This is a genomic window from Pseudoalteromonas sp. PA2MD11 (assembly GCF_017808125.1).
GTDB lineage: Bacteria > Pseudomonadota > Gammaproteobacteria > Enterobacterales > Alteromonadaceae > Pseudoalteromonas > Pseudoalteromonas simplex.
This window is the reverse complement of sequence record NZ_JADKNF010000005.1, coordinates 1-57,671: the sequence shown is the minus strand read 5'-3', so window position 1 is coordinate 57,671 and position 57,671 is coordinate 1. Positions and strand designations below refer to the sequence as shown.

The window sequence follows — 57,671 nt, the reverse complement described above, 5'->3', positions numbered from 1 at the left end:
AAGTGCTGAAATGCTAAAAACAGGCAAGGTTAAATTCACTTGTGAAGAAAAAATCCAACCAGGTAAATACACTTTAAAAGTTGATTTTACCGCCCCTTATAACCGCCAAAGTGTTGGTTTATATAAAACTTTAGATCAAGGCACACCTTATCTTTTCACGCAATTTGAAATGAGCGATGCGCGTCGTGCATTCCCGGTTTTTGACGAGCCAAGTTATAAAATTCCATTTCAGCTAACTATCACAGCGCCAACATCACAAAAAGTGTATGCCAATACACCGGTTTTAAAAACCAAAGTTGATGGCGATATGACAACGCACTTTTTTGACAAAACGCCTCCTATTCCTTCTTACTTAGTCGCCATGGCTGTGGGCCCGTTTGAAGAGCTTGAAATTAAAGGCATGCCAATTCCTGGCCGTGTACTGACTCCACAAGGCAAAATTCACCTTGCTGATTACGCAAAAGAAAATATGCCGCGTGTGTTAAAAGCCCTAGAAGATTATTTTGGCATTCCTTACGTATACAAAAAGCTAGACTCAGTGGCAGTCCCAGAGTTTCCATTTGGCGCAATGGAAAACGCAGGCCTAGTGACTTATCGTGAAGATATTTTGCTGGTAGATCTTGCAACAGCAACGCGCAGCAAAAAAGAGCGTAATGTATCAATCATTGCCCATGAGTTAGCGCACCAGTGGTACGGTAACCTAGTGACTATGAAATGGTGGAATGATTTATGGTTAAACGAAGCATTCGCAAGCTGGATGGCAGCGAAAATCACTGCACAAATCAACCCAGAATTTGAGTCTCACTTAGACTTACCACAAAACTATGTGATGGCACTGGATGCGCGTTTAAGTACTAAACCTATTCGTAAGCCAATCAAAACTGAAGCTGATATCATGGATGGCCTTGGCCTTGCCTACAGTAAAGGTAGCGCGGTTTTATCTATGGTTGAAAACTGGATTGGCGAAGAGGCATTCCAGCAAGGTATTCGTGCTTACTTGAAGAAGTTCTCGTATAAAAATGCAGAAGCTGCTGATCTATGGCAAGCACTAGGCGAAGCGTCTAATAATGATGTGGCAAGTGTTCTTAAATCGTTTATCGAACAGTCATCTTTCCCGCTTATTAAGGTAACGCAAGATGGTAAGAAAATTAATATCAGCCAAAGCCGCTTTGTAAATGCTGGCGTTGATGCACCAGCACAACTGTGGAATGTTCCGGTTGCAATTAAGTATGGTGCAGGCGACAAAGTTAAAACCGCAAGTGTGCTGCTGAATAAAGAAACACAGCAACTAACTCTCGACTTTGAACCTGAGTGGATCTACCCAGATCAAGGTGCCATGGGTTATTACCGCTGGGTATTAAATGATGCTCAGTTTAATGCTCTGCTAGAGAACGCTGCTGACAAGCTAACGGTTCGTGAGCGCTTAGCGCTACTTTCTGCGGTTGATTCATTACTTGATGCAGGTGTTATCTCTGCGGCTCACTTAATGCAAACGTTAGAAGCTTTTGTGAGTGATGCACACCCATTAGTAGCAAACACAGCGTTAGGTTACCTTGCTGCTCAAAAACGCGTATTCGAAGACGACAGTAACCGTGACCTATGGCCTAAGTTTATTCGAAACAGCATTGCACCTGCTGCTAAGCAATATGGATTAACGGCAAAAACAGGTGAAGACGCGGCAGTATCGCAATTACGTGCGCAAGTTATTGCCCGTTTAGGTTTTGATGGTCAAGATCAAAAAGTCATTGATACCGCAAAAGCACAAGCGGCACTGTACTTAAACAACCCTGAAAATGTTGACCCATATTTAGCCTCAACTTACTTAAACCTTGCGGCTTACCATGGCGATGCAAAGCTACTTGAAAAGTACAAACAAACTTTTAAAACCACCAAAGATCCACAAGTGCGTACTAAGATGCTGGCAGCAATGGGTTACTTTGGTAAACCTGAGTTACAAAAAGCGGTTCTAGAATACAGCTTAACCGATAACGTAACAGCCTCTGATATGCGTACCTTACTAGGTGGGTTAGGCTATGGTAAAGAGCGTGAAGCACTGTTTATTGAGTGGATTTACAACAATTACGATGCCATCATTAAGAACTTACCGCCGTTCTTTGTACCAAACTTACCGCTCTTCACAACGGCAAGCTGTGACGCGAAAAGCCTAGAGAAAACCAAAACCTTCTTCAACGATAAAATCACTGAAGTACCAGGTTATGCACGCTCTCTTAGTAAGCTTGAAGAAAGCATCAATGATTGTATTGCACTGAAAAACCGTGAATTAAACTCAGTGAATAGCTTCCTTAAACGCTAATTAAAGCAAATACGAAAAGGGCCACAATGTGGCCCTTTTTTATTGCGCTAAAATAGCGGTTAATTTAGATATAAATTGTTCAGCAGCGTCAGATGACATGACTTTAAATGCGATACCATAATGAATGGGCTGTGCACTTTTATAAATGCGAGTTGGAAAACGGGTCATTTCACTACTGTGAAAGTAGTCTTTGATACGCGTAATGCCCTCAATTGACTCGAAATCAGCACTGAATACTTCAAATATAGGTCTAATAACAATTTTAGCTTGGCCACTTTGCTCATGAACATAAAATGCTTCTTTTGAGCTAACTGGCATAAATTCGTTAATATTCTTAATCTTAAAGGTACTGCGGCAGCCCGCTTTTACCAGCTGTACACTCAGTTGTTCGGCAGAAAAAGACAAAGGCGTTCCTTACAAATAGCATGGATAGTTTAACCACAGTACAGCAATCAGGTTGAAACCGTTACTCATTTATTTATTACATACAAATGCCAGTTTGCTCTGTTTGTAATTTAACCGTGAGATTGAACCATCACAAAAGCGTCTCAAATCAAGCCACTGTGACACCACTTCTGGCTCTGACAAACTGCGCTTATGAACTCGGTTATTAACCGCATAGGCCACAGTATCTTTATCAATTAAAGCAAAGTCTTGTACCGAGTCAGGTAATCTAAATAAATCACTAACGTCCTCTGTTTGCGGCATAAAGCGCGCAACCCAGTGTTGGTTATCTTTGTTATAACTAAATAAATAACTGTTTGTGTGCTTATCAAAAATTAAAGTACGGCCAATATCCCCAGCAATAATACGCGGTTTAGCAGCTGCAACACGAGTGTATTGCAATGTATGCGGCTCACCTAAGATAAACATGATGAGATCTTCATCAGCGCCCCAAGCATGGTAGCCAACCGGCTCAATCCATTCAAAAATTCGGCTCGCAGCTGGCTCTTCTGCTAATGGATACTGCCATAACTTTTGCTTGCCATCTGCTTCAACCACGATTGCAGACAAGGCTTGCTGATTTGGCATAAGCGTTGGCGAGTATTCACTGACGGGCGTGTTGGTGATATTCACGCTGCTCTTAGATGCAAAGTCATAAAACGCAATATCGGTTTGTGACTGGCCATTTTCGTCAACAACCTCATGGCTATAGTAAAGCCCTGTATCAACTAAAAATGGTTGATTATTATACGTTTTATCATCGGTTACTCGCGACACCTGCATACCATAAGGGGTATCTAAGTCGGCAAGTAATATTTCGCTTTTAGGCATCGCTGCATGTGCGTGACTGGTAAACAATGTCCCTGCTGCGACGAAAAGTAAAGACGAAATCAATTTCATGTTGCTCTCTCGTTTTAATTTTTATCAGCCCATGATAGCGTTAATTAATCCGCCAGTCACTTGACCTTACCATGCTCGACCTTTATAACTAGGACGTGTTCGTTTTTTATCGGTTTCTACTGATTGATTTTATGCACGATAATACCAATCGAGTTATGCCACTGACCATTTAACACACTAGAATGGTTAAATTTTTAAGCCGACTGGTATCAACAATAACGAGAATAATTATGTCAGCTAAACACCCTATCATCGCTATTACCGGTTCATCTGGGGCGGGAACTACCACAACCACCAATGCAATTAAGCACATTTTTAGAAGTTTAAGCATTGATGCAGCCTTCATCGAAGGCGATAGCTTTCATCGTTATACTCGCCCTGAAATGGATAAAAAAATCCGTGAAGCACAACAAGAAGGTAAGCACATTAGCTACTTTGGCCGAGAAGCTAATGATTTTGGTGCCCTTGAAGAGCTTTTTTACCAATATGGCGAAACCGGCCAAGGTAAAATCAGACGTTACTTACATACTTTCGACGAAGCGGTGCCTTATAACCAACTTCCAGGAACTTTTACCCCTTGGCAAGATTTAGAATCAAATACAGATATCTTATTCTATGAAGGTCTACATGGTGGTGCTGTCGATGAAAATCATGATGTTGCTAAGCATGTCGATTTATTGATTGGCATGGTGCCAATTATCAACCTTGAGTGGATCCAAAAGCTCATTCGCGACACCTCTGAACGAGGCCACTCTCGTGAGGCAGTAATGGGTTCTATTGTGCGTTCGATGGACGACTACATAAATCATATTACCCCGCAGTTTTCACGTACTCATATCAACTTCCAGCGAGTGCCGACGGTTGATACCTCAAACCCATTCAGCGCAAAAGATATTCCTTCTTTAGACGAAAGCTTTGTTGTGATTCGTTTTCGTGGCATAGATGACGTCGATTTTCCGTACTATTTGAGCATGATTGAAGGCAGCTTTATGTCTCGTATCAATACGCTTGTGGTACCTGGAGGCAAAATGGGCTTAGCAATGGAGCTTGTGCTAACCCCGTTGATCAAAGATATTATTTTGAAAAAGCGCGCCCTTGAAAATTTAGCCCCGGTTGACTTGCCGATTTAACTCACTCGGGTACACTGCTGACTCTGGTGAAAACAATGGAGTCGTCGGCTTGAAACAAACATTACGTGTTATTGTTGGTTCAAAGAACCCCGTTAAAATTAACGCGGCTAAACATGTCTTTAGTCTTTATTTCCCACATCATACCATTGAGTGCAAAGGTGAAGATGCACCTTCTGGCGTACCTGATCAGCCACTAGGTGAAGATGAAACCCGTATCGGCGCTGAAAATCGTGTTAAGTATTGCCAAGATCACTTTGATGCCGACTTTTATGCAGCAATGGAAGGTGGCGCAGAACAATTTAGTTATGGCGCAGCAACCTTTGCCTTTGTAGTGATTGCAAACAAGCAGCAATTTAGCGTTGGTCGCAGTAGCAACCTGCCATTACCGCAACCATTTTACGATGCCTTGCTAGCTGGTAAAGAACTAGGTGATGTCATGGATGAGGCATTCAATACCGTTAATATCAAACAACAAGGTGGTGCTATTGGCTTATTAACCAATCATCTTGCCACGCGCGAAAGTACTTATGTACAAGCGCTGACATTGGCCATGGCGCCATTTTCACACCCTACCCTATTCAACCAGTAATTAGGATAACCATGAAGTATAGCCACGTATTATTCGATGCAGATGAAACGCTATTTAGTTTTAATGCATTCGAAGGTTTAAAAGTGATGTTTGCATATTACGGCGTAGAATTTACTGAGTCAGATTATCATCATTACCAAGCCACTAATAAGCCGCTGTGGGTTGCTTATCAAAAGCATGAAATTACTGCCAGTGAGCTACAGGTAACTCGCTTTACAGAGTGGGCTAATAAACTCGATGTGCCAGCAAAAGCACTTAACGATGGCTTCTTAGACGCTATGGCCTCTATTTGTATGCCACTTCCTGGTGCGGTTGAATTACTCACAAAACTAAAACCACACGCCAAGCTAGGCATTATTACCAATGGGTTTGCTAAGTTACAACAAAAACGCCTTGAACATACAGGTTTACAAGATATGTTCGATTGGCTCGTTATTTCAGAGTTAGTCGGTAAAGCAAAGCCTGCCCCAGAGATTTTTCAGCACACATTTCAATTAATGGGCAATCCACCAAAAGAGCAGATTTTAATGGTGGGTGATACCGCTGCTAGTGATATTTTAGGTGGTCACAATGTGGGTATCGACACGTGTTGGTTACAACACCCAGGAGTTGAGCTACCTGAAGATATTAAACCAACTTATCAAATCAATCAGTTGGTCGAGCTTGAGGCTATTCTAGGCTTGTAATTCTTGATAATAATTTGGCAAAAAAAATGACGCTTAAAGCGTCATTTTTTATAACTGTAATATGCTTGCGATTAAGCTGTCGCTACTTCTAAGCCTGGTGCTGGCATAGTCACTGGGGTATCGAAAGTTGCCCATTCCCATGCTGACTCAGTCGCCATAATTTTACGAAGTAGTTTATTGTTTAAATCATGGCCTGATTTATAAGCCGTGATTTTACCTAGAATGTTGTGCCCAGTCATAAACATATCGCCCACACAGTCTAAGATCTTGTGTTTAACAAACTCATCGCTATAACGTAAGCCGTTTGGATTTAGTACTTTAAACTCATCCAATACAACTGCGTTATCCATGCTACCACCTAATGCTAGGTTGTTAGCGTGCATATACTCGATATCTTTCATAAAGCCGAAAGTACGTGCGCGGCTGATTTCTTCAGTGAAGCTTTGTGCCGTGATATCTAAACCGATACGTTGGCGGCTTTCATTGATTGCTGGGTGATCAAACGCAATTTCAAAATCGATGTGGAAACCATCGTATGGTTCGATCTCAGCCCATTTATCGCCTTCTTCAATACGTACTTTTTCTTTAATACGAATAAAGCGCTTAGGTGCATTTACTTCTTTAATGCCGCCTTTTTGTAACAAATAGATGAATGGTAATGCACTACCATCCATGATTGGTACTTCTGAGCTGTCTAATTCAACAATTAGATTATCAATACCCATTGCCGCTACCGCCGCAATAAGGTGCTCAGTCGTTGATAAACGAACACCATCTTTGTTTGTCAAACAGGTACATAGTTGCGTATCACCAACGGCTTCTGGTGTTGTTTCAAAATCAACAACCGGATCAAGGTCTACGCGACGAAATACTATCCCAGTATTTGCGCTCGCAGGTCGGAGAGTAATAGTGACCTTCTCACCTTTATGAAGTCCAATTCCTATGGCTTTGACTACTTCTGCAATCGTACGCTGTTTAATCATAGGTTCGCTCACTTATAGTTACAGTTAGACGGCGAATTGTATCATAAATACATTCAACTGCCAATTTGTTTATTTATCGAACAAAATTACCAACAAAAACTGTCTTAGTCAGCTTGCTTTCTTAGGAAAGCTGGAATGTCGAAGTAATCGCCACCCTCTGATTTATCAGACTTTTTGCTGCTCTCAGTGCTGCTAGAGACTGAGCTGCTCGTTGTACTTTGTTGTACTGGCTCTTGCTTTTCAGACGCAGATGACATGCTTACATCATCACCGCTGCCTTGACTTGCAAAGCTTGGTACATACATGCTGCTAGTTGTTTGGTTCATTGAGCTTTGTACATCAGAACCTGATGCTTTCTTAAAGCCATTATCAACAATACCAAACTGTGGACGACGATCGCCGCCTAAACCTGTTGCAACAACCGTTACACGTAACTCGTCGCTCATTTCAGGGTCAATTACCGCACCCACAACCACTGTTGCGTTTTCTGACGCAAGTGCTTTAACGTGGTTACCAACAATTTCAAATTCTTCAATCGCGATATCCATACCTGCCGTGATATTAACTAGGATACCTTTAGCACCTGTTAAATCGACATCTTCAAGTAGCGGGCTTGAGATAGCCGCTTCTGCAGCTTCTTGCGCACGGTCAGGGCCAGACGCAGATGCTGTGCCCATCATCGCAGTACCCATCGCTGACATAACTGTACGTACGTCGGCGAAATCCACGTTGATTAGACCAGAACGTGTGATTAGTTCTGCAATACCTTGTACCGCACCAAATAATACGTCATTCGCTTTTGCGAAGGCATCTAATAGTGTAGTGCCTTTGCCTAAAACTTTAAGCAATTTATTGTTCGGAATTGTAATAAGTGAGTCTACAGTTTCTGACAATTCATTAATGCCTTGTTCAGCAGCTGCAGCACGCTTTTTACCTTCAAAGTCAAACGGGCGCGTTACAACAGCAACCGTTAAAATGCCTAACTCTTTAGCAATTTTAGCAACCACTGGCGCAGCACCTGTACCCGTACCACCGCCCATACCAGCTGCGATAAATACCATGTCAGCACCTTCAAGGCTGGCACGGATAGTCTCAGCGTCTTCTTCAGCAGAGTTACGACCCACTTCAGGGTTAGCACCTGCACCTAAACCAGAGGTGATTTGTGTACCTAGCTGCACTGTTACATCAGCAGATGAATTACGTAATGCTTGTGCATCCGTATTCGCGGCAATGAAACGTACACCTTCAATTTGTTGTTTTACCATGTGCTCAACAGCGTTACCGCCGCCACCGCCCACGCCAATTACTTTAATGACAGCTTCTTCGCTGTGCTGTTCCATCATATCAAACATGTTTACTCTCCGACTTGAGTCTTAAAACTCACCTTGGAACCATTTAGTAATACGGTTCCACCAATTATTATCACCTTCTGCTTTCGACTTTTGTGCATTCATCGATTGCATTGTACGGCCGTATTGTAACAAACCAACCGCGGTTGCGTACGAAGGATCATCTACATAATCTGTCAAACCAACAATCCCGATTGGTTTGCCAATTCTGACCGGCATTTGGAAAATGTCTTCTGCCACTTCCATTGCACCCGTCATTTTTGCTGTTCCGCCAGTAATGACGAGACCTGCAGCAATTTGGTCTTCAAAACCTGAGCGGCGGATTTCTTCCATCGCCAACTCGAATAATTCTCTAAAACGTGGCTCAACAACCTCAGCTAAGGTATGGCGCGACATAATACGCGCTGGTCGGCCACCCACACTCGGTACTTCAATAGTGTCTTCGTTGCTTGCCATTTGGCTACTCGCACACGCATATTGTACTTTGAGTGACTCGGCATGTGATATAGGCGTTCTAAATATTTTTGCAATATCACCAGTCACTTGGTTACCGGCTACAGGAATAACGGCTGAGTGGCGAAGCGCACCATTAATATAAATGGTGATATCCATGGTACCGCCACCAATATCTAACACGGCTACACCCAGTTCTTTTTCGTCATCTGTAAGTACTGAGTAACATGATGCCAATGCCGTGAAGATCAACTGATCGACTTCAAGGCCACAACGCTCAACACATTTCTCGATATTCTTTGCCATATCGTTTGAGCAAGTAATGATGTGCGCGCGAGCTTCCATACGTACACCGCTCATGCCAAGTGGGTTTTTAATCCCTTCTTGCATATCGATGCTGTACTCTTGTGGCAATGCATGTAGCATTTTTCGTTCTGCCGAAATAGGCACTGAACGCGCAATGTGGATGACATTTTCAATATCTTCGTCTGTCACTTCCGTGTTGTTAATTGCCACTACACCGCTTTCATTTTGGCACTGGATATGTTTTCCAGAAATCCCTAAATAAACAGAGCTAATACGGCAATCAGCCATTAGCTCTGCTTCATCTATAGCTCGACGAATCGATTCAGAAACAAGGTTAAGGTCGTTAACGCCGCCTTTATCCATACCATGCGATACTTGGCTGCCAACACCCACAATGCTTAGTTTGTTATCTGCGGTGATTTCACCAACGGTGGCCACAACTTTCGATGTGCCAACGTCTAATCCAATCACTAGGTTTCTTTCTGCTGACTTGGTCATGCCTTACTCTTATTTTCTAATTGCTCTTCTTGCACTGGCTTCCAGCTCACTGCAAGACCGGTATCATACCGTAAATCAACAACATCGATTTGTGCATCTGCACGTTGTTCCATGCGCGGATACACGTCAATAAAACGCTGTACACGCTTTGCTTTTTCTTTGCGGCCTAAGTTCAGGCGAATGCCGTTATCAAGCCATAACTGCCACGAAAAGCGCTCAGAAAGCGCTAAACTAGTCAGCTCTAAGTTATTCACTTTGAGCATTTCTTGAAATTGACTAAATGCTGTCCACGCCTCAATCTCACTGCCTTCAGGGCCGTATAATTGTGGCAAGCTTGTGGGTAATTTATCACTACTTGCTTGGAACACTTCGCCTGCTTGGTTTAACAGCATATCACTGTTCCAATGAGCTACAGCTTGATGTTCAACAACATATACTTGCAGGGTATCTGGCCATTGCTTTCTGACCGATGCCGTTGCCACCCACGGCAAGCTTTGTACTAAGCGTTGCACATGTTTTACGTCTAATTCAAAAAAACTCGATAAGTCGGCTTTTTTTATTGCACCAATAATTGCTTTTTCATCAGTATATTGGGGCTGTCCAAGTACTGATAAATGCTTTATTTGTGCGTCTTTGTTTTCTACCAACCAATCTGAGACGCCTGTCGTGATTTTTACTAATGCAAAAATCACGACTAGAAAAAAGCTCACACCAAAAATCAACGACCAATTTAGTTGTTGTTTTAATTGTTGCGCTTTTTCTAAAAAAGGATGCATATTAAAGGGTTTGCTCCAAAATGCGAACAACTAATTGCTCAAAGCTTGCACCATTCGCTTTCGCTGCCATGGGCACTAAAGACTTTTCTGTCATGCCTGGTACCGTATTTACTTCTAATAAGTAAAAGTTACCTTGCTGATCACGCATCGCATCAACACGCCCCCAACCACTTGCACCCACTAAATCAAATGCTTTTAATGCCATATCTTGCAACAATTCAGTTTCTTGCGCAGATATATCTGCAGGGCAATGATACTGAGTTGTATTCGATTGATACTTAGCTTGATAGTCATAAAAGCCATTTGGCGTCGTCATCTCAATGACAGGCTGAACATCTTGCCCAAGTACAGCAACAGTAAATTCACGGCCAGTGATCCATTGCTCAACAAGCACTTGGCTATCAAACTTAAATGCAGCGTTAAGCGCCGCATCGAGTTGCTCTGCGCTGTTTGCTTCTGCCATACCAATGCTTGAACCTTCATGTGAGGGTTTTACCATCACTTTACCAAATTCATTAATAATCGCTTGGCTATCAAACTCATGGCGACTATCAACAACAGTGTAAGGCGCTGTGCTTAGCCCCATTGCTTTAAATAAGTGCTTACAACGCACTTTATCCATCGCAAGCGCAGAACCTAAAACGTCACTGCCAGTATATGGGATACCCATAAATTCAAGTGCACCTTGAATAGTGCCATCTTCGCCACCACGACCATGCAGAGCAATAAACACACGTTCAATGTTTAGCTCTTTTAATTGCCATAGCGGCTGATCTTTCGGATCAAAAGCAATGGCATCAACGCCAGCACTTTGCAAAGCATTCAATACAGCTTGGCCTGATTTAAGAGAGACTTCTCGTTCGGCAGATGTGCCACCAAAAAGTACCGCTACTTTGCCAAATTTGTCACTTAACTGGCTCATACGTTTACCTGCTTTAGTTGTTCAATAGACAACTCGGTTGCTGCTAACTTTTTCACTAACTGGCCAATGTTACCAGCGCCTTGTGTTAAAACTAAATCATTATCTTGCAGTGTGCTGGCAAGAACACCAGCAAGCTCGGAGCTGTTGGCAATATGTAATGGTTCTTTACCACGCTGGCGTAAACTACGACATAAACTCTTGCTATCGGCCCCCACAATTGGCTCTTCGCCCGCTGAATACACATCTAGCAGTAATAACTGATCAACATCTGCCAGTACTTTGACAAAATCTTCGTATAGATCACGGGTTCGACTATAACGGTGCGGCTGGTACACCATCACTAAACGTTTATCTGGCCACCCTTCACGAACCGCCGCAATTGTTGCTGCAACTTCTGATGGGTGATGACCATAATCATCAACTAACATCACATTACCGCGTTCATTCTCAAAGCTTCCATAATGCTGAAAACGACGGCCTACGCCTTCAAATTTTGTCAGCGCTTCTAAAATTGCATGGTTAGCGATGTTTTGATCTTTAGCCACCGCAATCGCAGCTGTCGCGTTAAGCGCATTGTGCTTACCCGGCATATTAAGCGTAACGGCTAGGCTTTCACCTTGCTTATTCACAACATTAAATGAACAAGTATTCGCTGCTTGGCTAAAATCAACCATGCGGTAATCAGCTTCTGCCGACTCACCATAGGTAATCACAGGGCGTCCAAAGCGAGGGATCAACTCCGCTGCAACCTCAGAATCAATACACACGACAGCTAAACCATAAAACGGTAAGTTATGAATGAAATCAACATACGTGTCTTTCATTTTTTCTAAGCTACCGCCGTATGTATCCATGTGATCTTCTTCAATATTCGTGATCACCGACACCATAGGCTGTAAGTGTAAGAATGACGCATCACTCTCATCAGCTTCTGCAATTAAAAAGTCGCTTTTACCGACCTTGGCATTACTTCCAGCGCTGTTTAACAAGCCACCAATAATAAAGGTTGGATCAAGGCCCGCTTGTGCATAAATACTTGCTATTAAACTGGTTGTTGTTGTTTTACCATGAGTGCCCGCTACAGCAATACCGTGGCGAAAGCGCATTAATTCTGCCAACATTTCGGCGCGGCGAACAATTGGAATACGTGCCGCTTTTGCTGCTTTAATCTCAGGATTTTGCTCGTTAATCGCACTTGATACCACGACAACGCTGGCATCTTTTACATTGTTCTCATCATGACCAATAAATACTTCTGCACCCACTTGTATTAAGCGCTCAGTCATCGCACTGTGCGCAATGTCTGAACCTGTGATGCGGTAGCCTTCAAAAGCAAGTACTTCGGCAATACCACCCATGCCTGCGCCACCAATACCCACAAAGTGGATGGTGTCTATACGACGCATCGCAGGACGAGTGTTGTTTTCTTTCATCGTGCTTTCTTTCACTACTAATCTCTTCTATCTGCTAGTTGCTCACAGCGTTTTGCAACATTGGCTGTGGCATCTAAAATAGCAAGCTGTTTTGCTTTACTTGCCATTGTTGAAATTTTTTCTGGTGCATTTACGTAAGGCGTTAATAACTCAACAACCGCCGCTTGGTTAAACTCACTTTGCTGCATAATTAACGCAGCTTGCTCAGTCACTAAATACTTTGCATTGGCAGTTTGATGGTCATCGACAGCATGCGGAAAAGGCACAAATAAGGCCATTCTTCCGGCTGCCGCAATCTCACTCACCGTTAATGCACCAGCTCGGCAAATTACCAAATCAGCCCATTGATATGCGCTATCCATATCATCAATGAATTCAGCGACTTTACTATTTTCAGTTAACCCTAACCGTTGATAGCTGGCAGTCACATTCGGTTCATTATTTTTACCTGTTTGGTGCCATATATTAAGCGTTGTTAGCGCTGAAAGTTCACTGAATACAGCTGGTAAAGTCTCATTAAGAACTTGCGCACCGAGTGAACCGCCAACTACTAGCACATTAATCGGTGTCGCTGTTTGCTTTACAGTAACATTAGCGACACTTGCTCGCACTGGGTTACCCACCACTTCGCATTGTTCTTTTGCAAAAGCCGATGGAAAAGCAGCTAAAACTTTATTGGCAAACTTTGCTAGCCAACGATTACTCATGCCTGCAACGGCATTTTGCTCATGAATAACCAAAGGAATACCTAAGCTCTTTGCTGCAATGCCCGTAGGTCCAGTCACATAACCACCCATAGCTAAAACAACATCGGGCTTTTGTGCTTTTAAAATTTTGCGTGCTTGAAAAATGGCATTCATCACCATAAATGGTGCCTTGACCAAACGTTTAATACCATTGCCACGCACACCTTTCACATTGATAAAATCAATCTCAATGTTGTGCTTAGGTACTACCGTTGCTTCCATTCTGTCAGGCGTGCCAATCCAGCTAACCTGCCAGCCTTGCTGCTTTAAAAAATCAGCAACTGCAATACCCGGGAAAATATGACCACCAGTACCGCCTGCAACAACAAGTAATTTTTTACTCATCGCTTACCTCCTCGAGAGGTTGCCTGCTTAGTTGCCATTTTTGTCTCAAAATCTATTCGCAAAAGTACACCTGTTGCTATGGTCATAATTAATAAACTAGAGCCACCGTAAGAAACAAACGGCAGTGTTAAACCTTTGGTTGGCAAAATACCCGCACTTGCGCCAACATTTACCATGGTTTGAAACGCAAACCAGATACCAATAGCAAAAGCAAAATAGCCTTCGTACTCTTTGCCGCATTTCAATGCTTTTTGACCAATTAACAGGGCTCTGAATACAAACACAGCAAGCACAATCAAAATACTTAATACGCCAAAAAAGCCAAGCTCTTCACCAATCACTGCAAAGATAAAGTCATTATGTGCTTCAGGAAGATATTGCAGTTTTTGCACGCTATTTCCTAAGCCTTGACCAAACCAACCACCTTGACTGTATGCCATTAGCGATTGCACTAACTGATAACCTTTACCGAATGGATCTTCCCACGGCTCTAAAAAGCCAGTGACACGGGCCATACGGTATGGTTCAGCGATAATTAGCACTACCACGGCAGCAATACCCGTTAAAATAAGGCCAAAAAACTGCCATAACTTAGCCCCCGCTAAAAACAACAAACCAACTGTCGTCACAAACAGTACAACGACGGTCCCTAAGTCTGGTTGCATCAATATCAAAAATGCATACACACCAAATACAGCTAATGGCTTGAAAAAACCTTTTAAGTTCTCTTGTACTTCTTCACGTTTACGTACCAAGTAACCGGCAATATAGCTAAAGAAATACAACTTGGCGGCTTCAGCAACCTGAAAGCCCACAGGGCCAATGGGTATCCATCGCTTTGCACCGTTCACTTCACGGCCAACAATCAGCACTAAAACCAGCAAACCTAAACCCAGCAACAATAAATAGGCGTTACTGCGCTTCCACCAATCCATAGGCACATTTGTGGCAATCCAAAATAAGAAAAAGCCCATAATTAAGAACATGCCGTGGCGAATAATAATGTGATACGGATTATCAAATAATCGCTCTGCTGTTGGCATAGAGGCACTGGTTACCATCACAAAGCCAACGCCAATCAACATCAACATGCAATACAATAACGGCACATCATAAAGCTGTGGCGATTGCTTTGGTGTTAATGCGTCACGGATGTCAGCAAATGCAATCATACTGCCTCCGCCAATACGCACTGCGCAAAATCATCACCACGTTGCATGTAATTGTTGTACATATCAATGCTGGCACATGCAGGTGCTAATAAAACGATATCGCCACTGCTGCTTAACTGTTTCGCTAGTTGCACAGCTTCATGCATGTTGGTGGTTAGGTGGCCTTTTTCGGTTAATGCTACGAGAGCTTTAGCATCCTTACCAAAACAAATAAGCGCTTTCACTTTGTTGTTTAAGTATGGCTTTAAGGCATCTAAATCAGCCCCCTTTGCATCACCACCGGCAATCACAACTAATTGCTTCCCTTGATCAGCTAAGCTTTCAATCGCTGCGATAGTTGCACCTACATTGGTCGCTTTTGAATCATTAAAGTATTTTACTTCATTAATTTCAGCGACAAACTGGCAACGGTGTGCAAGCCCAGTAAAAGCACTAAACGCTTGCTGGTAATGCCCTTTAGCAATATCAAACGGGCTCAGTAATGCCATCACCGCTAAAGCGTTTTGTTGATTGTGTGAACCAACAACATTTAAGCAGCTTGCTGGTAATACTGGTTTACCATGTGCTGCAAAGTATTGTTCGCCTTGATGTTCAACCAAGGCAAAATCTGCATTGGCGAGCGCAAAGCTTACTTGGGGCTGCTTTGCAGTGTGTGTTGCCACATCAATGGCATTAACTACAGCAAGCTCTGAGCCATTATAAATACTTTGTTTAGAGTCTATGTATGCTTGATAACTTGAATAACGATCGAGGTGGTCTTCACTCACATTCAACACACAGGCACTTTTCGCTTTTAAGCTATGCGTGGTATCAAGTTGAAAACTCGACAGCTCAAGTACATACACATCATAGTCTTGCGATAGTAAATCAAGTACCGCAGTACCAATGTTGCCACCGAGGCCAACTTTATAACCGGCCGCTTTCAGTACTTCAAACGCCAATGTGACCACTGTCGACTTACCATTTGAACCTGTCACCGCAACAATTGGTTTATCGGTTAAACGGGCAAAAAGCTCCACGTCACCAATCACTTCAACACCAGCATCAATTGCTTTTGCTACAGCGGGTGTCGCGAGGCTTAGCCCTGGGCTGATAATAATAATGTCATTGCTGGCTAAGTCTGCCTGTTCTAAATCACCAAAGTGAGTCGTTAACTCACTGGCATGCTCATTTAGCCAATCAGCACCCGGCGGCGCTGTGCGGCTATCAACAACAATTGGCTTAATATTCTGAGATAATAAAAAACGCACAATGCCCAGACCGGTTACACCGAGTCCGAGCACTGAAATTTGTTTATTTTTAATCTCGTTAATAACTGTCATTTACCTGATCTTTAATGTCGCAAGGCCAGCAAGTACTAGCACGATTGAAATAATCCAAAAGCGCACAATTACGCGCGGCTCAGGCCAACCTTTTAATTCATAATGGTGGTGAATAGGCGCCATTCTAAAAATACGTTGACCACGTAATTTGTAAGAGCCCACTTGTAAAATCACCGACAATGCTTCCATTACGAACACACCACCCATGATGATAAGTACCAGTTCTTGACGAACCAGCACCGCAATAATACCCAGTGCACCACCGAGGGCTAATGAGCCTACATCACCCATAAAAACCTGTGCTGGGTAGGTGTTAAACCATAAGAAACCAAGTCCAGCTCCCACAATTGCTGTGCACACAACCACAAGCTCACTGGCGAGTGGCAAATGCGGAATATGTAGGTAGCTTGAGAAATTAACGTTACCTGTTAAATAAGCAATAATAGCAAGTGCTGCCGCCACTAAAATGGTTGGTACAATCGCTAAACCATCAAGGCCATCTGTTAGGTTTACCGCGTTCGACGTACCTACAATTACAAAGTAAGTCATCACGATATAAAACAACCCTAGCTGTGGTAGCACGTCTTTAAAAAACGGCACAACTAACGAGGTTTCGCTGCCTTGCTGCGAGGTAAAATAAAGTGCACTGGCAACCACTAACGCAATCACTGATTGCCAAAAGTATTTCCATTTAGCAATTAAGCCTTTAGGGTCTTTGCGGATCACTTTACGGTAGTCATCAATAAAACCAACCACACCTAACGAGCCCACGACAAATAAGGTTGCCCAAACATATTTATTTGAAAGGTCTGCCCACAGTAATGTGCTGGTAAAAATCGCCCCTAAAATCAAAATGCCGCCCATAGTTGGCGTACCTTTTTTAGATAGGTGAGATTCTGGACCATCGTGACGAACCACCTGACCAATCTGCATTTTTTGCAATGCACGAATTAGCTTAGGACCAAAATAAAGTGAGATAAGTAGCGCTGTTAAAATACCTAAAATTGCGCGCAGCGTTAGGTAAGAAAAAACATTAAAGCCACTGTAATATTGTGTTAAATACTCTGCCAGCCAAACTAACATGACGATACTCCATTATTGCCATTTTGCTGGCTATTTACTAAATCTGTGACCACAAGCTCCATACGAGAACTGCGCGAACCTTTTACAACAACTGTGGTTTTTTGCGTCGATTGAGCAAGTTCACTTTGTAATTGTTGTAATAATTGTTCACGGCTTGAGAAGTGGCGGTTTGGCTTTTCAAATACATCACTGGCTGATTTACTTAATACACCTAGGCTATAAAGTTCATCAATGCCTTTTTGCTGTGCGTACTCACCAACTTGTTGATGATAAAAACGCGCTTCTTCACCCAGCTCACCCATATCACCTAACGCAAAAATACGACGACCCGGCATATCACTTAATAAATCAATTGCTGCTTTAACCGATTGCACATTCGCGTTGTAGGTATCATCAATCACCGTCAATGTGTCTGACACTTTAAGAACGTTTACACGACCTTTAACTTCACCCATGGTTGCCAGCGCCGATGCGACACTTTCGAGACTTACACCGAGCTCAGTGGTTAAGGCGGTGGCTATTAACGCATTAGCAATATTATGCTTGCCCGGTAATGCCAGAGTGACAGGTACTTTTTTATCTTTATTGCAAAGCACAAAAGAAGCGCGCGCTTGTTCATCAAGCACCACATCTTCTGCCCAATAATCTAATTGTTGGCTAGTAGAAAAACGTTTTACGTTGCGATTAGTTAATTTATCAAGCCAAAAATCGGCATAATCGCTGTCGCAATTAACTACGGCAACACCATCAGGCTTTAAGCCATCATAGATTTCGCCTTTGGCCGTTGCTACACCTTGTAATGAGCCAAAGCCTTCTAAGTGAGAAGCTGCAACATTACATACCACAGCAACATCAGGTTTCGTCATTGCAACGGTGTAAGCAATTTCACCAATGTGGTTTGCACCTAACTCAATCACCGCATATTGGTGTTGTGGTTCAAGGCGTAATAACGTGAGTGGTACGCCAATGTCATTATTAAAGTTGCCTTTTGTTGCTAGTACTTCACCATGACCAGATAAAATCGCCGCACACATTTCTTTTACGGTCGTTTTACCCACGCTCCCAGTAATAGCAATTGTTTTCGGTGCAACCTGTGCCATCACAGCTGCGCCGATGTGACCTAGCGCAATACGTGTGTCACTAACCACAAACTGCACAATATCGACATTAACAGGGCGCGCTACAATAGCAGCTATCGCGCCTTTTTCTTTTGCTTGCGCAACAAATTTATGGCCATCAAAATTAGGCCCTTGTAGCGCTAAAAACACTTCACCGTCACACAAAGTACGGGTGTCAGTGTTAATATTTTTTACCGTGTGATTACCACCTTGGTAATCGGTTGCTAGAACTTTAGCTAGCCAATCAAAATCCATAGGGATCATAACTGCGCCCCTTGCGATTTTTCTTTTAATTGTTGTTGTACATATTGACGATCGCAGAAGTCGATTCGTTGGTCGCCAATAATTTGATAATCTTCGTGACCTTTGCCCGCAATAAGGATGACATCATCAGCACTCGCTTGCGAAATGGCATAACTAATAGCCTGCGCGCGGTCTGCTTCACAATGTGCGCGTTCAGGCTGCTTAAGCCCCGCAACCACATCAGCGATAATAGCGTCAGGGTCTTCACTTCTTGGGTTATCGCTGGTGACAATAATACGGTCTGCATTGCCTTCAGCTGCTTTTGCCATCATCGGGCGCTTGCCTTTGTCTCTGTCACCACCACAGCCAAACACACAGCTAACACCACCTGGAACGTGCTTTTGCAATGCTTGTAATGCCAGTGCTAATGCATCAGGAGTGTGGGCATAATCAACAATACAAGTCGGTTGACCTGGCGCACTAAATGCCTGCATGCGCCCAGCAACAGGCTGCAATGATTTACACCCTTCAACGAGTAAATCAAGTGGGTAACCCATACCTAATAAAGTAGCCATTGCAGCGGCTAAATTATATAAGTTGAACTCGCCAAACAGTGTGCAATTAACTTTAGCCTGTCCCCAACTGGTATCGAACTTCGCCGAAATACCGGCATTATCATATGTTACATCGCTAAAATAAACAAAACGCGCATTTTCAGGCGTGAGGTTTTTATGGCCGTAGCAAATTAGATTATTGAAGTCGTATTTTTCTAACCATGCTTCAACTTGCGCATCATCTTGATTAAGCACCACAAGCTTTGGCATATGGTCACGCATTAACATTAACTTGGCATCAGCGTAAGCATCCATGGTGCCGTGATAATCTAAGTGATCGCGTGTAAGATTAGTAAACACTGCTGCTTTAAACTGACAATTCTCAACGCGATGCTGCACTAAACCATGAGATGAGACTTCCATGGCCACAACATCATTCTGCTCTGCGACAAGCTCAGATAAAATACGCTGTAAATCAACGCTCGATGGCGTGGTGTTTGCAAGCTCAGTCAGGTTATCAGGGTGCCCATAACCGAGCGTACCTATCACTGCTGCGCGTTTATGACAGTGCTGTGCTAAGTGCGCAATCATTGCTGTGGTTGTTGACTTGCCATTGGTGCCTGTCACACCCACTAAATCAAGCTGCTTTGATGGTTGCTGGTAAAAAGCTGCTGCAAGTGCTGGCAGCTTTTTCGCTAAATCGGTAACTAAGTAAAGTGGTTCAAACTCACTTTCGAACTCACATAAACGGTCAGCAATAACTGCCACCGCACCATTTTCAATGGCTTTGTCAATAAACTGTCCGCCATCAAGCTGATGGCCTTTAATGGCGACAAACACATCGCCAGCTTTTACATCTCGACTATCAAGACGTAGTTGGTTAACCAATAAACTATTGGCCTCAACATCAATTTGATTAAGAATCGGTTTTAAATCACGCATCGTTATCTTTGCCTTCTACGTACGCAACCGCATCTTTGTCCGGTGCAACGTTTAGAATTCTTAAGGCATTGGAGACAATCTCTGCAAATGCAGGGCCTGCCGTCGCACCGCCGTAATAAACATCTCCACCCGGTTCATTAATCATTACTACTACCGCTAAACGTGGGTTACTCGCTGGCGCAATACCAGCAAAATAGCCAACATATTCGTCACCATACCCGCCCACAGCGGCTTTTTTAGAGGTACCTGTTTTGGCAGCAGCACGATAGCCATCAACATGAACTTTTTGTGCAGTACCACCTTTTTCGAATACGCTTTCCATCATGTGAACAACCGCTTCAACGTCTTTTTGTTGGAAAATACGTTCACCCTCTGGTACTGACTCTTGTTTAAGAACTGTTAGCGGGCGCATAACGCCACCAGAGCCTAACATGGCATAAAAACGAGCCATTTGAGCGGTACTTACAGCTAAGTTATAACCAAATGATAATGCAGCAATTTCATGATCTGACCAGCGTCGATTTGGGTAAAATAAACCGCTGCTTTCACCAACCATGCCTGTACCACTATCACTGCCAAACCCCACCTTTTGGTAAAGCCCTACAAAATAGTCTTTTGGTACTTCTTGACTGACCTTAGTTACACCCATATTACTTGAATACTTTAAGATTTCTCTTAAGGTCATCTCACCATGGTTACGGGTATCTTGCACAAGGCTGCCACCCACACGCATCCAGCCAGGATAAGTATCAATAATTGAATCCGGTTGAATTGCGCCGTAGTCTAAACCAGCTAAAATGGCTAGTGGCTTAACAGTAGAGCCTGGCTCAAACAAATCGGTGATAGCACGGTTACGACGCTTATGCGGTGCGGCATCATTCAAGTTATTAGGGTTAAACGATGGGCTATTCACCATAGCTAATACTTCGCCGGTTTTTACATCAACAACCATGGCTGAACCCGAAGTAGCTTTATAGGTTAGAACTGCTGATTTTACTGCTTTATAAGCAATCGCTTGAATGCGCTGATCAATACTTAAATGAATGTTTTCAGGCTCAACACGTTCACGCTCATCAAGCACTTCTACTTCACGGCCTTGGGCATCTTTACGAATGGTGCGCTGACCTTCAACACCCGTTAACGCCTTTTCATAAAGCTTTTCGATTCCCTCAATACCATGACCATCAATGTTAGTAAATCCAATAACATGGGCTGTTACTTCACCGGCAGGGTAATAACGTTTTGACTCATCAAGTAAGTGGATACCTGGTAAACGAAGATCACCAATATAGTTAGCAACAGCAGGGGTAACCTGACGTTTTAAGTAGACAAAACGACGCTTTGGATTATCACGAAGGCGAGAGTTAACTTTACTTGGGTCAATACGTAATACATCCGCAAGTTCACGCCAGCGAATATCATTATTGTAATAAGCGGCAATACGTTTATCTAACTCAACCGTATTTTCAGCCAGTGCTTGTTGATCTTCACCATTTTTTCTAGCTTGACGAAGAACTTTACTGATCAGTGATTTATGCAGCGCTTTCGGATCCGCATACACACTTACCACAGGTACGCTGACCGCCAACTCTTTGCCATTGCGATCGAAGATCATGCCACGTTGCACATGTTGTTTTTCAACACGCACAGTTCGTTTATCACTTTCAGAACGCGCTTTATCTGGTTCAATAACCTGTAAAAAAGCGGCACGCGCAACCAGCGTCATAAAGACTAAAAACACCACTGAGCACACCAGCAAAAAACGCCATGTGATTAAGGTATTTGTTGGCTTTTTCCCTCTGCTTCTCATCGCAGTATTACCACCTGTTCGTCTTGGCTAGTTGGCCGTTTCATTTCTAATTGCATAGTCGCGACTTCTTCAATGCGCGCATGCTGTGAATAAAACTCTTCTTCTACGAGCAAGTAACGCCACTCAAGATCGAGCTCATCACGCTCTTGCAATAATTTGTCTTGTTCAATCAATTGCTGACGCGCTAGATGCGTCACCTGAACCACACTCAAACTAGATGCGAGGATCACAACCAACAAGGCCAAGGTCAGCTTATTAGCTCCTAGGCCTTTGAAAATTTCTGTAAATAAATTAGGTTGGCGATGTGTCGCTTTAGCTTTCATTACAACCTCTGCGCAACCCTTAACACTGAACTACGTGAACGCGGGTTTGCTTCAATCTCCGCCTTACTCGGCTTAATGGCTTTACCCACTGCCTTTAACGTCAGGTTTTTGTTTATTTGTGCGTCCGTCAAAGGCAGACCTCTGGGTATCGCCTCTCCCTTACTCTGTTTTTTAATAAACTGCTTAACAATGCGATCTTCTAACGAGTGGAACGAAATAACCACTAAACGTCCCCCTGGTTTTAAAACCTCAACAGCGGCTTGCAATGCAGTTTGAATTTCTTCAAGCTCACTATTGATATAAATACGGATCGCTTGGAATGTGCGTGTAGCTGGGTGTTTGTGCTTATCTTTAACTGGCACAGCTTCATCGACTAAATCAGCAAGCTGCTTAGTGCTTGTGATTGCAGTGTGCTCACGTGTTTCAATGATCTTATGAGCAATTCGACGACCAAATTTTTCTTCGCCATAGGTTTTAATCACATGCGTGATATCTTCTAGTTCAGCTTCAGCTAGCCATTGTGCAGCACTGCGACCACTGGTTGGATCCATACGCATATCAAGTGGGCCATCTTTCATAAAACTAAAACCGCGTTCAGCATCATCAAGCTGTGGTGAAGAAACACCGATATCTAACAAAATACCATCAACTTTACCGATCAAATCGTTATCTTCAGCAACCACTTTTAGGTTTGAAAAACGAGTGTGAGCAATTGAAAAACGCGCATCATCGGCAAATTTTTCGGCGGCTTTAATAGCTTGTGGATCCTGATCAATCGCCTGTAAGCGACCTTGTTCACTTAAACGCGCAAGAATTTGCCCCGAGTGTCCACCGCGACCAAATGTGCCATCCATGTAAATGCCTTCAGGTTTAATATCCAAAGCATCTATGGTTTCGTCCATCAGTACAGAGACATGTTCAAATTGCGCTGTCATTAGCTATTATTTGCCTTTTTCTTTGTGTCGTTAGAGTGAGAAGTTATCGAACTCAGGATTCGCCTCAAAATCGCCTAGGCGTTCAATTTCAGTATCTTGGCGCATTTGTTCATGCCAACGATCTTCATCCCAAATTTCGAACTTGTTCATCAAGCCAACCAACATGATTTTTTTTCCTAGTTCTGCATGGGCTCGTAACGAAGGTGCCAGCAAAATTCGGCCATTTTTATCTAATTGATATTCTGTGGCATTGCCGAGCAACATTCGTTGCATGCGGCGAGCGCGTGGATTCATATTTGAAATTTTTAATAGTCGCTCTTCTATTTCAAGCCACTCGGCTAACGGGTATAACCACAAGCAGGGCTCGTTTAAAGCAACAGTGCAAATAACCGTTCCCTGATCTTCAGACAAGATCGCATCTCGGTACTTAGTTGGTACCGCAAAACGTCCTTTATCATCCAAACTCAGTGAGCTCGCACCCCGAAACATAACATGCCTTAAATTAGGTTATTTATTGTAACTGACTATCTCTGATCCAATTTGATCCACTAAAAACCACTTTTTACCACAGTGCTCCAGTTTAGGGCTTGACAAGCTATTTTGTCAAGTAACTAGATCATCTTCAGTGCCTTCTAAAGCCAGAAAAAATAAGGCCTCAAGCAAAGCCTCTGAATTACGTGGGAAAAAGTGGAAAACATAGAAAAAAATTTTTTTTCCAATTTTATTGGCAATCTAATGGGGAAAAATGGTTAATGAATAACCAATGAACAATTACAAAATTATCTTATTCTGTAATTTTTACTTAATCACCCTGCAAGAGTTACGAAAAACCACTAACCAAGAACGCAATAAAAAGAATAAACAATTGAAAATTATTGATTTTATATTTTGGTATGAAGGTTGCGATGAATTAATCACCAATTAAATGGCAATTTTTAAGGAATGATTATGACTACCGCAACTTCAAAATCGAATTCAAGCACGGCAACAAGTAACAGTGCAAACTCGAACGCGGCTCAAGTAGAGGCGCCATTCACAGAAAAAGCGACAGAGGCAGCTCACCACGCAGTAGATGCATTATCAACACGCGCTGCTAGTGCTGAACATAGTGTACGTCAGGGTGCATCTAGCTCTGCTCAAACGCTTTCGGAAAAGCAAGCAATAGCACGCGCTAAAATTAATGAATACAGTGGTAAAACTCGTAAACTTGCATCAGAAAACCCTCTTGCAACAGCAGGTATTGCATTTGCTGCAGGCATGTTAGTAACTGCTCTTATTCGTCGTAAGTAATTGTTATGCAAACTTCTCAATCTACAGATGAGAAAACGCAAGATGCCACTGATCAGCCATTAAACGCTGATCAGTGGCAAGATCACCTTGCTAAATTATCTGACTACGGCAAACAGCTATACATTGACTATCGCAAACAAACTGGGACTTGCAAAAAGCTTGCAGCTGCTGAGTGGCGCTTATCAACACGTTCACTCGCCTTAACTATTATACTACTTGTCTGTTTTGCCGGTGGTTTAGTGTTACTTTGGGCTGGTTTACTTGCTACTGTCGGTATCGCGATATTCAGCTTTAGCCAATCATTGTGGTTAGCCGCTATTTCACTGATTGCATTACAATTGATTTGTCTTGCATGGCTTTGGAAGAACATTGGTTATGTCAGCAGTAAAATAGGGTTTGATCATACGCTAAAAAGTATTCGTCAATTATTGAATATTAGTAAGGATGAATGATGTTAATTGATTATTTTATTAATAAACCGCAACACAGAGTAACTAAGCTAAGCCAGCAAATGGATTTACAAGATGAGCTTAAACGTCAACACCATCAAGCGTTCAAATACCGTTTAAAACGCTTTGCGGTAAGTAAAGTGGGTGTTGCCAGTGCCTTCACTGCGGGTATGGGTTATGAAGCACTTAATAACTCAGACCCCAAGGACAGTAAACTGAAACAAGTCAGCCGCTTCAGCTGGTTTCTGCGTTTGTTGTGATCATTATCATGTAATGTTTGCTTTTTACTTCTCTTTGCCACCTATTTTCATTACCTTAAACACAAACGAGCAATTTGTGAGAATGTAAGGTGAAGAAAAGGATTGTACTAACTGGTGGCCCTGGCGGTGGTAAAACAACAGCCATCGATCTATTAAGACGTGAATTTTCTAATCAAATTGTTGTTGTACCAGAATCTGCGACCATGCTGTTCAGCGGTGGTATAGAACGTGGTGATGCAACTCACCTGATCAAAGCTCACCAACAAGCTATCTTCAGCTTACAAAAACACCTTGAACATATTCAACGAACCATGCACCCAGATCGTTTAATGCTTTGCGATCGTGGTAGCTTAGATGGACTTGCCTACTGGCCCGGTGAGCAAGATGAGTTTTTTGAGTGTCTGAATACCAACCTACATACCGAGCTTAATCAATATGATGCAGTGATCTTTTTTGAAACAGCAGCGAAGTCTGGGCAAAGTATTCATTCTAATAACCCAGTTAGAAACGAGTCTGATCAGCAAGCCATATTGCTTGATGACAAACTGCAAGCAGTTTGGTCTCAGCACCCTAATTTTAATTTAGTGAAAAGTTCAGAGTCATTTATTCAAAAGGTGATGTTTGGCATCGACACTATCCGCAAGGTCATGGATAGTTATAACTAACAGTTCAATCAGTCATTAAACTGTTAGTTATCAGAGTCTATTAACCACGGTTATGAGGCCGAGCGTAGTCTATATCAGGCCCTTTTGGCACAACTTGAGTTGGGTTGATCATAGTGTGGCTAAAATAGTAATGACGTTTTATATGATAAAAATCAACGGTCTTACTTACACCTTCAATTTGATATAACTCACGTAAATAGTTGCTGATCGCCGGATAGCTTTCGATAGTACGCAAATTACATTTAAAGTGGCCCACATAAACACTGTCGAAGCGAATTAAGGTGGTAAATAAACGCCAGTCGGCCTCAGTCAGTGTGTCCCCCACTAAATAACGATTAGCTGATAATCGTTGCTCAATTTTATCAAGAGCTGCAAAGAGATCATCAAAGGCTTCCGTGTAAGCTTCTTGCGTTGTCGCAAAGCCTGCACGATACACCCCATTATTAATGTTGTGATAAACAAACTCATTAACTTCATCAATTTCAGAACGTAACGATTGCGGATAAAAGTCGCGTTCATTACCTGTTAGGGCATTAAACGCGTTATTAAACATTCTGATAATTTCAGCAGATTCGTTGCTAACAATACGCTGCGTTTTTTTATCCCAAAGCATGGGAACCGTAACACGACCTGAATAATCGGCTTTGTTACGCGTATAAATTTGATGCATAAATTCGCTATCGAAAAGTGCATCACCGGTGCTGTGATTGTCTTTATCAAAGGTCCAGCCATGCTCTAGCATGTCAGGACTGACAACCGACACACTGATATAATCTTCAAGGCCTTTTAAATGGCGAAAAATCAAAGTGCGATGAGCCCACGGGCAAGCTAAAGAGACATATAGATGGTAACGATCTTTCTCAGCTTTAAAGCCCGCATCACCGCTTTGCCCTGCACTACCATCAGCTGTAACCCAGTTGCGTAACTGGGCTGCCTCACGTTTGAACTCACCTTGATTGTTATCGGTGTCGTACCATTTATCTTGCCATTGGCCATTTACTAGTAATCCCACAATAACCTCCTATAGTGTGCCAAATTTACCTAGCTGATAGTCACGTACTGCTTGTTGTAACTCAGCTTGGGTTGTCATTACAAACGGGCCCATATGAGCGATTGGTTGCTTAAGCGGCTCACCGGCCAGAATTAACGCCCCTGCACCCGTTTGCGAGTTAAACTCAATGTCACTACCAGGCTCTAAAATCAATAAGCTACCTGCTTTAACTGGTCCGCCCTGTTCAGTATGAATTTCTCCGGTATGGATATAGATCATCACCTTAGTTTGTGTAAGCGGTGTATGGTAAAACTGCGTGCCAGCCGGTAAAGTCACATCAGCAAGCATGCCATCAGCGGCGAGATCTTGTAGGCTAGAGTCCTGCTTTTCACCTGCAAATTGCCAGCTTCCAGCTAATGCTTTTAGCTCAACACCTTGCTCATTTTGAGTCGTTGGTGCTGGCGCTTCAGTGGTATCTTGATATCGCGGCGCTCTTAGCTTCTCTGCACTTGGCATATTTAACCAAATCTGAAAGCCATGCATACCTTCTTTAGCATCTGCTAATGGCATTTCACTGTGGATCACACCAAAACCGGTACTCATCCACTGCACATCGCCAGCACGAATTGCTTTTTTGTTACCCATTTGATCTTGGTGCTCAAAGCCACCTTTAATAATATAAGTAAAGGTTTCGATACCACGGTGAGGGTGCGCAGGAAAGCCGCCCATAAAATCACTATGATCATCGGATTTAAGCTCATCGATCATTAAGAAAGGGTCTAAGTACTTGCCATCAAAACCTGGAATACGGCTGATGTTTACACCATCACCATCTTGTGTGGCATGGCTATTTAATTGTTGAATCACTTTCATAACTTTACTCCCGTAAATTGTATGAAGTGATTTTAGGCGCTATTTTAACTAACAACCATGAGTAAAATAAGCATCTAACGTTCTATAAAAGCGAATACTAAAGAGGTTCTATATCATCGCTCTGCGTTATTTCATGCTCAGTTTGAAGATTTGGCAAAGTTAAATAAAAGGTGGTGCCTGTCTGTTCTTCAGATTCGAAACTAATCGAGCCCTTTAATTTTTGCGTAACTAAATTCATAACAGCATAAAGCCCTAGACCAGTATTTTTTTGGACACGCTTAGTAGTAAAAAAAGGATCAAATATTTTATCTTGAATATCTTCGCTTATGCCGCAGCCATTGTCTTTAACACTTATAAAAACATTATTATGTTTAAAACTTGCTGAAACTTCTATTTTTGCGCCTTCTATCTGCCCATCAAACGCATGAAAAAAAACATTTGAAAACAAGTTTGTCATAACGTGATTAAATGTTCCTGGGTAACTTTGAATTTTTAAATCATCGGGTATGTTAAAAATCACCTCAACATTTTTATTTTTAGAATCTGACTTAAACGACATCACAATATCATGCAGATGCGGATTCAAGTTAATTACCCTTAATTCATCACAATGCTGATCAGCGGCAATTTGTTTAAAGCTTGTTATCAATTCAACTAATCGATCTAAATTAGAATGAAGTAATAAGCTAATTTCTTCTGAAGTATGTACATATTTTTCAAGTGAGCCTTTACTAACGCGTTTATCAGCTAGCACTTTTCCCATCTTTTTATTTTCATCTTCAAGGTAACTGACAGCTGTTATACATATACCTACAGGCGTGTTGACTTCATGTGCTACCCCAACAACTAGACGACCTAGTGCTGCTGTTTTTTCTGCTTCCATTAAGTATTTTTGAGTCTTTGCCATTAAATCCATAGATTCTTTAAGCTGCACGTTTTTCTCAGTCAAAGAAGATGTTTTTTCTGCCACTTCAGCTTCAAGTGAAGACACATATAAATGATTAAGTGATTTGCGCAAACGGCCGATAAAATACAGCACAATTAAAATGGTAATAAAGCAGCAAAAAGAGAAAAGCGACATCAAGTAGTGATCTCGCGTCGCGATATCAAGGTTTTGTTCGGTTCGATAATCTAACATAAACAAAAAGTTATTAATGTGACTCATTATTTCTGACTTTGCCAAAAAGTAATCATCACTATACAAACTCAGAATCGCGTCAATTTGCTCCTTTTCCATATTCTCGTCAGGTTTATTTGCTAAAGCTTGAAAAGCAGCGTACTCAATTTTTGTTAAATCATTTGATGCTTTTTCTGCAAGCCGGATTTGTTGCATCTCCTCATCTGTTATACCAATGGAATTTAGCATAACTTGGAGTGATTTTTTTTCACCGTCAGGAAATGGAGCCTTACCGTTATGAGGCATTAACATATCCCAATAAACGCGGTGATAATCTTCTGGACGTGGCGCTTCACCATTTCGAATAGCTAGAATTTGGTTAAAAAAGTCTAAAAATTTAGTATTGCCTGTTACTGTATAAGCCCTTGCCATTAAACTTAATTGATCTGAACTTTGCCTGACTTGCTCAGCCAAAATATAAGACTGATATCTAACTTTAGTTTCAGCCTCTATGGTTTTTAAACTGCCATACATTAAATAAACTGACAAAGCCGTTAACCCAGCTAGAATTACAGCAACCAAGTTAAGTAAAGATAAACGCTTAATATTAAGTTGGAGCTCTTTTTGCATTTCATGACCTATAAATATGATTACAGCTAGTTAGAGATCGCAGATTTAACTTTCTGACCTACTGATACGTAAAATCACAGTACGAGTCATAAAAACCAAAATCGAACTTTAGGATTAAATATTTAATAGAAGTCAATTCTAAAAATGTCAATTAGGGCCTAGGGATTACCTAAAGTCTAGGAGTAGCTCGACTGCGTCTTATTGCTCATTTTCTCGTTGTTTAATTGTCAATCTATCGGCCACGATCGCGCCGCGTTTCCCTACAGCTTTTTCTGGCCCAATAGTGCTATCAACTAGAGTTTGTTGCTCTGTACTAGCATTGATAGCCGCACCAAAAATGATGATATATGCGCTGATATAAAGCCACATCAACATGATCACCACACCACCTAGCGATCCATAGGTTTCGTTATAACTGGCAAATTGAGATACATAATATGAAAAACCAATTGATGCGATGATCCACATTAACGTAGCAAGCATTGAGCCTGGGGTGATCCAGCGCCATTTGGCAGGCGTTCTATGCGGTGCATAACGATATAAAAATGCTAAAGCGCAATTAAAAATAATGGCTAATAGTGGCCAAGTAATAAGCTGAATCATTAAATCGATAAGCTCAGTTAAGCCAACTAAGTTAAGCACTATTGGCAAAATACCAATGATCAATAACGCCACCAACGCAACCACAATAGCACCTAACGAAAATAAAAAACGCACCACTAATGCCATAAAAAACTGGCGCTTATTGCGCTGATGATAAGTAATGTTGCAGGCAGTGATGAGAGCTTGGCAGCCTTTGCTGCTACTCCAAACAGTCAATAATAAAGTACCTATGGCACTGGCACTCAATACCTTTTGCGATTGCTGAGTGATACCACTAACCTGTAGCAAAATGATGTCACGGCTACTTTCAGGTAAAATGGCAATCACTTTACCAAGCTGATCATAAATATCTGTTGGCGAGGCAAAATATGCATACACAGAGACAATAGCCGCCAGCGCAGGGAAAATAGCCAACAGAGCATAAAATGCCACGCCTGCCGCCACAAAAGATAAATTGTCTTGTGATAGGTTGTGATAAACCCGCTTGCAGATATCCCACCAGCCTCGCATTGGGATCTCCATTGGTGAGCGAGCTTGGTAACCTCGGTTGTCCTTACTCATAAGCGACCTAAAAAATTGCTTTAATCACTCTCAAGCTGCAAACAACTTGCCAGTAATAATGGCGTCTGAATTGCATTAAGCTAAGCTTATAAAAACAGTATAAAGGTCCATGGAGTGGTGCGATGAATTATTATTTACTTATTAAAAATCAATTGGCTAGTTTGTTTACACCGACAGTTTCAGTAACATCGCAAGCAATCCCTGAGAGCTTATCTTGGCAAGACTTAAACTCTCAAATTACGAAGTTTTTACATACTACATGGCAAATGTTACCTGCACTAACACTCGGTATTGTAGCCATCATTATCTGCTACTTATTAGCTCGTCCTTTATCGTATTTATTAATCAAACCGCTTGGCTTTGTCAGTGAAAGTAAACTTTTACATGTGGTAACTAGGCGCTTTTTTAGCATCATTATCATCTTGTTTGGGGTGTACTTATTTTTGCGTCTTGCAGGGCTCACCAGTTTTGCCGTGGCGATTATGAGTGGTACTGGCTTAGTCGGGCTTATTTTAGGTTTTGCTTTTCGCGATATCGCCGAAAACTTTATTTCAAGTATGCTGCTTAGTGTGCAGCGCCCTTTTCGTATTGATGATGTTATCGAAGTTGATGGTCGTTTAGGGGTAGTTAAAAAGGTTACGGCTCGCGCCACCACCTTGGTTGATTTTGATGGTAATCACATTCAAATTCCCAATGCGACCGTCTATAAAAACGTCATTAAAAACCTCACCGCAAATCCTAAAATGCGAGGTCACTTTAACGTTGGCATTGGCTACGATAATGACATTCGCTATGCCCAACAATTAGCAATGAATGTGGTTAATCAAAACCCTGCTGTTATTATTGATCCGCCAAGCCAAGTGTTAATTGATTCTTTAGGCTCAGCGACTTTAAATCTAACCATTTATTTTTGGGTTAATAGTAACGAACACAGTACTATCAAAGTGGCATCACAATTAATGCGAGAGCTGGTCAATACCTATTTAACAGAGCAAATAAGCATGCCTGATGATGCTCGCGAGCGAATTATTTTAAATAGCGAAAACGATACCGGGCAGCCATACAATAGTGTAAGCGCAGAGCCAAAAACAGCAAAATCATTCGACGATCACAGCCTTGATGATGTTAGCAGTGATGCCGATGATATTCGCGAACAAGCAGATCAATCTCGCGACCCAGAGCAAGGTAATAACATTATTTGAGACAAAGATTATCAGGCTTCGTCTTTGGGTTTATCTTGCATTGCACGTTTAAACCCTTTAATTGATGTCCCTAAGTCACCACCGATCCGTGACAGTTTTTTTGTGCCAAATAAAAGCACCACAATTGCGGCAATAATAGCTAATTGCCAAACACTTATTCCTGCCATAATAACCTCCTTAAGGTTTAGGTAATTTGTCAGTATGCTACTAGCTCTAAACAGTGATTACGTCGATCCCCAAAGCAACCAATGACTCAACAAATTCAGCTGGCATGTTTTTATCGGTTACTAGCACATCGATTGATTTTAGTGGTAATACATTATACAAAGCCCGTTTACCAAATTTACTTGAATCAGTTACAGCAATCACTTGATCTGCACGTGTGCACATTGTTCGGTTTAACATTGCTTCAGGCTCATAATGGGTGGTGATCCCCGCTTCAGGATCTATGCCATCCACTCCTAAAATAACCTTTTTGAAATTATATTTACTGAGTGCTTGTTCAACTTCATTTGAGTAAAAAGACATTGATTTCTTGCGCAATTGCCCACCCAGCATAAATACATTGGCATCGTCTATATCAGCCAGTACATGCGCAATATTGAGGCCGTTTGTCATCACGGTTAAGTCTTGTTTGTTGGTCAATGCTTTCGCGACTTCTTCGGTTGTGGTGCCCGAATCAATAATTAGTGAATCGCCATCATCAACTAAATTTGCAACAGCTTTTGCCAGTAGAACTTTCACAGCATAATTTTCGTTATGCTTATCTTTAACTGATAACTCTTTGACCAATTTATCACAAGCAATTGCGCCGCCGCGAGAACGAACAACCAGACCACGCTTGCCCAGTTCGTTAAGATCATGGCGAATACTAACCTCAGAAATATCAAAAGTTTTCGCAAGATCTTTAACATTTACTTTGCCATTTTCCTCGGTCATCAGAACGATTTTTTGTCTTCTTTCTATTGTGGTTAGCATAGCTGGCCTGTTGTTTATATAGCTGCTTTCAAATTCGTAGTTCAATATTACACAATTTACAGTTTCAAAGCCAAGCTTAGTTTCGAAATAAAATAAAACTTTCAAAACTTACGAAAAATGTTTTATCATTAATCTACCGTTAACTTATTGGTGACAAAAATGACAACACAAAGCTCACTATTAGAGCAAACAGAACACACCAACCGTACACAATTACTACCTATGTTGATCATAGGTGGCTTGTTTTTCTTATTTGGCTTTATAACTTGGCTCAATGGATCTTTGATTCCATTTCTACAAATGGTCTGTGATCTCAACCATATTGAAGCTTACATGGTGACATTGGTGTTTTATATCGCCTATACCGTCATGGCACTGCCGAGCGCTAAGATATTGAAATTATTTAGTTATAAGCATGGTATGTCATTTGGTTTAGGCACCATGGCATTTGGCGCGTTGTTGTTTATTCCTGCCGCACAAATTCAGGCTTATTGGTTATTTTTGGTTGCCTTATTTACTTTAGGAAGCGGCCTCACCTTATTACAAACCGCTGCGAATCCTTACATCGTGCTAATTGGTTCTAAAGACACGGCAGCCGTACGCATTAGCATCATGGGTATTCTCAATAAGAGCGCAGGTGTGGTTGCTCCATTGCTCTTCTCTGCGATTGTATTTAGCGACATTGCCAGCTTTAGCCCTGAAGCTCTCGCCCAATTGAACAGCATTCAAAAGCAATTACAGTTGCAAGAATTGGCTAATCGTTTAATAACGCCTTACTTTGTAATGGCAATTGCGTTAGCGATATTAGCTGCGTTGATTATGCTGGCTCCATTACCTGATATTGAGCAACCAAAAACTAGCAACAACAGCGAGAGCAAATCAGTACTGCAATTCCCACACTTGGTTTTAGGCGTGATAGCTCTATTCTTTTACATAGGTGCAGAAGTCATTGCCGGCGACACCATTGGCCTTTACGGCAAAGAACAAGGGGTATTGCAGTTCGCTGAACTCACCTCTTACACCATGGGCTTTATGGTGCTAGGTTATGTGTTAGGTATCGTGTTAATTCCTCGCTTTTTTAGTCAGCAACAGGCGCTGATATTTTCCGCGTTAAGTGGTTGTGTGTTTTCACTTGGCATCATTTTGATTGATCCGCAACAAACTGCGATTGCAAACGTAGTGCTCTTTTGGCTTGCTGATAACAGTTTTCCAGATACTGTGTTATTTGTTGCATTACTTGGTTTATCGAATGCGCTGGTATGGCCGACCATTTGGCCTATGGCCCTTGCAAACCTTGGTGATAAAACCCAAACCGGCGCGGCATTACTGATTATGGGGATTTCTGGTGGCGCGCTATTGCCTTTGGTATACGGTGTATTTGCAGAATATACAGGCAATGCACAACAAGCTTATTATCTGTTGATCCCTTGCTATGCGTTTATTCTTTATTACGCACTGATTGGTCACAAACTAACAAGTTGGCGTAAGTAACGACATGGGCAGGCTTAGTTGTTTTACTATTTAACTAGCCTGCAATTTTTCTGATGTGAAATAGCCCAGTAGCAAAAATTCACGCACGGTAAAAATACACTTATAAATTAAATACTCGTCACGCTTATCAAGGCTCACTTCTGAAAGAGGTAAGGCTTGCTGCGCTATTATGCGCTGTTGCTGCAGTGAAGAAATAGTAAATAAACCTGTGAGTTTATCTGCTAATTGCGACGATGAAAGAGCACCTTCTGCAATCAGCTCTGCGCCTTTTAAGCATGCCGTACGCTCAGTCGTAGTTAGTGTATTTGCTAGCATTAAATCTGTGAAAGCGACTAAATTAAAATACAGCTGTTCATTTGGCTCCAGTTCCAAAATAACCGCCTGCATTTGCGTGACCACATCCCGGTGAGCCGCTGTTTTAAGCACCTCAAAATGATTGTCATCCACTTTATCAAATAGCTGAGTCGCAGCCACTGGCGTAATAGCCGCACCTAATAATGCTGCTAAACATTTAATCGCATTTCGCCTTTGTAGATCAGCCATTGAACACCCCATTTTGATAATGTCGTGCAGCATGATCGGCGGCTCTTGCAGTAAATGCCATATAGGTTAACGAAGGGTTCTGATAACCCGACGAGCACATAAACGAGCCATCAGTGACGTAGACGTTTCGCACACTATGAATTTGGTTGTAACGATTAAGCACTGAGGTTGTAGCATCATGCCCCATACGCGCAGTTCCCATTTCGTGGATGGCCTGCCCCGGCGCTGAGCCTTTATCGTATGCTTGTACATTTTGATAACCTGCTTTGCTTAGCATCTCGACGGCTTGCGCTTTCATATCCTCGCGCATGCGCTGCTCGTTTTCAGCAAATTGGCAATCAAAATTAACTAAAGGTAATCCCCATTGATCTTTTAATACCGGATCTAAGCTCATTTTATTACGATGATAAGGCAGGCATTCACCAAAGCCTATTAATGCAACTTGCCAAGGCCCAGGTTTGGCAAGCTCTTCTCGAAAAGCCTTACCAAAGCTAAGTTCTTTAAAGCCCCGTCGCCAATCTTTGCGTGTTGCGTATCCTTGATAGCCATAGCCGCGAATAAAGCTGTGCTGCTCGCTATCATTAAGATTTCGAAAACGCGGAATATGAAAGCCAACGGGTCTGTCGCCATCATTAAAGTCATCAGCAAAGCCCCTAGGCTCGCCAGTTGCGCCAACCCTAAAATGGTGATCCATGAGGTTATGACCAAGCTCTCCACTATCGTTCCCTAAGCCATTAGGAAAACGTGCAGAAGTTGAATTTAATAACAAGGCTGTTGTTGCCACCGTTGATGCACAGCAAAAAATAATCTTCGCTTGCGCGATACGCTCTTTTTTAGACTCAGCATCAATTACTTTCACACCTGTGGCTTGCCCGCTATCTGGATTGTAAATAATCTCTTTGGCAATGGAGTGAGTCTGAATTGTGAGTCGCCCAGTACGCATCGCTGCAGGTAAGGTAGAGGCTAAACTACTAAAATAACTCCCTGCTGGGCAGCCTCGCATACAGCGGTTGCGCTTGCTGCATGGTGCACGACCTTGCTCAGGCTTTGCCTTGGTTAAATGGGCTACTCGACCGATGGTGAGGTGACGGTTAGTGTAGTGAGTTAATAAACTTTGTTTAAGCTGCTGCTCTACGGCATTAAGCGCAAAAGGAGGCAAGTAAGGTCCATCAGGTAGCTGAGGTAAGTTCAGCGCTTCGCCGATAACCCCAATGTAGGCTTCAACTTTATCGTACCAAGGTGCAATATCTTGATAACGCACAGGCCAATCAATGCCGTGACCATCTTGTTTGTTGGCTGCAAAATCTATATCACTGAGGCGCAAGCATTGCCGCCCCCAAGTTAATGAGCGACCACCAAGATGATAACCTCTGATCCAATCAAAACGCTGTGATTCTTGATAAGGGTGCTGCAAATCGTTCACAAACCAGTGTTTTATTGATTGCTTGGTGGCATAGCCAGTGCGTGCTTGTTTAGCTTGGTTGCGCTTTTCTAGCAGGCTGGGCCTGTCGCGAAAAGGCAGTTGCCAATCGTCTTTAAAGGCAGTGATATAGTCTGTACCGTGCACAACCTGCCTGCCACGTTCTAGTAGCAGTACATTGAGTCCTTTTTCGGTTAGTTCTTTAGCAGCCCAGCCGCCAGTAATGCCACTGCCAATAACAATGGCATCGAATACTTTTGCCTGCATTCTCACTTAACTTTTAAAAGATTTGCTTACCCGCACAGATCGTTGCTTGAACAGAAAAGTCTTTATCGAGCAGGGCAAAATTAGCCTGTTTACCTACCGCAATACTACCTATTTGCTCCGCTTTATTTAAAAACTCAGCGGGTACTAAACTGGCCATGTTAGTTGCTTCAACTAGGCTTGCGTCGGTTAGGTTATAAAAGCGCTCAACGCCAACTTCCATGGTTAATGTACTGCCTGCTAAAGAGCCGCTCTCAGTTCTTGCAACACCTTGCTCAACCACAATAGGAAGCTCACCTAAACGGTAGCGACCATCTTGTAAGCCTCCGGCGCTCACGCAGTCTGTGATCAGAGCAATTTTATCAGCCCCTTTTAAACGGTAAACCATGTTCATGATGCTCGGGTGCAAATGAATACCATCAGGAATAAGCTCAACCATGGCATCGCTGTCCATCAACAGTGCGCCTGTACAGCCGGGATCACGATGATGAATACCGCGCATACCATTAAAAATATGCACACCACCGCAGGCACCATGAGCAAGAGCTTTTGTTGTTTGCTCAAAATTAGCATCTGTATGACCCAGCATCACACGCACACCTTTATCGGTGATATAGCGGATCATGTCGAGGGATTTAAGTAGTTCTGGCGCCAACGCAAATGAGCTTAAGCAACCTTCACATGCGGCATAAATTTCATCAAATCGCTGTTTAGTAAGCTCTAAAAAAAATGACTCGTTATGCGCGCCTTTATGTGCTTCTGCAAAGAATAAACCTTCGTTATAAGCCCCTAGCAACTGCGCCCCAGCCAAGCCTTTTTTATAGGCACTCGCCATATTTTTATAAGCTTGAATTGAGACGTCCCAGTCTGCAGTCACCGTTGTGCCAACAAACCCCGTTACGCCGTGCTTTGCTAAAGACCGAGAAATAGTCTCTAACGATTCTGGCGTGCCGTCCATAATATCGCAGCCTTCACGACCATGAATATGCAAATCGATAAAGCCCGGAAATAAGCTATGCTCACCTAAATCTATTACTTTAATCTCTGGCTCAATTTGCGTGGTAATAGCAGTAATTTTACCTTGCTCGACCAAGACCGCATGATCGAGTAAAACCGTCTCAGAAGTCACCACTTTTGCGGCCTTTAAATAATAGCGATTAAGATCCGTTGGAATTAGCATGAACACTTCCTATTATTGCAGCGCCTCTTACGCCGCTAGAATCACCAAACTTTGCACGCTTCACGTCGGGCACGGCAAAACCTGAAAATAAATGAGTTTGAATCGCATCAGGGAGCTCTTCTACTATTGCATCAATGAGCGACAACCCCCCGCCAAGTACGATAACTTCTGGGTGCAAACTTTTACTAATAGCAGCAAAGGTTTCGCCAAGAATATCTAAGTAACAGGTGAGCACCTTTAAGGCTTGCTCATCACCTAGCTTAATATCGTTTGCCCATTCAATCGCTGATTTAGGGGATTGCGTAATATGTTGATACAGAGTTTGTACACCGGGCCCTGCAATATAGCTTTCTACACAGCCATTTAAACCACAGCCACATTTTAAAACGGGCAGCTGATATTTTTGTTGCAGATACGCAGAAAGCGGTAAATGGCCGTACTCCCCTGACATGCCCAAACCTTGGTTAAACAAGGTTCCATCAATACACATACCACCCGCAGCCCCCGTACCAACAATGGCACCAAATACTCGGCTATAACCTTCACCAGCTCCGCCATTTGCTTCTGATAAAGCGAAACATCGGGTGTCATTTAATATCGCAACAGGGCGTTTTAATAATGCTTGAAGATCGTTGGCAATCACTTTGCCTGTGGCACACGGCACATTAGCCGACAGCACTTTACCTTCATCATTAATGATACCTGGCATACCGATGCCCACCGCACCTTGGCTACTTGTTAATTCATCGGCCTTTAGCACCTGCTGATATATTGCCTGCAAAAATTGCTGATAATCATCAGTTGGCGTAGTAATACGCCAACTCTGCTGTTGCTCTAAATTATTATTAAAAATGGCGGTTTCTATTTTTGTTCCACCAATATCGAGTCCATAAACAGCCATACTCTACCTAACACTTTCTAACAAGAAGTTAACGGGTAAATAGTTACCCCTTGTACAACACGGTTAACTTCGCCCGTTGGGCAAGGATTGTCAGGTGTTAAACCGAGTGAGATTGATTTAAAAAATGCAAAAATCTGACAATAAACAATATAATACAGACCTTGCCACACATCATCCAGCGGTTGCTGCTTTGTACCTACCGATAATTTTTCTATTCGCAGGCATTGCTGTTCATTGACTAATTCATTATATAAATCAGTGTCATATAAACTGCTGTATAGGTTTCCTGATGACATCAATAATACGGCAGTTTTGGTATTAATAATGGTTTTCGGGCCATGCCTAAAACCCAAAGGCGTTTCAAAATAACTAATTAATTCACCATTTGTTAACTCTAAACACTTTAATGCAGCTTCTTTGGCGTAGCCAAGTAAAGACCCGGCTCCTAAAAACACTAAGCGCTCAACGTTACTTTGTGCAAAACGCTTAATGTCATCAATTTGCGTATCGAGTAGCTGATTAGTATGCGCCACAACTTTTTCTAATTGAACGCTATCTGGAGTAAAAATACACAGTGTTGAAATCAGCATTGAGGTAAAGCTACTTGTCATTGCAAAGCTCTCATCAAGTGTTTCTTTTGGCATTATCACACTTAAGCTATTGCTTTTAACTGATGCGCTTTTAGCTAACTCACCGTTTTCATTACAGGTAATAACCAAGTGATAACATTCATCAACGACTTGCTCTGCAATATCGACCGCTGCGACACTTTCAGGGCTATTTCCAGAGCGCGCATAAGAAATAAGTAAGGTTGGCGTGCCCTTTTGTAAAAAACCATATGGGTTTGAGACAATATCAGTGGTGCTGACAGCACATACGTCCAAATCGGTTTTCGCAGTTAAATGAGGTGTTAAAGCCTCGCCCACATAAGCTGATGTACCAGCGCCTGTTAAAACAACTTTTAAGTTATTAAGTGCTAAAATCGGCGCTAAAAAATCATTAATCTCAGCTCGCTTGTTATCAATCACTGATGCCGTATTACACCATGATTTGGGTTGTTGTGTGATTTCTCTTGCGGTCCAATAAGCGTTCTGTTGCTTAAGTTCTGTTTCGTTTAAGGATAAAAACTGTGTCATATTAAATTCTCTCTCAACACCACTTATTGATTACAAGCAAGCGAATAGCTATTCGTCACTTCCATTATTTTGTTAAGTACTAACTCACGCGGTGATGAGTTAATTTGGCCCTTAGTTAATGCTTTGTATTGCATTGGCATAAATTGGCTAAGTAAGGTCTGTGGAATAATTTGCCCTTCTAAGTTCTCAAACAGCGTTTCTACTGTTTGTTTTATCTCATCTTCAGGCCAGTAATAACGGATGCGATCGCTATAACTATAAGCCCTAAACAGCTTAGCTTCAGCACCCTGCGATGGGTAAAACTTATTCCAATAATGTGGTTTTTCTAGCATGATGCGCTCACAGACATCACGTAAATTAGAACGCTTAGCAGGTTCAACTAACTGATCTTCAATATAAGTTAAAGCAAATAAACCTTCGCGTAGTGCATAGGTAAGCTGTGGCCCCACTTTTAATATGGCAAAGTGATCTTGTACTAACTCGCGATAGCAATGATCTGGCTGGTAATCAGTAGAGTGAGCTTCATACACAAGATTATCGACAGTAGTGATAAACTCTTTCAGTTTTTGCGCTTCATTACGTTGGTAATTAAAAACTTGATGATTATCAAACTCAACCCCCGGCTGCACAACAACAGCAATAACACGCGACCACACGTCACTTATGTTTAAGCTAGCAAATGCTGCTTGATGTAATTCGATTGTTTGCTGTACACCTTCAACATGGGATACCTCAATAATTTCATGCTCTTCTGTTGCCCCACCCGGAGGGGGAACTTCAGTACCAACCACATACAGAATATCGTTATCTTTTGAGACCGACTCGGCAGCTTGGCACATCAATGCTGCACGCTTGGCAATTTCTGCATCAGCTAAACGTTCTCCATCGTCAGCGCATGGCATGCTGGCATCTAGATGAATTTTTTTAAAACCCGCACTCGCATAGGCTTTAACAAGTTCAACAGCTTTTACCATCGCAACCTCTGCAGGCTCATTCACCCAACACACAGGACCTAAGTGATCACCACCTAAAATAATGCGCTGGGTATCTAAACCCACTTTTTCGGCTATTGCATAAACAAATTCAACAAAGTCATGAGGCTTCATACCCGTGTAGCCACCAAACTGATTAACTTGGTTTGCCGTAGCTTCAATTAAAATTTCAGTGTCATCATTAAGAGCTTGCAACATCGCTGCTTCGATAACGAGTGGATGCGCGCAGCATACAGAGTAAATACCCTGCGCTTGCCCTACTCGATTGTTATTAATAATCGTTTTTAATGCATTCATGGTTCTCTCCAAGCAGCTTACATCAAAGGTTAGATATATGATTTGAAATTACAGTAGCACACAGCGAAACACCACGCAACAAAATGAAAGACAACGAAAGCGCGAATTAAAACTAAAATTTGACCTAAAAAACCATAAAAAGGCATTAAGGGTAATACAGCCACTAATTTGAAAGATTTTGAAAGCATTTAATTGTAATTAACTTTTAGTTGCGATATAACAGAAACAACTGAAACCCACTATTAAAATAATCTCAGTGATTTAGGTATCGTTATGACAATAGATAGACGTAGTTTTTTAAAATCTGCCGCAGCCATTACCGCCGCGACAGTCGTGACTGGCTGTGCGAAAAGCCAACAAGGTGATAATCAAAACACACCTCTTGCAGCACAAGGTAAAAGCGTAATGGGCTTAGCTGTGCCTGCAATGGATGTGGTGCGTGTTGGTTTTATTGGGGTTGGTCAACGTGGTAGCGGCCATGTGAAACATCTTTGCCATATTGAAGGTGTTGAAATCAAAGCTATTTGCGACACAGATAAGCTAATGCTAGATAAGTCTGTTAATTATGTTGTTGAAAAAGGCTTACCTAAACCAACTGCTTATACGGGTTCAGATAAAGCCTATTTAGATATGCTCGCTCGCGATGACATCGACATTGTGATCATTTCAACGCCTTGGAAATGGCACACACCGATGAGTGTTGAGACCATGGAAAGTGGTAAACATGCCTTTGTTGAAGTACCTGCAGCAACCACGATGGAAGAGTGTTGGCAACTAGTAAACACCGCAGAGCGCACGCAAAAGAACTGCATGATGATGGAAAACGTTAACTATGGCCGTGACGAGTTAATGGTTTTAAACATGGTTCGTAAAGGCGTATTTGGTGAGTTACTGCATGGTGAAGCTGCTTATATTCATGACCTGCGTTGGCAAATGAAAGAAATTGACCGCAGCACAGGCTCATGGCGTACTTATTGGCATACCAAAGTAAACGGTAACTTATACCCAACCCATGGTTTAGGGCCGGTTTCTCAATATATGAACATCAACCGTGGTGACCGCTTTGACTTTGTTACCTCAGTCAGCTCACCTGCACTTGGCCGTGCAGCTTACGCAGAACGTGAATTCCCTGCAGGCCACGAACGCCGTTCACTGAAATTTACTGCTGGCGACATGAACACTAGCATTATTAAAACAGTGAAAGGTCGTAGCATAATGGTTCAGCACGACACCACAAGCCCTCGCCCGTACAGTCGCCATAACCTAATTCAAGGTACTAATGGCACATTTGCTGGCTTTCCTAATCGTATTGCTCTTGAAGATGTGCCACCAGCTATCGCGAAAATTTACCAACAGCAATATGAAGCAGAGCTCGCTGCCTGGGAGAAAGCAGGTTCACAGGGTCGTAAGCCACATATGCAAAACTTCCATAGCTGGGATCAAGATATGGAAAAATGGCGTGCTGAGTTTGATCATCCACTGTGGAAACGCATGGGTGAAGAAGCAGTACGTAACGGTGGCCACGGCGGTATGGACTTCATTATGCTTTGGCGCATGATCTACTGCTTACGCAATAATGAGCCACTCGATCAAGATGTATACGATGCCGCAGCATGGTCATCAATCTTCCCGCAAAGTATGGCATCGGTTGCTGATAGAAGTAACAGTAAAACAATTCCAGACTTTACCCGTGGCGCTTGGCAAACAGGTAAGCCTCTGGGAATTGTGTCTTAACACTTTCTCTCCTGAAAAACTAAAAGCCCGCCCTTTGCCCTGCGGGCTTTTTTATTTCATTGTTCACTTCCTTTAGGGCTTTACTCTATAAAACTTTACCCACAAAAAAGCCCGCAACGTCAGCGGGCTTTTTGATTAGACTTCAACCTTACTGAGCATGAGCTGCAGCGCGGAAAATCGTGTTAGTTAACAGTACATTCATGCCTTCAAGGTAGGCGCGGTAGGTTGGTGATTGTGTAAAGCCTATCACCATGCCTTTGCCTTGCGGTTGATGCACAAGTAATGGCTTATAAGCAAGCTGTGCTTTATTTTGCTGCCATAGATAACCACTTGCTAGCACATCATCTTTACCTGTAAACCAGGCTAGGTTTTTACCTGAGTTTAGTTTTATTGGCGTGTAAATATCATTACCGTAAGCCACTGCAACAAGGTCTTTATCAACCCCTGCGGTTAACCAGTGCTCTTGGTCCACTTCAACATTGGCAAGTACACCGGCTACATAGTCTGGCGATGTATGTGGCTCAATGCTCGCTGCTTTTAAATCATTGCGAGAAGTGAATAACTGCCCTGCCACTTTACTGCTTTTATCATCGCTACTGTCGGCTTTATCTTCTCGGTAAGCTTGCTCGCGTTTAACATCTAACAAACCGTAATCAGCGTTGGTGGTAAAACGGTTAGCATTACCGAGGGCAATCAACACGCCACCTGCTTCAACCCAGCTTTTTAAATTAGCCGCGCCCGATTTACCGAGTGCTTGCTCGTAATTACCTTCGGGTAAAATAAGCACTTGGTAATCACTTAAATCAGCCCAAGCAAGCATGGGTGTGCGAATAGCTGTCACCGGGTAGCCAAGCTGTCTTTCGATAACAAAACGAGTGTTACCGGCGCTTAGCTCTCGAGTGGCTGCATCCCATGCAATCGCCACTTTTGGTGCCACCATAGGCACTGTTTTGTTACTACCAAAGCTTGGGCCTTCAATCACCCAACTTGAATCAACACCATCAACTATTGCACCAGTTTGCTCGGCAATTTGGCTAATTTTAGTCAGTAAGTCTTTATCGTTTAGGCGCTTTTCGATTACTAAGCTGCCCGCTGGGTAGTTAGTTTTATCACCTGATATAAAGGCTTGGTCAGCACTTTTCAGTTTAATGCCAGCTTGCAGTGCTGCTGTTAAAAAGCGTGCTGCGGCCGTATCACCCCAAGCAACAATATAAGCCACTGAGGCTTCTGGATTATTCACTGTGCCTAGTAATGTGTCATCGGCCTGAACCGCTTTACTAACTGCGCTAACTGCGCGACCACAACTATCGCTATCAACATTAAACATCATCGGCAGCGACCAACCTGTGACATCGTAAATTTCATCACCTAGGTTACGAGCGCGGCGTCTTTCTTGCTCTTTTACAAAAGCCTCTGCCATATCTACTTGGTCAGTAAAGGTGGTACGTACAAATACCCCGCGTGGCTGTGCAGTATCAATAAAATAGCTGCCTGCTTTGTACTTAACGCCACAGGCTTTGAAATCTTCAGTTGCTTGTTTAACTTCAACACCATGTTCAGCCATTAAGGTTGCGAGTCTATGAGCGCCTTCACGGTTACTTTGTTTAGGTAGGATATAAACACGCTCTTTGCTATCTTTACCCGAATCAATCGCATCAACTTGATATTGATAAAAGTCACCTAGTAGTTTTTCACGTTGGTTGGCAGCCCCTTCGGCAGTCGAAATTGAGGCTACAAACTGACGTTTTACAGTATTAAAATAGGTGAGTAGTTCACCGGTATTTTTCTCAAACACGTGGCCACGTGCAGAGCCGACTTCGTAAGTTGATGCTGATGCACCATAAAATACTGGCCAGCTATCACCATAACCTGGATAAAAGGCATCAAAAATTTCACGGGTAAAATAATCAAAGCCAAACTCATCAAAATACTTCGCGTGATTTTGCCCAATCGCATCCATGTTGGCGATTTGAGTTTTCGTCATATGCGGATTAAATGGCTGAGCAGCCGGTGCAAAGTAGTAAGATTGGTCGCCGCCCATTTCATGAATATCAACCACTACTTGCGGTTTATATTTATTGATTGCAGCCACTCTGCCTTTACTTTCAGGCTGAGTAAGCGCTAACCAATCACGATTCATATCAAACAAATAATGATTTGTTCGGCCTCTTGGCCACGGCTCATTATGCTCTGCACTTAACCTATCTGCACTGTGCTCAAGGCCCACGGTCGCATAATAACGAGTAACAAAGCGCTCACGGCCATCAGGGTTTTGCAATGGGTCGATAAACACCACGGTGTTATCTAAAATTTTGCTGTTAACGGCATCATTCGGGGCTGCTAGTAAGTGATATGCAGTGAATAGAGCAGCATCGGTTGAGCTAATTTCATTACCGTGCACGGCATACTGAAGCCACACAGACGTCGGTAAATTTTTAATTAGCGACTTAGCTTCTTTTTCAGAGGTGATACGCGGATCAGCCAAGGCTTGGGTGTTATTGGCGAGAGTTTCTAATGAGCGAATATGCTCCGCAGTGCCAACCACCGCATAAACCAGTTCACGACCTTCCCAGCTGTTTGCGTACTTAAACACTTTAATACGATCAGGCGCAGCTTGTTCAAGAGCGCTAAGATAACGACGCATATCGTTGTAATTGGTGATGCGCTCACCTACATCGTATCCGAGTACTTGTTTAAATGTTGGTATTTGCTGATTATAAGCCGTGCCTGGCCACATTGCTTCGGTATTCGCAGCACTGGCATTAAAGCTTGCCGTTATTGCCACAACACTCACTGAAATGGCTTTTATTATTTGTTTGGCGCTCATTATTTTTCCCAAGTAAAAGTATCTGCTTTGTACATTACAAAAGTATTGAAAATAAACAAATTAAAAACGTTAGATTGGCAAAAATTAAAGACATAAAAAAACCGCAGCAATTGCTGCGGTTATTTTCAAAATAGCAGGGCTATTTAACTAGGGTCATTTCATCAAGTAGGTAACCTGCGTTATCAACTTCTTCCATTAACCAAAGCATGTATCGAATATCAACGTGAATAGCACGGGTGATTTTGGCGTTAAAGTACCAATCTTTGGTGATTGATTCATAAGTCGAGTCAAAATTAAGACCCACTAATTCACCTTTACCATTCATGACTGGCGAACCTGAGTTACCCCCTGTGGTATCAGCGCTACTTAAAAAGTTGACTGGTACTGAGTTAACTTCAAGAGGTTTAGCCGCTTGTGACTCACAACCAAAGCTGAATAAGCTACAACTTACGCCTGGTAGACCTAAGTCACCACGGTAATACGCGCCAAATGCTTGCTTTTTGTATGCTTCAAGTACTTTATCGGTAACAACAAATGGTTTTTCACCTGTGTGTTTAGCCACTAAACCACGTAGTGATGTAAATGGCGTTTTATACACAGCATCTGCTGCTGGGTAACCATCAACTTGTGCGTAGCTTACGCGTAATGTGCCATTTGCATCTGGGTAAACTGGCTTACCTTTAGCATTATTGAAAGCGATCACGGCTTGCATATACTGCGGACGAATTTCTGCTAAACGCCCCGCCATTTCTTTTTCGTCAGCTTCTTGTGCCATGTTGGTATCGTATAGAGCAACAGCTAACTTTATGAATGGGTCGTTTGATGCTTCAAACTCTGCGACAGATTTACCAATCCAGTTAACACGTGCTTCTACATCTGTAAGCTCTGTATTAGCATAAAAAGAAGCAATAATCGCATCAAGTTCAGCTTGTGTTGTGGTATCTGTAATACCTAAGCCGTCGTTTAATGCCGCAACTTGCGCTGCTTTATCTTGCGCTAAATAGTTACCTAAGTAGCTTAACCATAAGGCTTTATCGACTTCAGGCGTAAACTGTTTTTGTAAACGCTCTAAACGCGCTTTAAGCATTGGAAGGTCACGCTCTTGGTAACCCATTTCGCGCTCTGCATTAGGTTTTTCGCTCTCTTTTGCTAAGCGATATAAACGAATCGCGGTGCTTAGTAAGTCTGCGCGTTTTGCATAATCAAAGTAAAAGTGACTTTGTTGCTGAGCATGTGCTTCAACTAATAATGACTTTAATGCGTGATATGAATCTGCGTATGCTTTACGTTCAGCACTTTGTGCAAACCAAGCTAAGTATTCTTGTTCTTGCGCAGCTTTAATACCCGGAATATCCGTTACTTTAAAGCCATCTTGTAAGCCTTCCAGTTTCTTTAAACGGTTGTTAGTGCTTTTTACACGAGAGGCATATTTAACTTGTGCTTGCTCATCGCCTTCGCTCTGCTTGGCGATTACGTCTAGGGTCATGTTATAAGTATTAAGCAATGTTGGGTAATACCAACTCGCAGAATAATTTACTTCGTCTGCAAGCTTATAGCGGCTAGTTCGACCCGGGTAACCGGCCACCAGCACACCATCACCTAAGCTTACGCCGCTCGCATTCACTTTTAAGAACGACTTTGGCTCATAAGGTACGTTATCTTCGCTGTAATCTGCAGGCTTACCATCTTTACCAACGTAACCACGTACAAAGGTAAAATCCGCCGTGTGACGTGGGTATTCAAAGTTATCAATGTCGCCACCAAAGTTACCCAGCGCTTCTGCTGGAGCATACACTAAGCGCACATCTTTGATCATCAGTTGTTTGATCATGAAGTACTCTAAGCCATGGTGAAAATCACGGACGGTACAACGGTAGTTAGGATCTGACTCACACTCGCTGATCAAAGCTTTGCGATTTGCTTGAATTGCTTCATAACGCGCTTTGCCGTGTAGTTCTGCAGGTAAGTTACCCAGTACGCGCTCAGTAACATCATCCACTTGTTCAGTTACATACAAACGCTCTTGCGGGCCTGCAGGTAGCTCTTTTGATAAATCAGCTGCTAAAAAACCTTTTTCAATTAAGTTGTTTTCTGGTGTGCTGTTATTTTGAATCGCGCCATAAGCACAGTGATGATTAGTTACCGCTAAGCCTTTTGGTGACACAAATGACGCAGAGCAATAGCCTAAACCAACCACTGCATTGAGTGGGTATTGGTTAAGATCTGCCACTTGTGATGCCGGTAATTCAATACCAACGCGGTCAAACTCGCTTTGTAATTGTTTTAATTGATGCGGTTGCCACTGCCCTTCATCAGCGTGCGCGCTACCGACAGCGACAACACCCATGAGTGCTAATGAAGTAGTAATAATATTTTTTTTAATCATGTTAATCCTAGTCAGTGCAAAGCACTATTCCATTGTTGCCTTAAAAAATCGCGCTAAGACTACCATAACCTTGATTGACTCAAGACATATTGCGATTAAATACAATTGGAGAGTAAAAATAGAGGGGAGAAAAAGCTCCTACCGTAAGAATGCAGTAAGCAGGAGCATTAGCTTCGATTCAATTATTAAGCATTGGCTTTTAAAAAGTCATAAAGTTCATCTTTAAGCACGGCGCGTTGATGCTTTTTTTCATGCATATCCGCATCTTCAATCGGCGAGTTTTGCAATTCAAGCTCACGAATTTCTTTATCCATATCATCATAACGCTGCATGGTTTTCTTGAAATGAGCATCGTGCTTCGCGAGGCTGTGGATTAGTTCATTAAACTCAGGGAATTCATTCAATAACGAGTGTTTCTCACCTAACATGGGCAACTCCTTTGGCTAGAAAATAAGGTCAATTTCACTGTATCACTCCAATAAACAGAGTCAACGCACCAACCTTGTCCAAGATCAATAACATAATAAATTATGAAAAGTCCTAATTAAAACTCCTTAAAATAATGTGCAAACACATATTAATTGAGCTCAATTGCACCCTAGCCAGCAAAATTGGTAACTTATCGTTTCTACTCGAATTGTTTATTAAAAACGCTACACTGGGTGCGTCAATTTAAAAACAACGAGAAAGATGAATGAAAGCGCAATTATCACTTTTGAGCTTAGCCTTGGTGACAAGCCTTGGTAGTGCACAGATTAGTGCGAAAGAAGCTCTGCAATTTAAAGACGTGTTTGATTTTAAATACGCAAAAGGCACCCAACTTTCTGAAGATGGCCAAATTCTTAGCTTTAGTGCCGACCCTTATCGCGGTAATGCACTAGGTCAGGTTTATACATTAAACAACAACACCCTACTAACTAGCGTTGAGCGCGGTACTCGCCCAACTATTAATAAAGCAGCAAACTGGGTGGCTTTTACTCAGGTACCAACCCTACTTGAAAAAGAAACCACCAAGAAAAAAGATGAGCTAAAGAACAACCTTGTTTTAGTGAATACTAAAAGTGGTGAGCAACAGACCTTTAACGATGTAAAAGACTATGTGTTATCGGATGATGGTGTATGGCTTGCTTACCGACTCGATAAGAAGGTAGATAAAAAAGACAGCGAAGAAAAAGACGAAAACAGCAGCGAAATCAAGCCAGACAAAAAAGATAAAAGCTTTGATTTAGCGCTTGTTAACCTTCAAGACAAAACCACGCACACTCTCAACAACGTATTCAGCTATGCGATTAGCAGCACAGGTGAGCAGTTATTAGCAAGCCAAAGCTACCATGATGGTGCCGACAACCAAGTTGTATTAGTTAATCTTAATAATGACTTTAAAACTAGTGTGTTGATTGATGAGCCGGGCGTTGTGGCAAACAAAATTGCTTGGCAGCCAAACAGCAATACCGCAGCGCTGTTAATTGGTAATTATGTGAATGATGATACTCGTCGTCGTGACCACAGCTTACAGCTTTTACAAAATGGGGCGCTTTCAACCATTAATTCTGCGGATAGCAGCTGGACTATTGGCAAAACAGCATCGCTAAAATGGTCTGAAGATGGTGCTCGTTTGTACTTTGAAAACCACCCTAAACTCGCTGCAAAAGTTGCCCTAAAAGAATACAAAGATGAAGCCTCTTTATATGATTTCGATACCATTCGCGACCAAAAGGGCCTTAACGTTTGGCACAACAAAGACGCTGAAATTAAGCCTCGCGAAGAGCAGCAATGGAACAAAGAAAATAAGCTTCGTCACTACCAAGCGGTATATCATGTAAATGGTCAGCAAGTTGTGCAGTTAAGCACGCCGAATATGCCTGAGGTTTCGCTTAATACTCATCGCGAAGCGCTATTAGGTTATTCAGACCGACCTTACCTAGAACGTGTTATGTATGGTGGTTTTTACGCAGATTATTTCAGTGTTGATGTTAAAACCGGTAAACAAACCGCTATCGTCAGCGACTATCCGTTTAGACCAAGCCTTGCGCCAAATGGTCAATTTGCAGCATTTTTCCAAGACAGCCAAGTACAGCTCAAAGATTTAGGTAACAACAAGGTTTCGACCTTATCTAAAGCAATTAACGCTATTTTTGCTGATGATAAACATGACTACCCTTCGCCTCAACCGGGTTATGGTTTTGCTGGCTGGTTAAACGATAGCAGCCAAGTATTGGTTTACAGCAAATTTGATATTTGGGCTTTTGATGTCGCAACACAAAAAGCAACGCGCCTAACTCAAGGTAAAGAAAGCAATACCCAATATCGTGTTATTAAACTTGATAAAGACCAAGTGGGCTTTGCCAAAGACGGAACATTATTACTAAGCGCAACCAATCTGCAAGATAAGCAAACTGAAATTGCCAAACTTGATTTAACAAGCAATAAAGTAAGCAAAGTACTTTCGGGTAAAAAGCGCTATGATGTAGTGAAAAAGGCAAAAAATGCCGACAAATACCTATTTACTGCACAAACATATCAGCAATTCCCTGATTACTACCAAACTGATTTTAGCTTCAAAAAGCCACAACGTGTTACCAACCTAAACCCACAAATTAGCAACTTTGCATGGGGCGAAAAACCAGAGCTTATTAGCTACAAAGGGTTTGATGGTGAAGACTTACAAGGCGTATTGATCAAACCTGCGGGCTACAAAAAAGGCGATAAGGTGCCAGTGGTTGTGTACTTCTACCGCTATATGAGCCAACGCATGTATGACTTCCCGAAAATGGAGTTAAATCATCGTCCTAACTTCCCGATGTTTACTTCAAATGGTTATGCGATTTTCTTACCTGATATCCGTTTTGAAATTGGTCATCCGGGTAAATCGTCAACTCAAACGATGATCAACGCAACTCAAAAGTTAATTGATTTAGGCATTGCTGATCCAGATAAAATTGGTTTACAAGGTCACTCATGGGCAGGCTACCAAAGTGCCTTTATGATCACGCAAACAGATATGTTTAAGGCGGTTGTATCGGGTGCGCCAGTATCTAACATGACCAGTGCATACAGCGGTATTCGCTTAAAATCAGGTCTTGCTCGTCAGTTCCAATACGAAACAGGGCAAAGCCGCATTGGTAAAACGTTATTCGAAGCGCCAGAGCTATACATCGAAAACTCACCGGTGTTCTTCGCCGATAAAGTGAATACACCAATCCTGATTATGTTTGGCGACAAAGATGATGCTGTGCCATGGCACGAAGGTGTTCAATACTACCTAGCACTTCGTCGTGCGGGTAAAGATGCCACCTTCTTACAATACGAAGGTGAACCACATCACCTGAAGAAATTCCCTAACCAAGTGGATTTCTCAGTACGTATGATGGAATATTTTGATCACTACTTAAAAGGCAAACCAGCCGCTGAGTGGATCAAAAACGGCGTACCCTTTATTGAAGAATAAGCAATAAGCTGAATTTAAGCTTACTGCACACCTCCCCTAGAGCCAGCATTTTCGCTGGCTTTGTTCTATAAAATCAATTAAACCATCTGTTTTTTCGATTTTATCAATCGATTTAAACCCCAGTTTGTAAGTGGAAAGTTAACCTGAACAAATCTATATTTCACCCAACTTCTAACTGGAGACTACACAATGTTTAAAAAATCAACGTCAGCTTTGTCTAAAGTAGCTGTTGCGGTATCACTGCTGGTGGCAACAGGCGTACAAGCTACAAACGACATCAAATCAAACCAATTCTGGTGGCCAGAGCAATTAGATCTTAGCCAACTTCGTGCCCATGGTGCAGAGTCTGATCCTATGGGTCCTTACTTTGATTACAAAAAAGAATTCTTAAAGTTAGACTTAAACGCAGTGAAAGCTGATATTGAGAAAGTATTGACTGATTCTCAAGATTGGTGGCCTGCTGACTACGGTCACTATGGTCCATTCTTCATCCGTATGGCGTGGCACGCATCAGGTACTTACCGTACGTTTGATGGTCGTGGTGGCGCAGGCGGTGGTCAACAACGTTTCGACCCGCTAAATAGCTGGCCTGATAACGCAAACCTTGATAAGGCACGTCGTTTACTTTGGCCTATAAAACAAAAATACGGTCGCAGCATTTCTTGGGCTGACTTGATGGCGTTAACAGGTAACGTTGCGCTTGAATCAATGGGCTTCAAAACCTTTGGTTATGCCGGTGGTCGTGAAGACGATTGGGAACCAGATTACGTATACTGGGGCCCTGAAGGCAAAATGTTAACTGACGAACGTCGTGACAAAAAAGGCAAACTTAAAGGCCCATTAGCGGCGGTTGAGATGGGCTTAATCTATGTAAACCCAGAAGGCCCTCACGGTAACCCTGATCCACTACTTGCAGCAGACGACATCCGTTTATCATTCGGCCGCATGGCAATGAACGATGAAGAAATCGTTGCACTAATCGCCGGTGGTCACAGCTTTGGTAAAGCACACGGTGCGAAAAAAGCGACCTGTTTAGACAAAGAGCCTGCAGCAGCCGGTATCGAAGAGCAAGGTTTAGGTTGGAAAAACAAATGTGGTAAAGGTCACTCAGAAGATACCATCACTTCAGGTCTTGAAGGTGCATGGACAGTGACACCAACACGCTGGTCAATCAACTACCTACAAAACTTATTTGCTTTTGAATGGGTTAAAACTAAGAGCCCTGCAGGTGCGACTCAATGGATCCCTGAAAATGGTCAAGCGTCTAACCTAGTGCCAGATGCACACATTAAAGGTAAGCGTCATGCGCCTATCATGTTCACAACTGATATCGCGTTAAAAGCAGATCCTGAGTTTCGTAAGATTTCAGAGCGTTTCTTAAACGACCCGAAAGAGTTCGAACTGGCATTTGCTAAAGCATGGTTCAAACTAAACCACCGCGATATGGGCCCACGTGCTCGTTACCTAGGTGACTTAGTGCCAGAAGAAGTATTAATTTGGCAAGACTACATCCCTGCGGTTGACCACAAGCTAGTTGATAGCAAAGATATCGCGTCACTTAAAACTAGCATCTTAGATTCAGGTTTATCTGTATCTGAGCTAGTTCGTGTTGCTTGGGCATCAGCAGCAAGCTACCGCGACACAGATATGCGTGGTGGTGCAAACGGTGCACGTATTCGCTTTGCTCCGCAAAAAGATTGGCCGGTAAACAACCCGAAAGAAGTAGCTAAAGTACTTAGCAAACTTGAAAAAATCCAAACTAAGTTCAACAAAAAAGCATCTGGCGGTAAAGAGGTTTCACTAGCAGATATGATTGTTCTTGGTGGTGCGGCTGCAATCGAAAAAGCAGCAAGCGACGCGGGTTTCTCTATCGCAGTACCGTTTAAGCCAGGCCGTATGGACGCGTCATTAGAAATGACTGACGTTGAATCATTCGAAGTACTTGAGCCGACGGCAGATGCGTTCCGTAATTACTACAGCTCAGCATGGAAATCACCGGCTGAAATGTTAGTTGAACGTGCTGATTTACTAAGCTTATCAGTACCAGAAATGACTGCACTACTAGGTGGTATGCGTGCCCTTAACGCGAATACTGACCAAACTAAACACGGTGTATTCACGAAAAAACCTGGCACATTAAGCAACGATTTCTTCGTTAACCTATTAGATATGTCAACGAAGTGGTCTAAGTCTTCTGAAGAAGGTGTTTACGAAGGCCGTGACCGTCAATCAGGCAAACTTAAGTGGACAGCAACACCAGTAGATTTAATCTTCGGTTCAAACTCAGAGCTACGTTCAATCGCTGAAGTGTATGCCTCTGACGATGCTAAACAGAAGTTCGTTGATGACTTCGTAGCAGCGTGGACTAAAGTAATGACGCTAGATCGCTTCGACCTACGTTAACCCTATATCAATCGTGTTAAGTCGATTGGTATCATATTTTCGCAACCAACAAAGCCGCTAAATTAGCGGCTTTTTTATTTCAAATCGAGTTATCAGAGCACTTTGAGATTTACAGGCACTCGAGTTCAGCTCATTACTCAATAGCATGAAGCCACCGTAACATTAGATGTTAGCTATAAGTTCGATAATGTTGGTTGCTATTTATGGTGGCAAGTCTAGGTTTTAGGTGCAAATATAAGATATCCAGTAACTTCTTTGAGTCGCTGTTTTTTGAAAACAAACCCAGATTCCTGTTAGAAAATATTTGGATTCAAACTAAGGTAGAATCCTCTTAATTTTTAATCATCAATAAGGTCGTAAGATAATTCTGCTTTCTTAACCTCAAGTTCCAACTCTTTTGTATATGGCAGCCTTACAGTATTTCCCACAAGAGTTTCATTCACAGTGGTCTTTGCCTCTGCAATCGTCATTTTCAACTCTCGACGCAATACCTTATTAAAAGATATTTTTCTAAAGCCCGTGGACCACTTCGTAATTTCAATAATCATTTTCTTCCAGCTTTATACTTACTGATCTAGGTGTTTACATACACATGGGCTTTTGCTTTTTGCCACTACCTCGCCCATGGCGTCAGAAAATAATTTAGCTTAACCCCAATGGTTTTATTTAACTACTTATCACCTATCATATATATGAAAAATAAATGGGTAACCTTATAGTTGTCTAGTTTAGGGGCTAGGAGCTAGGTGCAAATATAAGATATCGAGTTTCTTCTTTGAGTCACTGTTTATTAAGAACGAAACCCTAGAGTGCGAAGCTCTGAATTAAAAAGATATTATCTATTCGTCGTTTGCTACTTCTTCATCAAACCAAACCTGTTCTTGCTCTCCACCCAGCATGAATCGATAACCAGGTGGCAAAGCCATATAAATAGCTACTTCAGGTCTATATTTTACAATATGAGTAAAGTGAACCGTTTTTAAACTCGAAATATCTCCATTATATTCGTCAGTGGTTAACCACCAACCGCTCATATGGTCCGGTGAAGGGTAACGAACTCCTTCTAAAGGCAGCCCCTCATATACACCGTCAGATATTACTACCATTTGCTCCTCGTCAACTGGTGTATATTGTGCACTATAGTGTTCACAACACTTCTGTTGAACTTCTAGCAGATGAGTTATTCCTTTCATCTTAAATTGGATACCACACAATTAATTAATCTATCGAGAATATCATCAAAGTTGAAAACAACAAAAAGCCCCCGCGAGTGTGAAGCTTAGAATTCAAACTATGTCGTCAAATATTTAATAAAGACTCATCAAACCAAACATCAACATAATCTCCTGCGATTAAAAACCTATAACCCGGAGGTAGCGCAAGAAATTTTTTGATATCAGGACACCTCTCACTTAAATGAGCAACATGAAGAGGAACGAAAAAATCAGGTTCTTCAGAAAACTCTTCTCCACCCCAAATGTACCAACCTGTTGTATCTCCTTCAGGGGAGTGTCTTAGTCCATTAATAGGAATAACCCCTTGCTTGACGTTACGAGAAATCCCAACTTTCATATCTTCGGGAGATGATACAAAGTCAGCATTAAATTCATTACAGACCAATCTTTGAGTTTTTGTAATTTCAGTCATTATAAATCATGCTCCTTTTACTGCGCTTCAAACACATGGGAGCAGGTTTTGCTTTTTGTCACTACCTCACCCATGCCAGCAAGTGGTTCTTTTCATTGGGCAGCTTAGCCAGTCTTGAAAACAAAATCCAAGCCACCACAGCTAGAAAAAACAAAGCCCCGCTAGTGCAAACCTTAGGTCTGCGAGTGCGAGGCTTTGGATTCAAAGTTAAACTAGATAGAAACTGATGCTGTTTATATAAATCACCAGCCCCTTTAACTATCTCGCAACAATTCTACTTTTTTTAGAACTTCGTCATTGGTATTTTGGATTATGCCCTTAAGTGATTCAACATTATTTGCTCTTAAGGCACTAAAATACTCAATAGAGTGCCTAAGTTTACAAGCTGTATATTCGTCCTTTTTTAGCTTGTAAACAATTGATTCAAAGTCTTTAACTGGAATTTGTCCCAACAGAGATAATGCGACCATTCTAGTTTGCTCATCTCTATCGTTTAGAAACAAAATGAGTGCCTCTATAAATCTATTATTCCAAAAATCCCATAAAGCAGAACAAATGTTATACCTAACCGTGGCAAAGTGAGATCCCGCTAAACAAATAGCTAAATCCATGAGTTCCCTACCATCATCATTTCCCTCGTTTACAATATAGGTTCCCCAATACTGACAAGATTCAAATTGAGAATAGAACAGTGGCTTAATGTGATTGACAGAAGGCATTTTATCCCATAACAAATTTCCTAATTGCACAGAGCTTTTATCTTTGTCATGAAAAAGCTCCTCTATATCGCCACTTAAAAATGATTCTAATAATTCATCAAATGAACTGTCATTAGTTATATTTCTGTCCATAATTACATAAACTCTATTGGTTTAACTCACCTAACTGCTTTTGTTCAAACTCAATACGTGTCTCATGAGATTTATATTGATCTGATTGCTTACTTTGTCCAGCTTTCTCAAGACTATCTAGCTCTTTTCTTCGACTATTCTAGTTTGTAGCTTACACTTAGCACAGTTTGTTGCGCTGCTATCACCCAATAGTTTGCGAAAAATTCATAGGGTCAGAAAAATTCATGGGGCTAGGTGCTACCAGCATAGTTTGACTTTTTATGAATGAGATAGATTTTATTCAGCGCACTTATCATCACTGACTCGTATGAAACTAAGCTCTTCCTTAATCTGCTGCTTTAGAGAATCATTGGAGACTTTTTGTATATTAGTTCTAAGCATTTCTAGCGCGTAATCACCTTCAACAAGCAAAAGAGAACTTAATGCAGAAGAGCCAACAAAGTTATTTTGATTGTTAATCAATAGCTCAATCAACATATCAACATCTTCACGTTCGCCTAATAACCCGAGCCCACTGATTGCAGAATCCTTTAAAACATTCTCATCCGAGTTAATCATTTCAATGATGTACATACGAGCACGGCTTTTATTCACGTTAGCATCAAAGCATCTATTCTTAAGGTTTAACCTCCACGTTAAAGAAGATAAGCGAATTAAGTTGTCATTTAGCAAGTGCTTTTGACTAGTATTATTCCAAATATCATTCAAAACCGTGTTGTATATTTCTGGATTAAACCCTCTACTAGACCAACCGATTGATATTGAGTTTGCAACAGAAAATACAGCAGCCCTATAACGTGTATCCCAGTAAGAACCAAGCTCTATATTTTGCACTGAGGTATCGGCTTTCAATATCGCTTTTTTCAAATCTGATTGCCACTGCCACCTAACATCATCAGCATGCGAATGAGATGTAATCACCACTAGAAAAGAAAGTACTAAATAAGCTTTAAAGCTGTTCATAGAATAATAAACTCGTTTCTGAGGTATCAACCGGAGTAATAAATTCATCTTCATATTCTGGATAAAATTTATATACTTTATTCACCTATTACTCCATTAATAACAGCCACGCGCTGAAGCACGACCTTGTATCTCTCAGTATTAAATGGTTAGCTACCAATTAATACATCAAGAAGTCAGTGAGTTTGAGCAC

51 protein-coding genes (1 of these 51 running past the window's edge) are annotated in these 57,671 nt (G+C 42.1%); 13 read left to right on the top strand and 38 right to left on the bottom strand.

Going from position 1 to position 57,671, the window contains the following annotated elements; translation table 11 throughout:
- A protein-coding gene (locus ISP07_RS07885; protein WP_209327292.1) for a M1 family metallopeptidase crosses the window boundary here: on the top strand, positions 1-2,314 show its 3' portion. Its footprint begins 257 nt before the window's first position; the window shows 2,314 of its 2,571 coding nt (coding positions 258-2,571); its start codon lies beyond the left edge, outside the window; it ends in the stop codon at positions 2,312-2,314.
- 39 nt (positions 2,315-2,353) lie between these two features.
- Here ISP07_RS07885 and ISP07_RS07880 read toward each other — a convergent pair whose 3' ends face one another.
- Both ISP07_RS07880 and ISP07_RS07875 read right to left on the bottom strand, forming a co-directional pair.
- Positions 2,354-2,719 carry a hypothetical protein gene (locus ISP07_RS07880; RefSeq protein WP_209327291.1) on the bottom strand — a complete coding sequence of 122 codons (366 nt, stop codon included), beginning with the start codon at positions 2,717-2,719 and terminating at the stop codon, positions 2,354-2,356.
- A gap of 69 nt (positions 2,720-2,788) precedes the next feature.
- Positions 2,789-3,658: a hypothetical protein gene (locus ISP07_RS07875; protein ID WP_209327290.1), complete on the bottom strand. Its 870-nt coding sequence runs from the start codon at positions 3,656-3,658 to the stop codon at positions 2,789-2,791.
- Positions 3,659-3,888: 230 nt separating this feature from the next.
- On the opposite strand from ISP07_RS07875, the gene ISP07_RS07870 reads away from it, so the two are divergent.
- Genes ISP07_RS07870 through yjjG form a run of 3 tightly spaced genes read left to right on the top strand, consistent with a single transcriptional unit; the run spans position 3,889 to position 6,063 of the window.
- On the top strand, positions 3,889-4,788 hold the full coding sequence (locus ISP07_RS07870) for a phosphoribulokinase (RefSeq protein ID WP_054552722.1): 900 nt from the start codon (positions 3,889-3,891) through the stop codon (positions 4,786-4,788).
- A gap of 49 nt (positions 4,789-4,837) precedes the next feature.
- Complete coding sequence (gene yjjX / locus ISP07_RS07865; RefSeq protein WP_209327289.1) at positions 4,838-5,377, top strand: inosine/xanthosine triphosphatase; 540 nt, start codon at positions 4,838-4,840, stop codon at positions 5,375-5,377.
- Positions 5,378-5,388: 11 nt separating this feature from the next.
- The gene (yjjG, locus tag ISP07_RS07860; RefSeq protein WP_209327288.1) at positions 5,389-6,063 is read left to right on the top strand and encodes a pyrimidine 5'-nucleotidase; all 675 of its coding nucleotides are present in this window, start codon (positions 5,389-5,391) and stop codon (positions 6,061-6,063) included.
- A gap of 71 nt (positions 6,064-6,134) precedes the next feature.
- Here the strand turns inward: yjjG and lpxC are convergent, their stop codons facing one another.
- The 16 genes from lpxC to mraZ form a co-directional block, all read right to left on the bottom strand.
- Positions 6,135-7,046 carry a UDP-3-O-acyl-N-acetylglucosamine deacetylase gene (gene lpxC, locus ISP07_RS07855; RefSeq protein WP_209327287.1) on the bottom strand — a complete coding sequence of 304 codons (912 nt, stop codon included), beginning with the start codon at positions 7,044-7,046 and terminating at the stop codon, positions 6,135-6,137.
- Positions 7,047-7,150: 104 nt separating this feature from the next.
- Positions 7,151-8,398: a cell division protein FtsZ gene (gene ftsZ, locus ISP07_RS07850; protein WP_054552725.1), complete on the bottom strand. Its 1,248-nt coding sequence runs from the start codon at positions 8,396-8,398 to the stop codon at positions 7,151-7,153.
- Between the two features lie 21 nt (positions 8,399-8,419).
- Positions 8,420-9,652: a cell division protein FtsA gene (ftsA, locus tag ISP07_RS07845; RefSeq protein WP_054552726.1), complete on the bottom strand. Its 1,233-nt coding sequence runs from the start codon at positions 9,650-9,652 to the stop codon at positions 8,420-8,422.
- On the bottom strand, positions 9,649-10,428 hold the full coding sequence (locus ISP07_RS07840; protein WP_054552727.1) for a cell division protein FtsQ/DivIB: 780 nt from the start codon (positions 10,426-10,428) through the stop codon (positions 9,649-9,651). The genes ftsA and ISP07_RS07840 overlap by 4 nt, the downstream gene beginning before the upstream one ends.
- Before the next feature lies 1 nt (position 10,429).
- Positions 10,430-11,350: a D-alanine--D-alanine ligase gene (locus ISP07_RS07835; protein WP_054552728.1), complete on the bottom strand. Its 921-nt coding sequence runs from the start codon at positions 11,348-11,350 to the stop codon at positions 10,430-10,432.
- A complete protein-coding gene (gene murC, locus ISP07_RS07830) occupies positions 11,347-12,783 on the bottom strand; it encodes a UDP-N-acetylmuramate--L-alanine ligase (RefSeq protein WP_228290557.1) in 1,437 nt (478 codons plus the stop codon). Before murC ends, ISP07_RS07835 begins: the two co-directional genes overlap by 4 nt.
- A 17-nt stretch (positions 12,784-12,800) precedes the next feature.
- Entirely contained in the window at positions 12,801-13,874 is a 1,074-nt protein-coding gene (gene murG / locus ISP07_RS07825; RefSeq protein ID WP_166338774.1) for an undecaprenyldiphospho-muramoylpentapeptide beta-N-acetylglucosaminyltransferase, read from the bottom strand.
- On the bottom strand, positions 13,871-15,046 hold the full coding sequence (gene ftsW, locus ISP07_RS07820) for a cell division protein FtsW (protein WP_054552731.1): 1,176 nt from the start codon (positions 15,044-15,046) through the stop codon (positions 13,871-13,873). The genes murG and ftsW overlap by 4 nt, the downstream gene beginning before the upstream one ends.
- Positions 15,043-16,368, bottom strand: coding sequence for a UDP-N-acetylmuramoyl-L-alanine--D-glutamate ligase (gene murD / locus ISP07_RS07815; RefSeq protein ID WP_209327285.1), 1,326 nt, complete (start codon positions 16,366-16,368; stop codon positions 15,043-15,045). Before murD ends, ftsW begins: the two co-directional genes overlap by 4 nt.
- Complete coding sequence (gene mraY / locus ISP07_RS07810; RefSeq protein ID WP_054552733.1) at positions 16,369-17,451, bottom strand: phospho-N-acetylmuramoyl-pentapeptide-transferase; 1,083 nt, start codon at positions 17,449-17,451, stop codon at positions 16,369-16,371. It lies immediately after the preceding gene.
- Positions 17,445-18,833, bottom strand: a complete 1,389-nt coding sequence (locus ISP07_RS07805; protein WP_209327284.1) for a UDP-N-acetylmuramoyl-tripeptide--D-alanyl-D-alanine ligase — start codon at positions 18,831-18,833, stop codon at positions 17,445-17,447. The genes mraY and ISP07_RS07805 overlap by 7 nt, the downstream gene beginning before the upstream one ends.
- A complete protein-coding gene (murE, locus tag ISP07_RS07800; protein WP_209327283.1) occupies positions 18,830-20,308 on the bottom strand; it encodes a UDP-N-acetylmuramoyl-L-alanyl-D-glutamate--2,6-diaminopimelate ligase in 1,479 nt (492 codons plus the stop codon). The genes ISP07_RS07805 and murE overlap by 4 nt, the downstream gene beginning before the upstream one ends.
- Complete coding sequence (locus tag ISP07_RS07795; protein WP_054552736.1) at positions 20,301-22,118, bottom strand: penicillin-binding transpeptidase domain-containing protein; 1,818 nt, start codon at positions 22,116-22,118, stop codon at positions 20,301-20,303. Before ISP07_RS07795 ends, murE begins: the two co-directional genes overlap by 8 nt.
- Positions 22,115-22,441 (bottom strand): cell division protein FtsL, encoded by a 327-nt coding sequence (gene ftsL, locus ISP07_RS07790; protein ID WP_054552737.1) that lies wholly within the window; start codon positions 22,439-22,441, stop codon positions 22,115-22,117. The genes ISP07_RS07795 and ftsL overlap by 4 nt, the downstream gene beginning before the upstream one ends.
- The gene (rsmH, locus tag ISP07_RS07785; RefSeq protein WP_209327282.1) at positions 22,441-23,376 is read right to left on the bottom strand and encodes a 16S rRNA (cytosine(1402)-N(4))-methyltransferase RsmH; all 936 of its coding nucleotides are present in this window, start codon (positions 23,374-23,376) and stop codon (positions 22,441-22,443) included. The genes ftsL and rsmH overlap by 1 nt, the downstream gene beginning before the upstream one ends.
- A gap of 30 nt (positions 23,377-23,406) precedes the next feature.
- Positions 23,407-23,865 (bottom strand): division/cell wall cluster transcriptional repressor MraZ, encoded by a 459-nt coding sequence (gene mraZ, locus ISP07_RS07780; RefSeq protein WP_054552739.1) that lies wholly within the window; start codon positions 23,863-23,865, stop codon positions 23,407-23,409.
- Positions 23,866-24,324: 459 nt separating this feature from the next.
- On the opposite strand from mraZ, the gene ISP07_RS07775 reads away from it, so the two are divergent.
- The 4 genes from ISP07_RS07775 to ISP07_RS07760 all read left to right on the top strand — a co-directional run bounded on the left by ISP07_RS07775 (position 24,325) and on the right by ISP07_RS07760 (position 26,040).
- Positions 24,325-24,666: a hypothetical protein gene (locus tag ISP07_RS07775; RefSeq protein ID WP_054552740.1), complete on the top strand. Its 342-nt coding sequence runs from the start codon at positions 24,325-24,327 to the stop codon at positions 24,664-24,666.
- 5 nt (positions 24,667-24,671) lie between these two features.
- Positions 24,672-25,118, top strand: coding sequence for a hypothetical protein (locus tag ISP07_RS07770; protein WP_209327281.1), 447 nt, complete (start codon positions 24,672-24,674; stop codon positions 25,116-25,118).
- Complete coding sequence (locus tag ISP07_RS07765; protein WP_209327280.1) at positions 25,118-25,375, top strand: hypothetical protein; 258 nt, start codon at positions 25,118-25,120, stop codon at positions 25,373-25,375. The genes ISP07_RS07770 and ISP07_RS07765 overlap by 1 nt, the downstream gene beginning before the upstream one ends.
- An 89-nt stretch (positions 25,376-25,464) precedes the next feature.
- The gene (locus tag ISP07_RS07760) at positions 25,465-26,040 is read left to right on the top strand and encodes an AAA family ATPase (protein WP_138598832.1); all 576 of its coding nucleotides are present in this window, start codon (positions 25,465-25,467) and stop codon (positions 26,038-26,040) included.
- A 40-nt stretch (positions 26,041-26,080) separates the two neighbouring features.
- Here ISP07_RS07760 and ISP07_RS07755 read toward each other — a convergent pair whose 3' ends face one another.
- From ISP07_RS07755 to ISP07_RS07740, 4 genes are all read right to left on the bottom strand, one after another.
- A complete protein-coding gene (locus ISP07_RS07755; protein WP_209327279.1) occupies positions 26,081-27,052 on the bottom strand; it encodes a glutathione S-transferase family protein in 972 nt (323 codons plus the stop codon).
- A 9-nt stretch (positions 27,053-27,061) separates the two neighbouring features.
- Positions 27,062-27,904: a pirin family protein gene (locus ISP07_RS07750; RefSeq protein ID WP_054552745.1), complete on the bottom strand. Its 843-nt coding sequence runs from the start codon at positions 27,902-27,904 to the stop codon at positions 27,062-27,064.
- A 97-nt stretch (positions 27,905-28,001) separates the two neighbouring features.
- On the bottom strand, positions 28,002-29,651 hold the full coding sequence (locus ISP07_RS20690; protein ID WP_209327278.1) for a sensor histidine kinase: 1,650 nt from the start codon (positions 29,649-29,651) through the stop codon (positions 28,002-28,004).
- 198 nt (positions 29,652-29,849) lie between these two features.
- Positions 29,850-30,815: a YihY/virulence factor BrkB family protein gene (locus ISP07_RS07740; RefSeq protein ID WP_209327277.1), complete on the bottom strand. Its 966-nt coding sequence runs from the start codon at positions 30,813-30,815 to the stop codon at positions 29,850-29,852.
- Positions 30,816-30,937: 122 nt separating this feature from the next.
- Between ISP07_RS07740 and ISP07_RS07735 the strand changes: the two genes are divergently transcribed.
- Positions 30,938-32,017 carry a mechanosensitive ion channel family protein gene (locus ISP07_RS07735; RefSeq protein WP_209327276.1) on the top strand — a complete coding sequence of 360 codons (1,080 nt, stop codon included), beginning with the start codon at positions 30,938-30,940 and terminating at the stop codon, positions 32,015-32,017.
- An 11-nt stretch (positions 32,018-32,028) separates the two neighbouring features.
- On the opposite strand, the gene tatA is transcribed toward ISP07_RS07735, so the two are convergent.
- Positions 32,029-32,184, bottom strand: coding sequence for a twin-arginine translocase TatA/TatE family subunit (gene tatA / locus ISP07_RS07730; protein WP_082389242.1), 156 nt, complete (start codon positions 32,182-32,184; stop codon positions 32,029-32,031).
- A gap of 46 nt (positions 32,185-32,230) precedes the next feature.
- Positions 32,231-32,995, bottom strand: a complete 765-nt coding sequence (agaR, locus tag ISP07_RS07725) for a transcriptional repressor AgaR (RefSeq protein ID WP_166338756.1) — start codon at positions 32,993-32,995, stop codon at positions 32,231-32,233.
- Positions 32,996-33,154: 159 nt separating this feature from the next.
- Here agaR and ISP07_RS07720 point away from each other — a divergent pair, with 159 nt between their 5' ends.
- The gene (locus ISP07_RS07720; protein WP_209327275.1) at positions 33,155-34,486 is read left to right on the top strand and encodes a sugar MFS transporter; all 1,332 of its coding nucleotides are present in this window, start codon (positions 33,155-33,157) and stop codon (positions 34,484-34,486) included.
- Between the two features lie 30 nt (positions 34,487-34,516).
- Here the strand turns inward: ISP07_RS07720 and ISP07_RS07715 are convergent, their stop codons facing one another.
- Genes ISP07_RS07715 through ISP07_RS07690 form a run of 6 tightly spaced genes read right to left on the bottom strand, consistent with a single transcriptional unit; the run spans position 34,517 to position 41,219 of the window.
- The gene (locus ISP07_RS07715) at positions 34,517-35,029 is read right to left on the bottom strand and encodes a hypothetical protein (RefSeq protein ID WP_209327274.1); all 513 of its coding nucleotides are present in this window, start codon (positions 35,027-35,029) and stop codon (positions 34,517-34,519) included.
- Positions 35,022-36,716, bottom strand: coding sequence for a GMC oxidoreductase (locus ISP07_RS07710; protein WP_209327273.1), 1,695 nt, complete (start codon positions 36,714-36,716; stop codon positions 35,022-35,024). Before ISP07_RS07710 ends, ISP07_RS07715 begins: the two co-directional genes overlap by 8 nt.
- A 13-nt stretch (positions 36,717-36,729) precedes the next feature.
- The gene (gene nagA / locus ISP07_RS07705) at positions 36,730-37,893 is read right to left on the bottom strand and encodes an N-acetylglucosamine-6-phosphate deacetylase (protein ID WP_209327272.1); all 1,164 of its coding nucleotides are present in this window, start codon (positions 37,891-37,893) and stop codon (positions 36,730-36,732) included.
- On the bottom strand, positions 37,871-38,794 hold the full coding sequence (locus ISP07_RS07700) for an ROK family protein (protein ID WP_209327271.1): 924 nt from the start codon (positions 38,792-38,794) through the stop codon (positions 37,871-37,873). Before ISP07_RS07700 ends, nagA begins: the two co-directional genes overlap by 23 nt.
- A gap of 17 nt (positions 38,795-38,811) precedes the next feature.
- The gene (locus ISP07_RS07695) at positions 38,812-39,930 is read right to left on the bottom strand and encodes an SIS domain-containing protein (RefSeq protein WP_209327270.1); all 1,119 of its coding nucleotides are present in this window, start codon (positions 39,928-39,930) and stop codon (positions 38,812-38,814) included.
- A gap of 23 nt (positions 39,931-39,953) precedes the next feature.
- Positions 39,954-41,219 (bottom strand): D-tagatose-bisphosphate aldolase, class II, non-catalytic subunit, encoded by a 1,266-nt coding sequence (locus tag ISP07_RS07690; RefSeq protein ID WP_054552755.1) that lies wholly within the window; start codon positions 41,217-41,219, stop codon positions 39,954-39,956.
- Between the two features lie 273 nt (positions 41,220-41,492).
- Here ISP07_RS07690 and ISP07_RS07685 point away from each other — a divergent pair, with 273 nt between their 5' ends.
- Positions 41,493-42,953: a Gfo/Idh/MocA family protein gene (locus tag ISP07_RS07685; RefSeq protein WP_187489743.1), complete on the top strand. Its 1,461-nt coding sequence runs from the start codon at positions 41,493-41,495 to the stop codon at positions 42,951-42,953.
- Positions 42,954-43,101: 148 nt separating this feature from the next.
- Here the strand turns inward: ISP07_RS07685 and ISP07_RS07680 are convergent, their stop codons facing one another.
- The 3 genes from ISP07_RS07680 to ISP07_RS07670 all read right to left on the bottom strand — a co-directional run bounded on the left by ISP07_RS07680 (position 43,102) and on the right by ISP07_RS07670 (position 48,594).
- A complete protein-coding gene (locus tag ISP07_RS07680; protein WP_209327269.1) occupies positions 43,102-45,780 on the bottom strand; it encodes a M14 family metallopeptidase in 2,679 nt (892 codons plus the stop codon).
- Positions 45,781-45,919: 139 nt separating this feature from the next.
- Entirely contained in the window at positions 45,920-48,166 is a 2,247-nt protein-coding gene (locus ISP07_RS07675; RefSeq protein WP_209327268.1) for a S46 family peptidase, read from the bottom strand.
- A 185-nt stretch (positions 48,167-48,351) separates the two neighbouring features.
- A complete protein-coding gene (locus ISP07_RS07670) occupies positions 48,352-48,594 on the bottom strand; it encodes a YdcH family protein (protein WP_063702664.1) in 243 nt (80 codons plus the stop codon).
- 266 nt (positions 48,595-48,860) lie between these two features.
- Between ISP07_RS07670 and ISP07_RS07665 the strand changes: the two genes are divergently transcribed.
- Both ISP07_RS07665 and katG read left to right on the top strand, forming a co-directional pair.
- Positions 48,861-51,614, top strand: coding sequence for a prolyl oligopeptidase family serine peptidase (locus tag ISP07_RS07665; RefSeq protein WP_209327267.1), 2,754 nt, complete (start codon positions 48,861-48,863; stop codon positions 51,612-51,614).
- 189 nt (positions 51,615-51,803) lie between these two features.
- Complete coding sequence (katG, locus tag ISP07_RS07660; RefSeq protein WP_209327266.1) at positions 51,804-54,017, top strand: catalase/peroxidase HPI; 2,214 nt, start codon at positions 51,804-51,806, stop codon at positions 54,015-54,017.
- 338 nt (positions 54,018-54,355) lie between these two features.
- Here the strand turns inward: katG and ISP07_RS07655 are convergent, their stop codons facing one another.
- The 5 genes from ISP07_RS07655 to ISP07_RS07635 form a co-directional block, all read right to left on the bottom strand.
- Positions 54,356-54,565, bottom strand: a complete 210-nt coding sequence (locus ISP07_RS07655) for a hypothetical protein (protein ID WP_209327265.1) — start codon at positions 54,563-54,565, stop codon at positions 54,356-54,358.
- Positions 54,566-54,856: 291 nt separating this feature from the next.
- Complete coding sequence (locus ISP07_RS07650) at positions 54,857-55,210, bottom strand: hypothetical protein (RefSeq protein WP_187489750.1); 354 nt, start codon at positions 55,208-55,210, stop codon at positions 54,857-54,859.
- A 106-nt stretch (positions 55,211-55,316) separates the two neighbouring features.
- Positions 55,317-55,664: a hypothetical protein gene (locus tag ISP07_RS07645; protein WP_209327264.1), complete on the bottom strand. Its 348-nt coding sequence runs from the start codon at positions 55,662-55,664 to the stop codon at positions 55,317-55,319.
- Between the two features lie 254 nt (positions 55,665-55,918).
- Positions 55,919-56,515: a HEAT repeat domain-containing protein gene (locus tag ISP07_RS07640; RefSeq protein ID WP_209327263.1), complete on the bottom strand. Its 597-nt coding sequence runs from the start codon at positions 56,513-56,515 to the stop codon at positions 55,919-55,921.
- A 276-nt stretch (positions 56,516-56,791) separates the two neighbouring features.
- Positions 56,792-57,478 carry a hypothetical protein gene (locus ISP07_RS07635; RefSeq protein WP_209327262.1) on the bottom strand — a complete coding sequence of 229 codons (687 nt, stop codon included), beginning with the start codon at positions 57,476-57,478 and terminating at the stop codon, positions 56,792-56,794.
- Between the last annotated feature and the right edge of the window lie 193 nt (positions 57,479-57,671).

Bases quoted from the DNA above. Each gene is read 5' to 3' on its own strand.
- katG (WP_209327266.1), top strand. From the start codon at position 51,804: ATGTTTAAAAAATCAACGTCAGCTTTGTCTAAAGTAGCTGTTGCGGTA.
- yjjG (WP_209327288.1), top strand. From the start codon at position 5,389: ATGAAGTATAGCCACGTATTATTCGATGCAGATGAAACGCTATTTAGT.
- ISP07_RS07770 (WP_209327281.1), top strand. From the start codon at position 24,672: ATGCAAACTTCTCAATCTACAGATGAGAAAACGCAAGATGCCACTGAT.
- ISP07_RS07715 (WP_209327274.1), bottom strand. From the start codon at position 35,029: ATGGCTGATCTACAAAGGCGAAATGCGATTAAATGTTTAGCAGCATTA.
- rsmH (WP_209327282.1), bottom strand. From the start codon at position 23,376: ATGACAGCGCAATTTGAACATGTCTCTGTACTGATGGACGAAACCATA.
- ISP07_RS07765 (WP_209327280.1), top strand. From the start codon at position 25,118: ATGTTAATTGATTATTTTATTAATAAACCGCAACACAGAGTAACTAAG.
- murE (WP_209327283.1), bottom strand. From the start codon at position 20,308: ATGCGTGATTTAAAACCGATTCTTAATCAAATTGATGTTGAGGCCAAT.
- ISP07_RS07805 (WP_209327284.1), bottom strand. From the start codon at position 18,833: ATGATCCCTATGGATTTTGATTGGCTAGCTAAAGTTCTAGCAACCGAT.
- ISP07_RS07840 (WP_054552727.1), bottom strand. From the start codon at position 10,428: ATGCATCCTTTTTTAGAAAAAGCGCAACAATTAAAACAACAACTAAAT.
- nagA (WP_209327272.1), bottom strand. From the start codon at position 37,893: ATGCTAATTCCAACGGATCTTAATCGCTATTATTTAAAGGCCGCAAAA.
- ISP07_RS07680 (WP_209327269.1), bottom strand. From the start codon at position 45,780: ATGAGCGCCAAACAAATAATAAAAGCCATTTCAGTGAGTGTTGTGGCA.
- ISP07_RS07665 (WP_209327267.1), top strand. From the start codon at position 48,861: ATGAAAGCGCAATTATCACTTTTGAGCTTAGCCTTGGTGACAAGCCTT.
- ISP07_RS07750 (WP_054552745.1), bottom strand. From the start codon at position 27,904: ATGAAAGTGATTCAACAATTAAATAGCCATGCCACACAAGATGGTGAT.
- ISP07_RS07835 (WP_054552728.1), bottom strand. From the start codon at position 11,350: ATGAGCCAGTTAAGTGACAAATTTGGCAAAGTAGCGGTACTTTTTGGT.
- murC (WP_228290557.1), bottom strand. From the start codon at position 12,783: ATGAAAGAAAACAACACTCGTCCTGCGATGCGTCGTATAGACACCATC.
- ISP07_RS07700 (WP_209327271.1), bottom strand. From the start codon at position 38,794: ATGGCTGTTTATGGACTCGATATTGGTGGAACAAAAATAGAAACCGCC.
- ISP07_RS07775 (WP_054552740.1), top strand. From the start codon at position 24,325: ATGACTACCGCAACTTCAAAATCGAATTCAAGCACGGCAACAAGTAAC.
- ISP07_RS20690 (WP_209327278.1), bottom strand. From the start codon at position 29,651: ATGCAAAAAGAGCTCCAACTTAATATTAAGCGTTTATCTTTACTTAAC.
- ISP07_RS07635 (WP_209327262.1), bottom strand. From the start codon at position 57,478: ATGAACAGCTTTAAAGCTTATTTAGTACTTTCTTTTCTAGTGGTGATT.
- ISP07_RS07695 (WP_209327270.1), bottom strand. From the start codon at position 39,930: ATGACACAGTTTTTATCCTTAAACGAAACAGAACTTAAGCAACAGAAC.
- tatA (WP_082389242.1), bottom strand. From the start codon at position 32,184: ATGGCAGGAATAAGTGTTTGGCAATTAGCTATTATTGCCGCAATTGTG.
- ftsL (WP_054552737.1), bottom strand. From the start codon at position 22,441: ATGAAAGCTAAAGCGACACATCGCCAACCTAATTTATTTACAGAAATT.
- ISP07_RS07690 (WP_054552755.1), bottom strand. From the start codon at position 41,219: ATGAATGCATTAAAAACGATTATTAATAACAATCGAGTAGGGCAAGCG.
- ISP07_RS07645 (WP_209327264.1), bottom strand. From the start codon at position 55,664: ATGACTGAAATTACAAAAACTCAAAGATTGGTCTGTAATGAATTTAAT.
- agaR (WP_166338756.1), bottom strand. From the start codon at position 32,995: ATGCTAACCACAATAGAAAGAAGACAAAAAATCGTTCTGATGACCGAG.
- ISP07_RS07655 (WP_209327265.1), bottom strand. From the start codon at position 54,565: ATGATTATTGAAATTACGAAGTGGTCCACGGGCTTTAGAAAAATATCT.
- ISP07_RS07720 (WP_209327275.1), top strand. From the start codon at position 33,155: ATGACAACACAAAGCTCACTATTAGAGCAAACAGAACACACCAACCGT.
- ISP07_RS07685 (WP_187489743.1), top strand. From the start codon at position 41,493: ATGACAATAGATAGACGTAGTTTTTTAAAATCTGCCGCAGCCATTACC.
- ISP07_RS07735 (WP_209327276.1), top strand. From the start codon at position 30,938: ATGAATTATTATTTACTTATTAAAAATCAATTGGCTAGTTTGTTTACA.
- lpxC (WP_209327287.1), bottom strand. From the start codon at position 7,046: ATGATTAAACAGCGTACGATTGCAGAAGTAGTCAAAGCCATAGGAATT.
- ftsZ (WP_054552725.1), bottom strand. From the start codon at position 8,398: ATGTTTGATATGATGGAACAGCACAGCGAAGAAGCTGTCATTAAAGTA.
- mraY (WP_054552733.1), bottom strand. From the start codon at position 17,451: ATGTTAGTTTGGCTGGCAGAGTATTTAACACAATATTACAGTGGCTTT.
- ftsW (WP_054552731.1), bottom strand. From the start codon at position 15,046: ATGATTGCATTTGCTGACATCCGTGACGCATTAACACCAAAGCAATCG.
- mraZ (WP_054552739.1), bottom strand. From the start codon at position 23,865: ATGTTTCGGGGTGCGAGCTCACTGAGTTTGGATGATAAAGGACGTTTT.
- ISP07_RS07795 (WP_054552736.1), bottom strand. From the start codon at position 22,118: ATGAGAAGCAGAGGGAAAAAGCCAACAAATACCTTAATCACATGGCGT.
- ISP07_RS07675 (WP_209327268.1), bottom strand. From the start codon at position 48,166: ATGATTAAAAAAAATATTATTACTACTTCATTAGCACTCATGGGTGTT.
- murD (WP_209327285.1), bottom strand. From the start codon at position 16,368: ATGACAGTTATTAACGAGATTAAAAATAAACAAATTTCAGTGCTCGGA.
- ISP07_RS07875 (WP_209327290.1), bottom strand. From the start codon at position 3,658: ATGAAATTGATTTCGTCTTTACTTTTCGTCGCAGCAGGGACATTGTTT.
- ISP07_RS07670 (WP_063702664.1), bottom strand. From the start codon at position 48,594: ATGTTAGGTGAGAAACACTCGTTATTGAATGAATTCCCTGAGTTTAAT.
- ISP07_RS07870 (WP_054552722.1), top strand. From the start codon at position 3,889: ATGTCAGCTAAACACCCTATCATCGCTATTACCGGTTCATCTGGGGCG.
- ftsA (WP_054552726.1), bottom strand. From the start codon at position 9,652: ATGACCAAGTCAGCAGAAAGAAACCTAGTGATTGGATTAGACGTTGGC.
- ISP07_RS07650 (WP_187489750.1), bottom strand. From the start codon at position 55,210: ATGAAAGGAATAACTCATCTGCTAGAAGTTCAACAGAAGTGTTGTGAA.
- ISP07_RS07640 (WP_209327263.1), bottom strand. From the start codon at position 56,515: ATGGACAGAAATATAACTAATGACAGTTCATTTGATGAATTATTAGAA.
- ISP07_RS07740 (WP_209327277.1), bottom strand. From the start codon at position 30,815: ATGAGTAAGGACAACCGAGGTTACCAAGCTCGCTCACCAATGGAGATC.
- murG (WP_166338774.1), bottom strand. From the start codon at position 13,874: ATGAGTAAAAAATTACTTGTTGTTGCAGGCGGTACTGGTGGTCATATT.
- ISP07_RS07710 (WP_209327273.1), bottom strand. From the start codon at position 36,716: ATGCAGGCAAAAGTATTCGATGCCATTGTTATTGGCAGTGGCATTACT.